Source organism: Cupriavidus sp. 207A1 (assembly GCF_057798955.1).
Genome location: NZ_JBYOJO010000015.1, coordinates 1 through 55,579, shown reverse-complemented (window position 1 = coordinate 55,579; position 55,579 = coordinate 1). Strand labels below are relative to the sequence as shown.

Annotated in this window: 53 protein-coding genes (1 of these 53 cut by a window edge); 28 read left to right on the top strand and 25 right to left on the bottom strand. The window is 67.6% G+C overall.

The window, feature by feature from the left end; translation table 11 throughout:
• Positions 1-59, top strand: partial view of a hypothetical protein gene (locus tag AC3FMM_RS24515; protein WP_414248929.1) — the end only. 355 nt of this gene lie to the left of the window's left edge; 59 of the gene's 414 nt are visible here — the last part of the coding sequence; its start codon lies beyond the left edge, outside the window; its stop codon occupies positions 57-59.
• Between the two features lie 18 nt (positions 60-77).
• Here the strand turns inward: AC3FMM_RS24515 and AC3FMM_RS24510 are convergent, their stop codons facing one another.
• The 3 genes from AC3FMM_RS24510 to AC3FMM_RS24500 form a co-directional block, all read right to left on the bottom strand.
• Positions 78-911 (bottom strand): aldo/keto reductase, encoded by an 834-nt coding sequence (locus AC3FMM_RS24510; protein WP_116313067.1) that lies wholly within the window; start codon positions 909-911, stop codon positions 78-80.
• A gap of 104 nt (positions 912-1,015) precedes the next feature.
• Positions 1,016-2,407: a GntP family permease gene (locus tag AC3FMM_RS24505; RefSeq protein WP_116313066.1), complete on the bottom strand. Its 1,392-nt coding sequence runs from the start codon at positions 2,405-2,407 to the stop codon at positions 1,016-1,018.
• A gap of 202 nt (positions 2,408-2,609) precedes the next feature.
• Positions 2,610-3,002, bottom strand: a complete 393-nt coding sequence (locus tag AC3FMM_RS24500) for a tautomerase family protein (RefSeq protein ID WP_115681140.1) — start codon at positions 3,000-3,002, stop codon at positions 2,610-2,612.
• Between the two features lie 132 nt (positions 3,003-3,134).
• On the opposite strand from AC3FMM_RS24500, the gene AC3FMM_RS24495 reads away from it, so the two are divergent.
• Together AC3FMM_RS24495 and AC3FMM_RS24490 are read left to right on the top strand one after the other, a co-directional pair.
• A complete protein-coding gene (locus AC3FMM_RS24495) occupies positions 3,135-4,007 on the top strand; it encodes a LysR family transcriptional regulator (protein WP_115710817.1) in 873 nt (290 codons plus the stop codon).
• Between the two features lie 177 nt (positions 4,008-4,184).
• Positions 4,185-6,290 (top strand): TonB-dependent receptor, encoded by a 2,106-nt coding sequence (locus AC3FMM_RS24490; protein ID WP_115710816.1) that lies wholly within the window; start codon positions 4,185-4,187, stop codon positions 6,288-6,290.
• Positions 6,291-6,414: 124 nt separating this feature from the next.
• On the opposite strand, the gene AC3FMM_RS24485 is transcribed toward AC3FMM_RS24490, so the two are convergent.
• Positions 6,415-6,879 carry a DUF2147 domain-containing protein gene (locus AC3FMM_RS24485; RefSeq protein ID WP_115710814.1) on the bottom strand — a complete coding sequence of 155 codons (465 nt, stop codon included), beginning with the start codon at positions 6,877-6,879 and terminating at the stop codon, positions 6,415-6,417.
• 1,517 nt (positions 6,880-8,396) lie between these two features.
• On the opposite strand from AC3FMM_RS24485, the gene AC3FMM_RS24480 reads away from it, so the two are divergent.
• Positions 8,397-8,963 (top strand): histone H1-like DNA-binding protein, encoded by a 567-nt coding sequence (locus AC3FMM_RS24480; protein ID WP_488687598.1) that lies wholly within the window; start codon positions 8,397-8,399, stop codon positions 8,961-8,963.
• A 256-nt stretch (positions 8,964-9,219) separates the two neighbouring features.
• Here AC3FMM_RS24480 and AC3FMM_RS24475 read toward each other — a convergent pair whose 3' ends face one another.
• The 10 genes from AC3FMM_RS24475 to AC3FMM_RS24430 all read right to left on the bottom strand — a co-directional run bounded on the left by AC3FMM_RS24475 (position 9,220) and on the right by AC3FMM_RS24430 (position 17,968).
• Positions 9,220-9,696, bottom strand: coding sequence for an outer membrane lipoprotein (locus AC3FMM_RS24475; RefSeq protein WP_115710808.1), 477 nt, complete (start codon positions 9,694-9,696; stop codon positions 9,220-9,222).
• A 38-nt stretch (positions 9,697-9,734) separates the two neighbouring features.
• The gene (locus tag AC3FMM_RS24470) at positions 9,735-10,682 is read right to left on the bottom strand and encodes a carbohydrate kinase family protein (protein WP_115681134.1); all 948 of its coding nucleotides are present in this window, start codon (positions 10,680-10,682) and stop codon (positions 9,735-9,737) included.
• A gap of 127 nt (positions 10,683-10,809) precedes the next feature.
• A complete protein-coding gene (gene tpx, locus AC3FMM_RS24465) occupies positions 10,810-11,310 on the bottom strand; it encodes a thiol peroxidase (RefSeq protein WP_115681133.1) in 501 nt (166 codons plus the stop codon).
• Between the two features lie 98 nt (positions 11,311-11,408).
• Positions 11,409-12,830: a DUF3426 domain-containing protein gene (locus tag AC3FMM_RS24460; RefSeq protein WP_116313065.1), complete on the bottom strand. Its 1,422-nt coding sequence runs from the start codon at positions 12,828-12,830 to the stop codon at positions 11,409-11,411.
• A gap of 9 nt (positions 12,831-12,839) precedes the next feature.
• Positions 12,840-13,733, bottom strand: a complete 894-nt coding sequence (prmA, locus tag AC3FMM_RS24455) for a 50S ribosomal protein L11 methyltransferase (RefSeq protein WP_115710805.1) — start codon at positions 13,731-13,733, stop codon at positions 12,840-12,842.
• Between the two features lie 39 nt (positions 13,734-13,772).
• Positions 13,773-15,125: an acetyl-CoA carboxylase biotin carboxylase subunit gene (accC, locus tag AC3FMM_RS24450; protein ID WP_115710804.1), complete on the bottom strand. Its 1,353-nt coding sequence runs from the start codon at positions 15,123-15,125 to the stop codon at positions 13,773-13,775.
• Positions 15,126-15,365: 240 nt separating this feature from the next.
• Positions 15,366-15,833, bottom strand: a complete 468-nt coding sequence (accB, locus tag AC3FMM_RS24445; protein ID WP_115681129.1) for an acetyl-CoA carboxylase biotin carboxyl carrier protein — start codon at positions 15,831-15,833, stop codon at positions 15,366-15,368.
• Between the two features lie 167 nt (positions 15,834-16,000).
• Complete coding sequence (gene aroQ, locus AC3FMM_RS24440) at positions 16,001-16,498, bottom strand: type II 3-dehydroquinate dehydratase (protein WP_116313063.1); 498 nt, start codon at positions 16,496-16,498, stop codon at positions 16,001-16,003.
• Between the two features lie 196 nt (positions 16,499-16,694).
• The gene (locus AC3FMM_RS24435) at positions 16,695-17,243 is read right to left on the bottom strand and encodes a TlpA family protein disulfide reductase (RefSeq protein WP_115710802.1); all 549 of its coding nucleotides are present in this window, start codon (positions 17,241-17,243) and stop codon (positions 16,695-16,697) included.
• A 35-nt stretch (positions 17,244-17,278) separates the two neighbouring features.
• Positions 17,279-17,968: a UDP-N-acetylmuramate--alanine ligase gene (locus tag AC3FMM_RS24430; RefSeq protein ID WP_116313062.1), complete on the bottom strand. Its 690-nt coding sequence runs from the start codon at positions 17,966-17,968 to the stop codon at positions 17,279-17,281.
• 185 nt (positions 17,969-18,153) lie between these two features.
• Here AC3FMM_RS24430 and mpl point away from each other — a divergent pair, with 185 nt between their 5' ends.
• The 8 genes from mpl to mtgA all read left to right on the top strand — a co-directional run bounded on the left by mpl (position 18,154) and on the right by mtgA (position 26,654).
• Positions 18,154-19,542: a UDP-N-acetylmuramate:L-alanyl-gamma-D-glutamyl-meso-diaminopimelate ligase gene (gene mpl / locus AC3FMM_RS24425; RefSeq protein ID WP_473703814.1), complete on the top strand. Its 1,389-nt coding sequence runs from the start codon at positions 18,154-18,156 to the stop codon at positions 19,540-19,542.
• 11 nt (positions 19,543-19,553) lie between these two features.
• Positions 19,554-20,168: a YqiA/YcfP family alpha/beta fold hydrolase gene (locus AC3FMM_RS24420; RefSeq protein WP_116313060.1), complete on the top strand. Its 615-nt coding sequence runs from the start codon at positions 19,554-19,556 to the stop codon at positions 20,166-20,168.
• A complete protein-coding gene (locus AC3FMM_RS24415) occupies positions 20,165-20,830 on the top strand; it encodes a chorismate--pyruvate lyase family protein (RefSeq protein ID WP_116313059.1) in 666 nt (221 codons plus the stop codon). The genes AC3FMM_RS24420 and AC3FMM_RS24415 overlap by 4 nt, the downstream gene beginning before the upstream one ends.
• Positions 20,827-21,567 carry a 3-oxoacyl-ACP reductase FabG gene (fabG, locus tag AC3FMM_RS24410; protein WP_115688020.1) on the top strand — a complete coding sequence of 247 codons (741 nt, stop codon included), beginning with the start codon at positions 20,827-20,829 and terminating at the stop codon, positions 21,565-21,567. The genes AC3FMM_RS24415 and fabG overlap by 4 nt, the downstream gene beginning before the upstream one ends.
• Before the next feature lie 251 nt (positions 21,568-21,818).
• Positions 21,819-23,921: a ribonuclease catalytic domain-containing protein gene (locus AC3FMM_RS24405; protein WP_115710797.1), complete on the top strand. Its 2,103-nt coding sequence runs from the start codon at positions 21,819-21,821 to the stop codon at positions 23,919-23,921.
• 123 nt (positions 23,922-24,044) lie between these two features.
• On the top strand, positions 24,045-24,977 hold the full coding sequence (locus tag AC3FMM_RS24400) for an energy transducer TonB (protein ID WP_115710795.1): 933 nt from the start codon (positions 24,045-24,047) through the stop codon (positions 24,975-24,977).
• Positions 24,977-25,864 carry a shikimate dehydrogenase gene (aroE, locus tag AC3FMM_RS24395; RefSeq protein ID WP_488687597.1) on the top strand — a complete coding sequence of 296 codons (888 nt, stop codon included), beginning with the start codon at positions 24,977-24,979 and terminating at the stop codon, positions 25,862-25,864. The genes AC3FMM_RS24400 and aroE overlap by 1 nt, the downstream gene beginning before the upstream one ends.
• An 88-nt stretch (positions 25,865-25,952) precedes the next feature.
• Entirely contained in the window at positions 25,953-26,654 is a 702-nt protein-coding gene (mtgA, locus tag AC3FMM_RS24390; RefSeq protein ID WP_115681498.1) for a monofunctional biosynthetic peptidoglycan transglycosylase, read from the top strand.
• Positions 26,655-26,665: 11 nt separating this feature from the next.
• On the opposite strand, the gene corA is transcribed toward mtgA, so the two are convergent.
• Together corA and AC3FMM_RS24380 are read right to left on the bottom strand one after the other, a co-directional pair.
• Positions 26,666-27,628, bottom strand: coding sequence for a magnesium/cobalt transporter CorA (gene corA / locus AC3FMM_RS24385; RefSeq protein ID WP_012353861.1), 963 nt, complete (start codon positions 27,626-27,628; stop codon positions 26,666-26,668).
• Between the two features lie 568 nt (positions 27,629-28,196).
• On the bottom strand, positions 28,197-29,096 hold the full coding sequence (locus AC3FMM_RS24380) for a DMT family transporter (protein ID WP_115710793.1): 900 nt from the start codon (positions 29,094-29,096) through the stop codon (positions 28,197-28,199).
• A 217-nt stretch (positions 29,097-29,313) separates the two neighbouring features.
• On the opposite strand from AC3FMM_RS24380, the gene pyrF reads away from it, so the two are divergent.
• Complete coding sequence (gene pyrF / locus AC3FMM_RS24375; protein ID WP_018006326.1) at positions 29,314-30,132, top strand: orotidine-5'-phosphate decarboxylase; 819 nt, start codon at positions 29,314-29,316, stop codon at positions 30,130-30,132.
• Positions 30,133-30,209: 77 nt separating this feature from the next.
• Here pyrF and AC3FMM_RS24370 read toward each other — a convergent pair whose 3' ends face one another.
• The 3 genes from AC3FMM_RS24370 to thiL form a co-directional block, all read right to left on the bottom strand.
• Positions 30,210-30,707, bottom strand: coding sequence for a CinA family protein (locus AC3FMM_RS24370; protein WP_012353857.1), 498 nt, complete (start codon positions 30,705-30,707; stop codon positions 30,210-30,212).
• Between the two features lie 45 nt (positions 30,708-30,752).
• Positions 30,753-31,319, bottom strand: coding sequence for a phosphatidylglycerophosphatase A family protein (locus tag AC3FMM_RS24365; protein WP_115710791.1), 567 nt, complete (start codon positions 31,317-31,319; stop codon positions 30,753-30,755).
• Positions 31,320-31,444: 125 nt separating this feature from the next.
• Complete coding sequence (thiL, locus tag AC3FMM_RS24360; protein WP_115681116.1) at positions 31,445-32,425, bottom strand: thiamine-phosphate kinase; 981 nt, start codon at positions 32,423-32,425, stop codon at positions 31,445-31,447.
• A gap of 392 nt (positions 32,426-32,817) precedes the next feature.
• Between thiL and AC3FMM_RS24355 the strand changes: the two genes are divergently transcribed.
• The 3 genes from AC3FMM_RS24355 (at position 32,818) to AC3FMM_RS24345 (ending at position 36,503) form a co-directional block, all read left to right on the top strand.
• Entirely contained in the window at positions 32,818-35,139 is a 2,322-nt protein-coding gene (locus AC3FMM_RS24355) for an NADP-dependent malic enzyme (RefSeq protein ID WP_018006329.1), read from the top strand.
• 378 nt (positions 35,140-35,517) lie between these two features.
• Positions 35,518-35,889 (top strand): guanyl-specific ribonuclease, encoded by a 372-nt coding sequence (locus AC3FMM_RS24350; protein WP_115711726.1) that lies wholly within the window; start codon positions 35,518-35,520, stop codon positions 35,887-35,889.
• Positions 35,886-36,503, top strand: a complete 618-nt coding sequence (locus AC3FMM_RS24345; protein ID WP_018006331.1) for a barstar family protein — start codon at positions 35,886-35,888, stop codon at positions 36,501-36,503. Before AC3FMM_RS24350 ends, AC3FMM_RS24345 begins: the two co-directional genes overlap by 4 nt.
• Before the next feature lie 81 nt (positions 36,504-36,584).
• Here AC3FMM_RS24345 and AC3FMM_RS24340 read toward each other — a convergent pair whose 3' ends face one another.
• The 3 genes from AC3FMM_RS24340 to AC3FMM_RS24330 are packed head-to-tail and all read right to left on the bottom strand — an operon-like array spanning position 36,585 to position 38,442.
• Positions 36,585-37,202 carry a YidB family protein gene (locus AC3FMM_RS24340; RefSeq protein WP_115710787.1) on the bottom strand — a complete coding sequence of 206 codons (618 nt, stop codon included), beginning with the start codon at positions 37,200-37,202 and terminating at the stop codon, positions 36,585-36,587.
• A 56-nt stretch (positions 37,203-37,258) separates the two neighbouring features.
• Complete coding sequence (locus AC3FMM_RS24335; RefSeq protein WP_115710785.1) at positions 37,259-38,017, bottom strand: 16S rRNA (uracil(1498)-N(3))-methyltransferase; 759 nt, start codon at positions 38,015-38,017, stop codon at positions 37,259-37,261.
• Positions 38,017-38,442 carry a VOC family protein gene (locus AC3FMM_RS24330; protein WP_115710783.1) on the bottom strand — a complete coding sequence of 142 codons (426 nt, stop codon included), beginning with the start codon at positions 38,440-38,442 and terminating at the stop codon, positions 38,017-38,019. The genes AC3FMM_RS24335 and AC3FMM_RS24330 overlap by 1 nt, the downstream gene beginning before the upstream one ends.
• Positions 38,443-38,754: 312 nt before the next feature.
• Here AC3FMM_RS24330 and tkt point away from each other — a divergent pair, with 312 nt between their 5' ends.
• The 3 genes from tkt (at position 38,755) to AC3FMM_RS24315 (ending at position 43,240) form a co-directional block, all read left to right on the top strand.
• A complete protein-coding gene (tkt, locus tag AC3FMM_RS24325) occupies positions 38,755-40,788 on the top strand; it encodes a transketolase (protein ID WP_172581756.1) in 2,034 nt (677 codons plus the stop codon).
• 84 nt (positions 40,789-40,872) lie between these two features.
• On the top strand, positions 40,873-41,871 hold the full coding sequence (gap, locus tag AC3FMM_RS24320) for a type I glyceraldehyde-3-phosphate dehydrogenase (protein WP_012353847.1): 999 nt from the start codon (positions 40,873-40,875) through the stop codon (positions 41,869-41,871).
• 373 nt (positions 41,872-42,244) lie between these two features.
• Positions 42,245-43,240 (top strand): LysR family transcriptional regulator, encoded by a 996-nt coding sequence (locus tag AC3FMM_RS24315; protein WP_115681497.1) that lies wholly within the window; start codon positions 42,245-42,247, stop codon positions 43,238-43,240.
• Between the two features lie 89 nt (positions 43,241-43,329).
• Here the strand turns inward: AC3FMM_RS24315 and fur are convergent, their stop codons facing one another.
• Positions 43,330-43,761, bottom strand: coding sequence for a ferric iron uptake transcriptional regulator (gene fur, locus AC3FMM_RS24310; protein WP_012353845.1), 432 nt, complete (start codon positions 43,759-43,761; stop codon positions 43,330-43,332).
• A 246-nt stretch (positions 43,762-44,007) separates the two neighbouring features.
• Here fur and AC3FMM_RS24305 point away from each other — a divergent pair, with 246 nt between their 5' ends.
• The 9 genes from AC3FMM_RS24305 to AC3FMM_RS24265 all read left to right on the top strand — a co-directional run bounded on the left by AC3FMM_RS24305 (position 44,008) and on the right by AC3FMM_RS24265 (position 53,935).
• The gene (locus tag AC3FMM_RS24305) at positions 44,008-44,661 is read left to right on the top strand and encodes an outer membrane protein assembly factor BamE (protein WP_488687596.1); all 654 of its coding nucleotides are present in this window, start codon (positions 44,008-44,010) and stop codon (positions 44,659-44,661) included.
• Positions 44,662-44,769: 108 nt separating this feature from the next.
• The gene (gene dapB / locus AC3FMM_RS24300; protein WP_115710777.1) at positions 44,770-45,567 is read left to right on the top strand and encodes a 4-hydroxy-tetrahydrodipicolinate reductase; all 798 of its coding nucleotides are present in this window, start codon (positions 44,770-44,772) and stop codon (positions 45,565-45,567) included.
• 170 nt (positions 45,568-45,737) lie between these two features.
• Entirely contained in the window at positions 45,738-48,359 is a 2,622-nt protein-coding gene (gene leuS, locus AC3FMM_RS24295) for a leucine--tRNA ligase (RefSeq protein WP_116313054.1), read from the top strand.
• A gap of 44 nt (positions 48,360-48,403) precedes the next feature.
• A complete protein-coding gene (locus tag AC3FMM_RS24290; RefSeq protein WP_115681108.1) occupies positions 48,404-48,919 on the top strand; it encodes an LPS-assembly lipoprotein LptE in 516 nt (171 codons plus the stop codon).
• 18 nt (positions 48,920-48,937) lie between these two features.
• Complete coding sequence (gene holA / locus AC3FMM_RS24285) at positions 48,938-49,996, top strand: DNA polymerase III subunit delta (protein ID WP_116313053.1); 1,059 nt, start codon at positions 48,938-48,940, stop codon at positions 49,994-49,996.
• Positions 49,997-50,191: 195 nt separating this feature from the next.
• Positions 50,192-51,472, top strand: a complete 1,281-nt coding sequence (locus AC3FMM_RS24280; RefSeq protein WP_326347984.1) for a glutamate-5-semialdehyde dehydrogenase — start codon at positions 50,192-50,194, stop codon at positions 51,470-51,472.
• 52 nt (positions 51,473-51,524) lie between these two features.
• The gene (locus AC3FMM_RS24275; RefSeq protein WP_116313050.1) at positions 51,525-51,947 is read left to right on the top strand and encodes a CopD family protein; all 423 of its coding nucleotides are present in this window, start codon (positions 51,525-51,527) and stop codon (positions 51,945-51,947) included.
• Positions 51,948-52,012: 65 nt separating this feature from the next.
• Positions 52,013-52,618: a 2-hydroxychromene-2-carboxylate isomerase gene (locus AC3FMM_RS24270; protein WP_115710766.1), complete on the top strand. Its 606-nt coding sequence runs from the start codon at positions 52,013-52,015 to the stop codon at positions 52,616-52,618.
• Between the two features lie 63 nt (positions 52,619-52,681).
• The gene (locus AC3FMM_RS24265) at positions 52,682-53,935 is read left to right on the top strand and encodes a THUMP domain-containing class I SAM-dependent RNA methyltransferase (protein WP_488687595.1); all 1,254 of its coding nucleotides are present in this window, start codon (positions 52,682-52,684) and stop codon (positions 53,933-53,935) included.
• Positions 53,936-53,962: 27 nt separating this feature from the next.
• Here AC3FMM_RS24265 and AC3FMM_RS24260 read toward each other — a convergent pair whose 3' ends face one another.
• Together AC3FMM_RS24260 and AC3FMM_RS24255 are read right to left on the bottom strand one after the other, a co-directional pair.
• Positions 53,963-55,009: a response regulator gene (locus tag AC3FMM_RS24260; protein ID WP_488687594.1), complete on the bottom strand. Its 1,047-nt coding sequence runs from the start codon at positions 55,007-55,009 to the stop codon at positions 53,963-53,965.
• A 244-nt stretch (positions 55,010-55,253) separates the two neighbouring features.
• On the bottom strand, positions 55,254-55,579 hold a 326-nt coding region (locus AC3FMM_RS24255), incomplete at its 5' end, for an NAD(P)(+) transhydrogenase (Re/Si-specific) subunit beta (RefSeq protein ID WP_488687593.1).

Here is a 55,579-nt window from a genome sequence, read left to right as displayed (position 1 = left end):
CGCGCCAATACCTGGTGCGCTACGTCGAGCGCGAGCGCTACCTGGCCCGCCAGAACTGACCCGGGACCGTCGCCGGCTCAGAGCATTTCCAGCGGCGTCGGGCCGTCGGGCGGCGGGAAGATGCGGTCGATCTCGGCCAGCTGCGCAGGCGACAGCGTCTTCGACAGGGCCTCCAGGTTTTCCTGCAGGCGCTCGCGCCGGCTGGTCTTGGGGATGGCGATGACGCCGTCCTGCGCCAGCAGCCAGCTCAGCGCCGCCTGTGCCGCGGTCATGCCGTGGTCGCGCGCGAAGCGCTTCAGCCCGGGATGCGCCAGCAGGCGCGACTGCTCGATGGGAGAGTAGGCCATCACCGGCACGCCGCGCTGGCGCAGCCAGGGCAGCAGGTCCCACTCGATGCCGCGCCGCCCCAGGTTGTACAGCAGCTGGTTGGTGGCCAGCCGGCTGCCGCCCGGCGCGTCCCACAATTCCTGCATATCGGACAGGTCCAGGTTGCTGACGCCCCAGTGGCGGATCTTGCCGTCGCGCTGCAGGGCCTCCATGGCCTGCACCGTCTCTTCCAGCGGCACGCCGCCGCGCCAGTGCAGCAGGTAGAGGTCGATGCGGTCGGTGCGCAGCCGCTTCAGGCTGCGCTCGCAGGCCTGCACGGTGCCGCGCCGGCTGGCGTTGAAGGGGTAGACCTTGCTGACCAGGAAGGCCTGGTCGCGCCGGCCGGCGATGGCCTCGCCGATCATGTCCTCGGACTGGCCTTCGCCGTACATCTCGGCGGTATCGATCAGGCGCAGGCCCAGGTCCAGCCCCAGGCGCAGCGTGGCGATCTCCTCGGCGCGCGCCGCGGGCGATTCGCCCATATTCCATGTGCCCATGCCGAGCGCCGGGACGCGCTCGCCGTCGGGCAGGGTGACTTGCTTCATCGCTTGGCTTCCAGGTTGGCCGGGGTCGGGCGCCCGGCGGCACCCAACCACACTAGTTAACAAACAACACCGGCAATGTACAACCCGCCCGCGCCGGGAATGCTTCAAACCAGTCCGGTCAGAAAATACAGCGCGATGACGAAGAACACCGCGCCGGTCTTGATCAGCGTGACCGCGAAGATATCGCGGTAGGACTCGCGGTGGGTCAGGCCGGTCACGGCCAGCAGCGTGATCACGGCGCCGTTGTGCGGCAGGGTATCCATGCCGCCGCTGGCCATCGACACCACGCGGTGCAGCACTTCCAGCGGAATCTGCATGGCCTGCGCGCCCGCGATGAAGCTCTGCGACATCGCCGCCAGCGCAATGCTCATGCCGCCCGAGGCCGAGCCGGTGATGCCGGCCAGCGTGCTGACCGAGACCGCGGCATTGACCAGCGGGTTGGGGATGGCGCGCAGCGCGTCGCTGACCACCAGGAAGCCCGGCAGCGCGGCGATGACGCCGCCGAAACCGTATTCCGACGCGGTGTTCATCGACGCCAGAAGCGCGCCGCCGACCGCGCCCTTGGTACCCTCGGCAAAGCGCTCGCGCAGGGCGCCGAAGGCGGTGACCAGCACCACGGCGATGCCCAGCAGCAGCGCGCCTTCCACTGCCCAGATCGCGGTGACGCTGGCGATCTTGGTTTCTACCGGCCTGGCCAGGCCAGGCAGCGTCACGCTGTTGGATTCGCCGTACCACAGCGGAATCATCCGCGTCAGCCAGAAGTTGGCCACACCCACCACCACCAGCGGCAGCAGTGCCAGCAGCGGGTGCGGCAGCTTGCCGGCCTGGCTGCGTTCGGGCTCGTTGCGCAGGTTGCTGCCATAGCCCTCGCCGCGCGCAGCGGCGGCGCGGCGGCGCCATTCCAGATAGCTCAGGCCCACCAGCAGGATAAACAGCGAGCCGGCGACGCCCAACGCCGGCGCGGCCCACGAGGTGGTGTTGAAGAAATTGGTGGGGATGATGTTCTGGATCTGCGGGGTGCCCGGCAGCGAATCCATGGTGAACGAGAACGCGCCCAGTGCGATCGCGCCCGGCATCAGCCGCTTGGGGATGTTGCTCTGGCGATACAGCTCGGCGGCGAACGGGTAGACCGCGAACACCACCACGAACAGCGAAACGCCGCCGTAGGTCAGCAGCGCGCACACCGTGACGATCACCGCATTGGCGCGCGTTCGTCCGATATAGCGGATCGCCGCAGCGACGATGGACTCGGAAAAGCCCGACAGTTCGACCACCTTGCCGAACACGGCGCCTAATAAGAACACGGGGAAATACAGCTTCACGAAGCCGACCATCTTCTCCATGAAGATGCCGGTGAACACCGGCGCCACCGCCGACGGGTCGGTCAGCAGCACCGCCGCCAGCGCGGCGATCGGTGCGAACAGGATCACGCTGTAGCCGCGGTACGCGGCGAACATCAGGAAGGCAAGGGCTGCCAGTACGATCAGGAACGACATCGGATCTCCTTCAGGGTTGCCTTCTCCTGAGGTGCGGTCCGGTGCCGCGGCGGGGCCTGCGCTTGTGGCGCGTTGTCTCTTTCTGTGCGTCAGGAAAAGGGATCAGCCGGCGACTGTGCCACAGCTTGGCCGGCGGCGAAACCTTTGAGGCTCGCCGCGGCCGCGCGGTGGCGGTCGGCGGCAGGGAAGGAGAAGGCCCGCTTCACCGGTGCTGGTGGCGATACTCCTGCGTGCGGCCGCCGTAGCCATAGGCCGCGGCGCGGGCGTCGATCACGTGGACATAAGAGACCGGATGCAGGTTGCCGAGCAGGCCCGACATGGTCTCGAACACGGCCGCGATGAACTGCGCCTTCTCTGCCTTGGTGTTGGTTTCATCGGTCACGCTGATGTCCAGGTGGAAGGCATTGCGGCCCTGCTCGGACAGCGGCGCGTCGGCGATGATCCAGCTGTCGTGCGGGATGTACTGCACCGTCACGGCGATCACGTCGCGCTGCTTGCCGAGCACGCGCTCGGTCAGGTCGGCGATGGCCCTGGCGCTGCGGCGGGTGAGGTCGGCATCGGGTTGGCCGGACAGGTGCAGGACGATGTGGGGCATGGCGGGCTCCTTGGGTTTGAGCGGGGTTGGTGAAGCCATGGTAGGGCGTGGTGTAGTATCGGAAAAGCGGGAATAACCGATACCTTCCATCGGCTATGCCGAAATCAATCCGACCTTGCCAGGAGCCTTGCCATGCGTGGATTCGACACCGACCAGTTGCGCACCTTCGTGACGGTTGCCGACAGCGGCAGCCTGTCGGCCGCGGCGCCCCGGCTGTTCCTGTCGCAGTCGTCGGTCAGCGAGCAGCTGCGCAAGCTGGAAGAGCGCGCCGGCGTGCCGCTGCTGACACGCGGCCGCCACGGCGCGCAGCCGACGCCTGCCGGGCAGCGGCTGCTGGCGCATGCGCGGCGCATCCTGGACCTGAACGAACTGGCCTTGCAGGAGCTTCGCGGCCACGCGCTGGAGGGCGAGTTGCGCCTGGCGGTGACCGACTATTTCCGCCCCGGCGAGATCGCCGGCATGCTGCGGCGGCTGCGCGAGCGCTATCCGTACCTGCGCCTGCACGTGACGGTGATGAAAAGCGCGGCGATCGATGCCGCCGCCGAGCGCGACACCTTCGATATCGGCCTGAGCATGCGGCTGCCCGGCACGCGCGGAACAGCCGCGCGCGGCACGGTGCTGCGGCGCGAGCCGCTCGCCTGGGTGGCCGCGCCGGCCGAGGCCGACACGCTTCCCGCGACGCTGCCGCTGGTGCTGCTGCCCGACACCTGCTCGCTGCACCAGTACGTGGTGCAGCGGCTGCTGCGCAAACGGGTGCCGTTCGAGATCGCGCATTCCGCCTCCGGTGTGGCGGGGCTGCACCTGGCGCTGGCGGCCGGACTGGGCCTGTCATGCCTGAACGCGTCGGCGATCGGGCCGGGCGTGGCGCCGCTGGACGCCGTCACCGTCGCGCGGCTAGGGCTGCCGCGGCTGCCGGAAGCGGAGTTCTTCCTGCTGCCAGCGCGGCGCGGCGAGTCTGCCTTCATTGCGCAAGCGCGCGAGGCGCTGACAGCACAATTGGCCTAGCTGGGCCGCTCCAAGTCAGAAAAAGATCACAAATCGGGCGACACCAATGGGTGCGGTTGTGTTGAAAGCAACATATCCGGATTGGGAATAGGAATAATTCGCAATCTCGTTGACCATGACAATCCCGTAATCGATAATTCGCCGGCTTTTTCAAGTTATTACAGTCGATTACAGGCCATGAGAATAAAACTTCACCCGATATGTGCCGCGGTGGCGGGGAGCTTCGTTTTTCAACCGATGCTGGTGTGGGCACAATCCGCACCGGCGACACCGGCGCAGTTGCCGGAGGTCACCGTCAAGGCGGACGTCAGCCGTGAGCTGGGCGCGGGCTACAACCCGCCCAACGCGGTCAGCGCCACCAAGACCGAGGCCCCGCTGCGCGACGTGCCGCAAACCGTCAACGTGGTCACCGCCGACGTCATGCGCGACCAGCACGCCACCTCGATGCAGGACGCGCTGAAGAACGTGCCGGGCGTGTCGTTCTCGCACGGCGACGGCCAGCGCGACCAGGTCTCGATCCGCGGCTTCACCGCCATCGCCGACCAGTTCGTCGACGGCATCCGCGACGATGCGCTGTACTTCCGCGACATGTCCAACGTCGACCGGGTCGAGGTCATCAAGGGTCCGGCAGCCGTGCTGTACGGTCGCGGCTCCTCCGGCGGCCTGATCAACCGCGTGACCAAGAAGCCGGGCATCGACGTCACCGACTTCGCGCTCAGCTACGGCATGTGGGCCGACCGCCGCGCCGAGGCTGACGTCGGCCGCGTGTTCGCGGACGGCGCCGCGGCGTTCCGTGTCACCGGCGCGGTGCAGAAGGCCAACAGCTACCGCTCGCAGCAGTTCCTGGACCGCGCGGCGATCGCGCCGTCGCTGGAGCTGCGCGTCGCGCCCGAGACCACCGTGCTGTTCCAGGCCGACTACCTGGAAGACCGCCGCGTCACCGACTTCGGCATCCCGGCGTACCGCGGGCGGCCGGTGGACGTGCCCGCCTCGCGCTACTACGGCGCGGCCAATGCGCGCGACGCCGACTACTCGCAGTCGCGTGTGTTCTCCGGCACCGCCACCATCAACCATCGCTTCAATGAGAACTGGTCGATCCGCAACGCCACGCGCTACTACCACTACTCGCTGGACCGCAACAACACGCTGACCGCCGCGGTCAACGAAGCGGCGCAGACCCTGACCATGAACCACGGCAATGTCCGCCGCGAGGAACATGGCTGGTTCAACCAGACCGACCTGATCCAGAAGGCGACCATCCTCGGCACCAAGCACGAGATCCTGTACGGCATGGAGATCGGCCAGCAGAACAAGGACCAGGTCAACAACACCAAGCCGGTGCCGGGCACCTTCAACCTGTTCAACCCGGTGCTGCCGGTACTGCCGCGCCTGGCGCCGGGCAACCCGACCACCTCGAACCTGGGCATCTTCGACACGCTGGCGTTCTACACCCAGGACATGATCACCTTCAGCGAGCAGTGGAAGGCGCTGGTCGGGGTGCGCTACGACAACTTCCAGCAGGAAACCCGCAACCGCATCGCCGGCCAGCGCGACCTGTCGCGCAGCGACTCCGCCTGGAGCCCGCGTGCCGGCCTGGTGTGGCAGCCGAGCAAGACCCAGTCGTACTACGTGTCGTGGAGCAAGTCGTTCCAGCCGTCGGGCGAGGCCTTTGCGCTGGCGGCCAACAATGCCGACCTGTCGCCGGAGACCACCAGCAACACCGAGGTGGGCGCCAAATACGATTGGCTGAACGGCAAGGCCAGCACCACGATCTCGCTGTTCCGCCTGGAGCGCAGCAATATCAAGGTCGCCAACGCCACCAATACGGCGCTGCTGCCGATCGGCGAGCAGCGCACCGACGGCGTGGAGCTCTCCGGCGCGGCCGAGCTGGGTAGCGGCTGGCGCATGCTGGCCGGCTACGCCTATCTGGATGCCACCATCACCAAGTCCAGCGCCGCGCTGCAAGGCAAGCGCGCCACCATCACGCCGCGCCACTCCGGCAACCTGTGGGTGACCAAGGACCTGGGCCACGGCTTCGGTGTTGGCCTTGGCGCCAACCTGGTCGGTGCGCGCTATGCCGACCCGCAGAACACCGTGACCCTGCCCGGCTATGTCACCGCCGACGCGATGGCCTGGTACCGCCGCGGTGCCTTCGAGGCCCAGCTGAACGTGTACAACCTGTTCGACAAGGGCTACATCGTCTCGGCGCACGGCACCAACGCCAACCTGAACATGCCGGGCGCTCCGCGCAGCGTCATGGCCACCCTGCGCTACCGCATGTAAAGCGCAGCATCGGGGACAAAAAACCGGGCGGTTCGTCACCGCCCGGTTTTTTTTCGCCTGCTGTTTCTTCACCAGCGGGGCAGGCAACGGCATGCCCCGGAGAAACCCTGAGTGCCGGCAGCGCTCAGTGCTCGCGCTCCCAGGTCTGGGTGCGTCCGATCAGGCTGATGCCGATGAAGCCGCGCACGTTGAGCTTGTTGCCATCCTCGGTGAGCGACATCTTGCTCTTGTAGACCTTGCCGTTTTCCGGATCGAGGATCTCGCCGCCGCTCCACTCGTTGTCGCCGGTCTTGCGCAGGCCGGACAGGATGGTCATGCCGATCAGGGGCTGGTCCTTGCGCGCGTCGGTGCACTTGTCGCAGACGCGCGGCTTGCCGTCGCCGTCGACGAAGCTCTTGAGCAGGCGTCCGCTGTAGACGCCGTTCTTCTCGGTGATCTCCACCAGCCCGCGCGGCTTGCCGGTGTTGTCGTCGATGGTCTTCCACGTGCCGGTGGGCGTGGCCTGCGCCAGCGCCGCGGCGCTGCCGAGCAGGGTGGCGGCAAGCACCGCGGCGCGCATGGTGCAGGCGATGAGGGAAGGGCTGCGCATGATGTCTCCTTTGAGGTCCGTAGCCACGCCAATCTACTGGCGCAGCCGCCGCGCCGCAATCCGGCGCGGACCGGCGCGCGCCCTTCCGCGGCGCTTGTCCGTTTCCCGCCAGCCCGCACGCAGCGGGCGTTTGCGGGTTTTTGTGGCGCAGCAAAACGCGCCTGCGCACGGCCGCTGAAGCAATCCTCTAAGCGGACGTACGACGCACCGCGCGCCACCTCGCCGCGTCCTGCGCGACGGCGCGAACGCATCCGCAAAGCGCGGCGCGCGTGCCCCGGATCGAGCGGCACGACGCGACCTCGCGGGAGCGACTGCCGGAGTGTTGCCACGACGCTTCGCTGTCGTCGCGTCTTGGCTCGAGCGCAACGCTTCGATGACGCCGCGTTGTCCTTGCGATGCCTTCGCGATGCCCTTTCGATGTTGCGTCGATGCAAACCGTTGCGTGCACGCATCACTCTCTCGCGCGCTCGGCGATGGTGTCGCGCAGTGGCCGACGCCGGTGTCGTCGAACATCGAGCACGGCGTCGCGCGTGCGTACCGGGCCGAGTGTGTAAAGCATGCAGGGCGCGCGCCGGTGATGGTGTCGCGCGCGTGTCGAAGCGTGCCGCCGCACAACTCGACGCGCGCCGCTCGCGCATTGGTGCATCGCCCGCAAAGCCTTTGTCCATGCGGCTTTTCGGAAAGCGCGAGGACATTCGGTAGCGCTGTTCGCAGTCGTCGCGCGCACGCTGCGCGGCTTGTCATCGCTACGCGCGACGGTGTGTAAAAGCTGCGGCGCGCGCCGTCGGTGAAGGGGCATCGCGCGGCGTGCGCGAGTGCGCGTGGTGGGTCTCGACACCGGCATGCGCGCGACGCGTTTCGATGTCGTCGGCAACGTCTTCGTGACGACGCGCGTGAGAACTAGTTGGAGCGATGCATGCAGGCAAGTTTTTTTGCACTTTTTTCTTAACATCATCGTGCAAACGAATTATGATTCGCCTTGACAAGAGTCTCACTTCATTGCAGCGAAGCAGGAAGCAAGATGGAACCGAAAAGCGCGATGCGCGCTTCGATGCAATGACGAAGGTAGTAGCTGAGGAGCACGAGAACTTTGACGCAGACCAGGCCCGACCGGCTTCTTAAAACGCGTGCAGTCTCCCTTGGTCCATTAACGGGTTGGACCCGCTACCACCGAATGAATGCCGCCTGCCGTGCGCGAGGCCAAGCCCGCACCGCAGGCCTGCTGTCCGATATCTCCTCATTTCTGGCCGCGCGCCGGCTCAACGGGCGGTGCGGGCTGATCGAATATTCCAGGGCGCGGCATGTGCCCGAGACCCGCTTGCGGGCTCGCGCCGGCCGCCAAGGCACCGCCATGGGCGGTGTGCCCGCAACCGAATTCATTAGCGTGCAGCAGTGGTCGGGCCGCACGCCGATGAATCGCTCGCTCGACTGGGGCCGCGCTGCTGTGGCGCGCCTCGGGTCGGTCGGGTCGCCAACTTAGGTCATTCGATATTCACTCTCTAGTGAAGGAGTTATCCATGGCAACTGCTGCAAAGAAAAAGCCGGCGGCTAAGAAGGCCGCCAAGCCGGCCGCCAAGAAGGCTGCTGTGAAGAAGGTCGCCGCCAAGAAGGCTGCACCGGCCGCCAAGAAGGCAGCCGCCAAGAAGGCACCGGCCAAGAAGGCCGCGGTGAAGAAGGTCGCCGCCAAGAAGGCAGCACCGGCCAAGAAGGCCGCCGCCAAGAAGGCAGCACCGGCCAAGAAGGCCGCAGTGAAGAAGGCCGCAGTGAAGAAGGTCGCCGCCAAGAAGGCAGCACCGGCCAAGAAGGCAGCCGCCAAGAAGGCACCGGCCAAGAAGGCCGCGGTGAAGAAGGTCGCCGCCAAGAAGGCAGCACCGGCCAAGAAGGCAGCCGCCAAGAAGGCGCCCGCCAAGAAGGCCGCTGCCAAGAAGGCTGCGCCGGCCAAGAAGGCTGCTGCGAAGAAGCCGGCTGCCAAGAAGGCTGCCGCCAAGCCTGCCGCGGCCCCTGCCGTTGCTCCCGCTTCGGCTGCCAAGACCGCGCTGAACCCGGCTGCTGCCTGGCCGTTCCCGACGGGCAACCGTCCGTAAGCTGCGCCGCCACGGCGTGGACCTTAGCTGTTCCGCAAGGAACCACCACGGCACGCAAGTCGTGCCTGCATGACCGGATACCGCGTATCCGGTCCGCAAGACACCTGAGTCTTGCCGACCCGCCGATGGCAACCGCCCGGCGGGTTTTTTCATGGGCGCGCGCGGGCCACGTCCGCCAGAGCGGCCAAAGAAAAAGCGCCGCACCCTTGCGGGTACGGCGCCCGGGGTGCGCCTTGGGTGAGGGCCTGCGCGGCCGTCAGTGCGTGACGCGGGTCACGCCGCCGGAGGACAGCAGCCGCACCCGTTCGCCAGGGCGGAAGGCTTCGTCGGCCTCCTGCGTGATCGCGCGCATCTCGCCGTTGTCCAGGCGCACGGTGATCTCCAGCGCGCGGCGCTGGTTGATCTTGTTCTCGGCCGCGCTGCCGGCGATGCCGCCCAGCACCGCACCGAGAATGCCCGCCGCCACCGCGCCGTTGCCGCCGCCGATGGTGCTGCCGGCCGCGATGCCGCCGATGGCGCCGCCGGCCAGCGTGCCAGCGCCGGTCTGGCCGCCCTGGATGGTGACCTCGCGGATGCCTTCGACCACGCCGTAGCGCACGGTCTGCTCACGCTGCGCCTGGCCGGTGCCGTAGACGCTGTTGGAATTGGATTGCGTGGCGCAGCCGGCCGCCAGCGTGGCAACCAGGGCCGCCCCAAGGACGGCAAGCGCGCCGCCGCGTAGCGTGTTGTTCATGTCAGTTCCCGAAAAATTCGCCACGCGCCGGCCGCAGGTCAGGCGTAGCGGTACCCGAATGCAGACTGGAACCGGTTGCCGATTTCGTCGCGCGACAACCAGTGGTTCTGCGGACCCTGCTGCGCGATCTTGACCGACCCCATCAGCGATGCGAGGCGGCCGGTCGTTTCCCAGTCTAATCCGTTTTCAATGCCGAAGAGCAGGCCGCCGCGGAAGGCGTCGCCACAGCCGGTCGGATCGACGATGCGCTCGGCCACGACGGCCGGGATCGCGTACTGGCGGCCATCGGCAAAGATGCTGGCGCCGCGTTCGCCGTGCGTGACGATGAAGGCACGAACCTTGGCGGCAACCTCGGCGCTGGTCCACGCGGTGCGCGACAGCAGGACCTGCGCCTCGTAGTCATTGACGGTTACGTAACTGGCGAGTTCAACGAACTCCCGCAGGTCGTCGCCATTGAACAGCGGCATGGCCTGGCCCAGGTCGAAGATGAACGGCACGCCGGCTTCGGCGAACTGGCGCGCGTGGTGCAGCATCCCTTCGCGGCTGTCGGGCGCAACGATGCCGAGGCTCGGTGCCTGCGCGCCGACCAGCGCGTCCTTGACGTGGTTCAGCTGCGACTGGCTCATTGCGCCAGGGTGGAAGGCGGTGATCTGGTTGTTGTCCAGGTCGGTGGTGATCATGGCCTGCGCGGTGAAGGTCTCCGGCAGCACGCGGATGTGGCCGGTGGGGATCTCCAGCTTGCGCAGGTATTCCAGATAGGGTTCGGCGTCGATGCCGACGGTGGCCATCACCACCGGATCGCCGCCCAGCATCTTGAGCGTGTAGGCGATGTTGCCGGCGCAGCCGCCAAACTCGCGGCGCATGCCGGGCACCAGGAACGAGACGTTCAGCATGTGGATCTGGTCCGGCAGGATGTGTTCGCGGAAGCGTCCGTCGAACGTCATGATGGTGTCGTAGGCGACGGAGCCGCAGATCAGGCTGGCCATGCTCTCTCCAGGTGTCGGGTTGGTTTCGGTGGATCGGCGCCCTCGCGGGCAGAAGCAGTAACGCAGAAAACAGAAGCGGCCGCCCCGTGGTCGCGGGCGGCCGCTGACATCGCAGGCGCGCCGCCTGTTACTTCAGCGCGGCCAGGGCGGCGTCGTAGTCGGGCTCGGACTTGATCTCGGGCACCAGCTGGCTGTACTTGACGGTGTCGTTCTCGTCCAGCACCACCACGGCGCGCGCGGTCACGCCGGCGAGCGGGCCGGTCTTGATGTCCACGCCATAGTTGCCCTTGAACTCGGCGCCGCGCATGGTCGACAGCGGCACCACGTTGGCCAGGCCTTCGGCGCTGCAGAAGCGGCCCATGGCGAACGGCAGGTCGGCGGAGATGGTCAGCACCACGGTGTTGGCCAGGCCGCTGGCGGCTTCGTTGAACTTGCGCGCGGACGCCTGGCACACCGGCGTATCCAGGCTCGGGACGATGTTCAGCACCTTGCGCTTGCCGGCGAAGTCGGCCAGCGTGACGTCCTTCAGGTCCTTGCCGACCAGCGAGAAGGCCGGGGCCTTGTCGCCGGCTTGCGGGAACTTGCCTGCGACTTCGATGGCGTTGCCGCCGAGGGTGACGTTGCTCATGTCTACTCCTTGATATCTGATGGGTTTCCGGTTGCGGTCCGGAGCGGGGGCAAGGCTCGCTGCAAGACTCGGATTCGGTCCGGCGGCGGGCCAGGAATTCAGGGATAAAAAATCAGCACGCGATAGTTGGCTGGCGCCTGCTGCGTCCGGAATCGTACCCGAACCGGCAGCTCCATGCCCGCGCGCAGCCCTTGCGCGGCAAAGGCCTGCTGCGACGGTTCCAGGTATTCCGCGGGCTGCAGCACCCGTCGCAGCAGCAGCTGGTCCTGCAGGTCGGTCATCACCAGCTCGATCGCCGGCAGCGCGGTGCTGGCGCGGCCCAGGTTGCGCAGCGTGACGGCCAGCAGGTAGGTGTCGCCGCCTTCATCCTGGCGCTGCAGCTGCGAGGTCTCGATGCGCAGCGCATCGATGTCGCGCCACGGCGGCACCGTGCAGCCCAGCGGCGCGCATGCCGCCTCGAGTGCCGGGCGCAGCATCGGAAAGTGCCCGGCGAGCTGGCTGCGCCCCAGGTACGCAAGCTGCAGCAGCGCGGCGATGGCGAGTACCACGGCTGCCACGCGCCACGCGGCGCCGGGCACGGCAATGGGCCGGCGCGGCTGGCGTTCACGCTCGCGCTCGCGCGCGTGCCGCAGGAAGTCAGGGGCGAACACCGGGCCGGCCGGTGCTTCGGCGCGGACCCAGCGGCGCGTCGCCTGCTCGCGCGCGACCGCGCCGCCGGTGACGCTGGCAAGGGTGTCGGGGCCGGCGGAGCGCGCTTCGTCCTGCTCGCCGACGGCGGGCAATGCGTTCGGCGGCGTGGCGGCCGGAGCCTGGTCGGCCGGGCGTTGCGTGTGATCTGGCCACGGCGCCGGCTCGGATGCCTGATCGGCCGATGCCGCGCGCAGGAATTCGCTCGCGCTCGGGATGGCGCCGGGGACCGGCGCAGCGGGTTTTTCGACCGGGCTATCGAGCGTGCCGTGATCGAGCGCCGGCCAGGCGGCTGCCGGGGCGGGCGGCTGTGCCGCCGGTGCCGGGGCCGCTTCGGCCACCGGGCTGGCAGCCTCTCGCTGCGCGTCGCGCGCATCGCGGTCGGCGACGGCTGCGTTGGCTTCGCGCAGCGCGCGCTCGATCTCGGCATCGTCCATGCCGGCCTGCGGCGGCACGGCGATGTCCTCGGGCGACGACATCAGCATGGTCGGCGCATCCAGCGCCGGCACGTCGTAGCCGGGGTCGATGGTCGGTGTGAAAGCGGGAGTCGGGGTCGGCGCGGGTGCCGCGGATGATGAGGCGGGCGGCGCGGTGGATTCAGCTGCAGCGGGGGCAGGTGCGGCGGTCGCTGCCGGTTTCTGTGCCGGTGCCGGGGCGCTGCCCGCAGTGGTGCCCGCTGGCAGCGGAATCTCGATCAGGTGCTCGCGCGCGTCGAACACCGTTTCGCACTGGCCGCAGCGCACCAGCCCCTGGCGCAGCCGCAGCTGGTCGGCGACCAGCCGGAAGGCGGTGCGGCAGGCCGGGCAGCGCGTGACTAGCTTGACGGCGGCCATCTGGCGGAATCAGGGGCGAATGCCGTGCAGGCAGACCCAGCCTTCCTCGCTGCGCCATACCGTCAGCGGCAGCCAGGGTGCGTAGGCCGCGGCGACTTCCTCGGCCTGGCGCTCGAGCACGCCGGACAGCACCAGCCGCCCGCCGGCGCGCACGCGCGCGCTCAGCATGGCCGCCATCAGCTTGAGCGGGTTGGACAGGATATTGGCGACCACCAGGTCGTAGCTGGCGTCGGACACCGATTCCGGCAGCGCGAACGAGGCCTCGACGTGGTTGCGTTCGGCGTTGTAGCGCGATGCTTCCACGGCGTTGGGGTCGATGTCGATGCCGACCGTGTCGCCCGCGCCCAGCTTGCGCGCCACGATCGCCAGGATGCCGGAGCCGCAACCGTAGTCGAGCACGGTCTCGCCCGGCTTCAGGTTTTGTTCCAGCCACTGCATGCACAGCCGCGTGGTGGGGTGGCTGCCGGTGCCGAAGGCCAGGCCCGGGTCCAGCTCCAGCACCACGGCGTCGGGTTCGGGCGCGTCGTGCCACGACGGCACCACCCAGATGCGCTCGCCCACGCGGATCGGCTCGAACTGCGATTGCGTCAGCCGGACCCAGTCCTGGTCCTCGACCGCGCGCAGCTGGTACGGCGGCACCGGGTCGATGCCGAGCTGGTTGGCGGCGGCTGCCACCACCACGGCCGGATCGGCGTCGTCGCCGAACAGCGCGACCACGCGCGAGCGGTTCCACGCGAGTTGCTTCGGCTCCAGCCCGGGCTCGCCAAACAGCGGCTGCTCATCGGGCGTGTCGGCATCGGCGTCTTCCACCGAAACCGACAGCGCGCCGAGGTCGAACAGGGCGTCGGACCAGGCTTCGGCCTGGTCCTGCGCCACTTCGATCACACATTCCTGAAATGCCACGGGCTTCCTTCTGTTGCTGCCTATTGCTCAGGCCGATGCTCAGGCCTTCGCGCGTTCTGCCAGCCGATGCTCGAGATAATGGATGCTGGTGCCGCCCTCGACGAAGTTGGCGTCCATCATCAGCTCGCGGTGCAGCGGCACGTTGGTCTGGATGCCGTCCACCACCATTTCCGACAGCGCGATGCGCATGCGGGCGATAGCCTGCTCGCGCGTGGCGCCGTAAGTGATGATCTTGCCGATCATCGAATCGTAGTTGGGCGGGACGAAGTAACCATCATACGCGTGCGAGTCGACCCGCACACCCGGGCCGCCGGGCATGTGCCAGGCGGTGATGCGCCCCGGCGACGGCGTGAACTTGAACGGGTCCTCGGCGTTGATGCGGCATTCGATCGCGTGGCCGCGGAACTGCACGTCCTTCTGGCGGAAGCGCAGCTTCTCGCCGAAGGCGATGCGGATCTGCTCCTGCACGATGTCGATGCCGGTGATCATCTCGGTGACGGGGTGCTCGACCTGCACGCGCGTGTTCATCTCGATGAAGTAGAACTCGTTGTTCTCGTACAGGAATTCGAACGTGCCGGCGCCGCGGTAGCCCATCTTCTTGCAGGCCTCGGCGCAGCGGTCGCCGATGCGCTCGATCAGGCGGCGCGGAATGTGCGGCGCGGGGGCTTCCTCGATCACCTTCTGGTGGCGGCGCTGCATCGAGCAGTCGCGCTCGCCCAGCCAGATGGCCTGCTTGTGCTGGTCGGCCAGGATCTGGATTTCCACATGGCGCGGGTTCTCGAGGAACTTCTCCATGTAGACCTCGGGATTGCCGAAGGCGCGGCCGGCTTCTTCACGCGTCATGTTGACGGCGTTGATCAGCGCGGCTTCGGTATGCACCACGCGCATGCCACGGCCACCGCCGCCGCCCGCGGCCTTGATGATCACCGGGTAGCCGACGCGGCGCGCGGTCGCCAGGATTTCCTTGGGATCGTCGGGCAGGGCGCCGTCCGAGCCGGGCACGCACGGCACGCCGGCCTTGATCATGGCCTGCTTGGCCGAGACCTTGTCGCCCATCAGGCGGATGCTGTCGGCGGTCGGGCCGATAAAGACGAAGCCGGACTTTTCCACGCGCTCGGCAAAGTCCGCGTTCTCGGACAGGAAGCCGTAGCCGGGGTGGATGGCCTGCGCATCGGTCACCTCGGCGGCCGAGATGATGGCGGGCATGTTCAGGTACGACAGCGGCGACGGGGCCGGGCCGATGCAGACGGCTTCGTCTGCCAGGCGCACGTACTTGGCCTCCTTGTCGGCCTCGGAGTACACCACGACCGTCTTGATGCCCAGCTCGCGGCAGGCGCGCTGGATGCGAAGAGCGATTTCGCCGCGGTTCGCGATCAGAATTTTTTCAAACATGGTCTCTCTCTGCGAGAACAGTAGCGGTCCCGCTGCGTGGCGCCATGGCGCGCCGGGCGCGCGCCCGGATGGCCTGTGGCCATCCGGGCGGCGAGACTGTGGGAACTGCATGGAACTGCACGGAACGGGCCGCGAACAGCGTCCGTGGCGCGGAAGCGCCCCGGCATGCCGTGCGGGCAGGGGCCGCAGTGGACCGCTGGCGCGGGCGGCTGCAGCATGGGCCCGGCATGCCGGTCAGGATCAGCCGATGACGAACAGCGGCTGGCCGTATTCCACCGCCTGGCCGTTCTCGACCAGGATTTCCTTGATGACGCCGGCCTTGTCGCACTCGATCTCGTTGAGCAGCTTCATGGCTTCGATGATGCAGACGGTCTGGCCTTCCTTGACCGTGTCGCCGACGTTGACGAAGGGCGCGGCGCCCGGCGACGGGGCACGGTAGAAGGTGCCCACCATCGGCGAGGTCACCACATGGCCGGCGGGAAGCTGCGCAACCGGCTCGGCAGCCGGTGCTGCGGCGCTGGCCGGGGCGGCCGCGGCCTGCGCGGCGGCGGGCAGGGCCTGCATCTGCGGCATGGCCATCGGCGCGGCGATGACTTGCGGCGGTTGCTTGACGATGCGTACCTTGCCGTCGCCTTCGGTGACTTCCAGCTCGGAGATGCCGGATTCGGCCACCAGGTCGATAAGCGTCTTCAGCTTGCGCAGGTCCATCTTTTTATCCTCCTGAATCGGGTTTTCCGCCGCTGCCCGGGACGGGCCGTGGCGGAACAATCGTTGTGCCGGCCACCGGAAATCCGCACCCGCCGTGCCGAGGCACGCCAACGGGCGCAGGCCGCCGGGCGGCGCGCGCAGGTTGTCGAAAAAATCCTTGTGGGGGTTCAGCTCCCCGAACTCTCGGGTGGAGGCTGCTCCTGGCCCAGTACATAGTCCAGCGCCAGCAGGTAACCCTGCCAGCCAAGCCCGCAGACCACCCCGACCGCCACGTCCGAGAAGTACGAGTGGTGCCGGAAGCTTTCGCGCCGGTGCACGTTCGACAGGTGCACCTCGACGAACGGGATCGCCACGCCGGCCAGCGCATCGCGCAGCGCCACGCTGGTATGCGTATAGGCAGCCGGGTTGATGAGGATGAACTCGACCCCTTCCGCGCGGGCGGCGTGGATGCGGTCGACCAGCGCTCCCTCGTGGTTGGACTGGAACGTCTCCAGCGACGCGCCGGCTTTCGCCGCGCGTTCGGACAGGGCCGCGTCGATATCGGCCAGCGTGGTGTGCCCGTAGGTCTCCGGCTCGCGCGTCCCCAGCAGGTTAAGGTTGGGCCCATGCAGGACCAGCACCTTGCGGTAGCGGGGTGAGCGACGGATAGAGCGGGATGCAGTCACGGCGGCTCGACCAGATCAACGAAATTGCGCGGAGATTACCGTAGCTTAGAGGGATTTGTCTAGCACGGGATACAGGCCTCGGCGACCCCTGCGCGCTCTTGGCGGCCCTTTGAGCACTTTCGCACCAAAGTACTCCGCAGCCGAGACAAATCCATCAGGAAAGCCGAAATTCCCCGATGTTCGCCGATGAAGTGAATCAAGTGCGCGGCAGCACGGCACGCAATTCGTCCGCGGTGACGCGGCCCATCTTGCGATACTTCACCGAACCGTCCGGATTGATGACGACGGTATAGGGCAGGCCACCTGCGCTGTTGCCGAAATTGCGGGACAGCTCGGTGCCGGCGAAGCCAGCCACGGCCAGCGGATACGCAACCGGTACCTTCTGCGTGAACTGCTGGATGTTGGCCGCGGAATCGATACCGATGCCGACAAATTCCACTTGGCGATGCTTGAACTCCTCATGCAGGGCGGTCAGTTCCGGCATTTCCTCTACACAAGGTCCGCACCAGGGGGCCCAGAAGTTGACCACCACGGTCTTGCCGCGCAGCTTGCCAAGATCGAGTTCCGTGCCAGCCGGGTCGGGCAGCCGCGACTGGAACAAGGTTTCCACGGCCTGGTCATTGGCTGGCTTGGGCGAAAAAACGAAATGCCCGGCCAGCGCGCCGGCGGCACAGGCAATCACGGCGACAGCGATCCACAACCAGAGGCGGGAGCGGCGGGCGGGCGGGGCGATGGTTTCAGTCATGGAATGGCTGGGGACCGGTAAAGATAAGAAGGGCTTCAGGCGTTGCCAGCGCCGTCAGCGGCATCGAGCAGGGCTTGCACGGCCTGCACATCGGCGCGTACGGCGCGCCCGGAGGCGTCTGCCCGCATGGCGCCGCGTTCATCGACCGCATCATACAGGGCTATATGGATGCCCACTGGCGCACCCAGTTCCGCGCGGACCTCGCCGGCCAGCAGACGCGCCTCGCGGCGGTCGGGCCACTGGCCTTTCCACAGGAAGCTGAGGGTTTCGACCTCGCCACGGCCGCCGAAGTGGCGGCTTTCGCTGGTTTCGAAGTCGACCCCGGCATTGATCAGGTGCAGCGCGGCATCCTTGGCGCTGTCGCAGAAGCACTGCAGATAGATATCGGAGTGCTCCGTGGCGGTGCCATTGAGCACCGCGCCGACCAGGTAAGGCCGGAACGGCGCCAGGTCTTGCATTGCCATCACCGCCAGCCGGCGCAGCAGCGCCAGCACGCGCGGCTGGCTGTCGGCGTGGAACAGCGCCTGGTAGGCGCGCACCTCGGCCTCGACCTGCTCGTTGTCGGGCAGCCATTCGCCCGGCACGCGTTGTTCGCCCAGCACCTGGCGCGCTGCCTTGCGCTTGGCGGTGGCGTAGTCGGCACCGTCCTCGGCAATCATGCGGGCGGCGGCCTGGGCGATTTCCTCGCGCAGGCGGGTGGGGTCTGGGGCGGTACGTCGGTTCATGCCCCATGATACCGGAGGCGTATGCCGCCGCGCGCGCTGCCGCAGTGCAGCGAAGGGCGCTGGCGCTCGGGTACAATCGGAGGCTTCCTGCCCGGCCGCCGCCGCGCCGCAAGGCTCCAACCCAGCCGCCGCGCCGCCGGGCCCGAATCCCCACGCCTGCGGGCTTCAAGTCTTTCCGGGAACCCATGCATATTCATATCCTTGGCATCTGCGGCACCTTCATGGGCGGCCTGGCGGTGCTGGCCAAGCAGGCTGGCCACCGCGTCACCGGCTGCGATGCCAACGTCTACCCGCCGATGAGCACCCAGCTCGAAGCCCAGGGCATCGAACTGATCGAGGGCTTTGACCCAGCGCAGCTGTCGCTGAAGCCGGACCTGTTCGTGATCGGCAACGTGGTCTCGCGCGGCAATCCGCTGATGGAAGCCATCCTCGACCGCAACCTGCCTTATGTGTCGGGCCCGCAATGGCTCGGCGAGCACGTGCTGGCGCGCAAGTGGGTGCTGGCGGTGGCCGGCACGCACGGCAAGACCACCACCACCTCGATGCTCGCCTGGATCCTGGAGGATGCCGGCTACAACCCCGGCTTCCTGGTGGGCGGGGTGCCGCAGAACTTCGGCATCTCGGCGCGGGTGACGGAATCGGACTTCTTCGTGATCGAGGCCGACGAGTACGACACCGCGTTTTTCGACAAGCGCAGCAAGTTCGTCCATTACCGCCCGCGCACGGCTATCCTCAATAACCTGGAATACGATCACGCCGACATCTTCCCGGATCTGGCCGCGATCGAGACCCAGTTCCATCACCTGGTTCGCACCGTACCGGGCCAGGGCCGGATCGTCGTCAATGGCGTGGAAGAGAGCCTGGCGCGCGTGCTTGAGCGCGGCTGCTGGAGCGAAGTGGAGCAGTTCGGCGTCGGCGACTGGCGCGAGAGCGACGCCGCCGGCAGCGAGGCGGCGCCGGGCAAGGACGCATTCGATGTGTGGTTCGGCGACGCCGTCGAGGGCACGGTGGTGTGGGACCTGCAGGGCACCCACAACCGCATGAACGCGCTGGCCGCGATCGCCGCCGCGCGCCATGTCGGGGTGCCGGCCGCGCAGGCGATCGCATCGCTGTCGCGCTTCGCCAACGTCAAGCGCCGCATGGAGGTGCGCGGCGTGGCCGGCGGCGTCACGGTCTACGACGACTTCGCCCACCATCCCACCGCGATCCAGACCACGCTGGACGGGCTGCGCCGCCGCGTCGGCAATGCCCGCATCCTGGCGGTGCTGGAGCCGCGTTCCAACACCATGAAGCTGGGCGTGATGAAGGCGCAGCTGCCGGCCAGCCTGGAGCAGGCCGACCTGGTGTTCGGCTACGGCGCTCCCGCCGGCAAGGACGCGCTGGGCTGGGACCTGGTTGAAGCACTGGCGCCGCTGGGCGCTACGGCGACCGCGTTCCAGGACCTGGGCGCGCTGGTGCAGGCGGTGCGCGCCGCGGCGCGGCCGGGCGACCATGTACTGGTGATGAGCAACGGCGGGTTTGGCGGCGTGCACCAGAAGCTGCTGGACGCGCTGGCCCAGGGCACGGCCGGCTGACCGGACCCGCCATGCTGCTGTATCTGCACGGATTCCGCTCTTCGCCCCAGTCGTTCAAGGCCCAGCTGGTGCAGGCACGCATGCGCGAGTGGGGCGTGGGGCGCTATTACGCCTGCCCCACGCTCAATGTCTCACCGGCGCTGGCCGTGGCCCAGGCCGAGGCGGCGATCCGCGCCGCGCGAGCGGGCGGCGACCAGGAAATCGCCATCGTCGGCTCGTCGCTGGGCGGCTTCTATGCGCGCTGGCTGGGCGAGCGGCACGGCTGCAAGACCGTATTGCTCAATCCCGCCATCCATCCCTGGACCGACCTCGAAAGCTACCTGGGCGAACAGCCGTTGTGGCACGGCGGCGGTTCGGTCACGGTCGAACGCCGCCACCTGCAGGAACTGCTGGACCTGCGCGTGGACACCCTCACCCGGCCCGAACGCTACTACCTGATCGCGGCCACCGGCGACGAGGTGTTGGATTACCGCGAAATGGTCGATGCCTGCCCCGGCGCGAAGATCCGCGTGATCGAGGGCAGCGACCACGGCATCAGCGAGTTTGCCGACTACGTCGACGATGTCCTCGCCTTCTGCGGCTATGGCCCCGGCGGCAAGACGCCGGCCGGCACCGGCGCGGCATGAGCGCGCAGTCCGTGCGCCGCTGCGGCTGGAGCCCGCACCTTGCCTTCGACGCGGCCATCCCGCCCAACCTGCGGCGCTGGGTCACCGGCGATGACGGCTCGCTGACGGCGCGGCTGGTGGCTGCCTCCGCGCGCTTTCGCGTGGCGCGCCTGCTGCAGGCGCCGCAGCGCCCGCTCGCCGACGAATGGCAGGCGCTGGGCCAGCCGGACCGCACCCCCGCGCTGACGCGCGAGGTTCTGCTGATCTGCGACGACATTCCCGCCGTGTTCGCCCACACCGTGGTGCGCCTGCGCCATGCGCGCCGCGACTGGCCGTTCCTGCGCGGCTTGGGCGAGCGTCCGCTGGGCGGGCGCCTGTTCGTCGATCCGGCGGTGCGGCGCGAGCCGTTCCAGTTTGCGCGGCTGCTGCCGCACCACCCGCTGCGCCAGGCCCTGCACCGCGTGCTGCCGGCCATGGCGTCAGTGCCCATGCTGACCGCGCGGCGCTCGGTGTTCCGGCGCGGCGACGGCGTCATGCTCGTGACAGAAGTGTTCCTGCCGGACCTGCTGTCGCGGCCATCCCCGGGGACCGAGGCGGTTCCGCATCCCAAATACATGCGGACGACAGACCGAAGCCCTGTTTCGACACACACTACCGAAACCAAGAAAGAGACCACGAGATGAAACTGCAGGGTCGGGTTGCCATCATCACCGGTGCCGCCGCCGGCATCGGCTTTGCCACCGCGCAGCGCTTTGCCGAAGACGGCGCCATCGTCGTGCTGTGCGATGTACAGGAAGCGCGCGTGCGCGAGGCCGCCGCCAGGCTGGCGGCCACCGGCGCCACCGTATCGGCCTACCGCGTCGACGTGACGCGCCGCGACGAGGTCGACGCCATGGTCGCCGCCGTGCTGGCCGCGCACGAGCGTGTCGATATCCTGGTCAACAACGCCGGTATCACCAAGGACGCGCGCCTGGCCAAGATGACCGAGGCCCAGTTCGATGCCGTCATCGACGTCAACCTGAAGGGCGTATTCAACTGTGCGCAGGCGGTGGCCGGGCTGATGACCGAGCAGGGCAAGGGCGTGATCCTGAACGCCTCCAGCGTGGTCGGCCTGTACGGCAATTTCGGCCAGACCAATTACGCGGCCAGCAAGTTCGGCGTGATCGGCTTCACCAAGACCTGGGCGCGCGAGCTGGGCCCCAAGGGCGTGCGGGTGAACGCGGTATGCCCGGGCTTCGTCAACACCGAGATCCTGCAGACCGTGCCGGACAAGGTGCTGGACGGCATGAAGTCGTCTTGCTGGCTGCGCCGGCTGGCCGAGCCGGCCGAGATCGCCAGCATCTATGCCTTCCTGGCCAGCGATGATGCGAGCTACGTCAACGGCGTGGCGATCGAGGCCAGCGGCGGCATGTCGCTCTGAGCCCCGGCGGGCGGCCGGACCGGGGTGCGGTATCATGCCAGGTCTCAGGCCGGTCCTTGGCGGCGCGGCCGCCGGTGCGCCACAGGCTGCCGGCAGGCCGCCGACAGGCCCGCGCGCCCCGCACCCGTTCCCGTTCGCACGCGTTGATGTCCGGGTGCGCGCGGTGGCACCATTTCTCCCACAGGATCCGCTCCAGCGCTGGCCACAAGGCCGCCCGGCGCGGTTCCGCGCATAGTTGAAAGTACCGATCGATGCAGTTGCTGTTCGAAGAAGGCGGCGAGATCCGCGCCGGCACCGTGCTGAACCAGCAGGGCGAGGCTTACCAGGTGGAGCTGCCGGCCGGCAAGCGCACCAAGGTCAAGTCGCGCGACGTGCTGCTGCAGTTCGCGCAGCCGTCGGCGCCCGAGCTGGTACGCCAGACCGGCGACATGGTGGCCGAGATCGACCTGGACTTCCTGTGGGAATGCGCGCCCGAGGCCGAGTTCGGCTTCGCCGAGCTGGCCGCCGAATACTACGGCGCCGAGCCCGGCGCGGTGCAGCAGGCGGCGCTGGCGATGGCGCTGCACGGCAACCCGGTGTACTTCCGCCGCAAGGGGCGCGGCCGCTACCAGCGCGCGCCCGAGGACCAGCTCAAGGCTGCGCTGGCCGCGCTCGAGCGCAAGCGCCAGCAGGCGCTGGTGCAGGCCGAGTATGAGGAACAGCTGAAGGCGCTGACGTTGCCGGAATCGTTCCGCAACAAGGTGCTGCAGTTGCTGTTCAAGCCCGACAAGAACAGCCTCGAATACAAGGCCATGGACGCGGCCTGCACCGCGCTCGGCATGTCGCCGATGCGGCTGATGGTGGCCGCTGGCGGAGTTGCCAGCGCGCGCGCGCTGCACGAGGCCAAGTTCCTTGCCGAGTGCTTCCCCAAGGGCACGGGCTTTCCCGATACCGACGTGCCCGAGCCGCCGGCCGACCTGCCGCTGGCCGAGGTCGAGGCGTTCTCGATCGACGATGTCACCACCACCGAGATCGACGACGCGCTGTCGGTAACGCAGCTGCCCGACGGCAAGCTGCGCATCGGCATCCATATCGCCGCGCCGGCGCTGGGCATCCGCCGCGGCGAGCCGCTCGACGCGATCGCGCGCCAGCGCCTGTCGACGGTCTACTTCCCGGGCGACAAGATCACCATGCTGCCGGACCCGGTGGTGGAGCGCTACACGCTGCAGGAAGGCCGGGTTTGTCCGGCGCTGTCGCTGTACGTGACGGTGGACCCGTCGGTGTGGCTGATCACCGGCAGCGAAACCCGCGCCGAGATGGTGCCGATCGCCGCCAACCTGCGCCACAACCTGCTCGACGATGTCATTACCGAGGCCTCGCTCGCCGAGGGCACTGGCGACTACCCGTTCCGCGAGGCGCTGACCCGGCTGTGGCACTTTGCCGGCTACCTGTACGACGAGCGCCAGAAGGCGCGCCTGGCCAGCGGCCTGCGTCCCGAGACCCACAACCGCGCCGACTTTAACTTCTATCTCGACGACCAGGCCGACGGCAGCCAGCGCGTGCGCATCGAGCAGCGCAAGCGCGGCTCGCCGCTGGACAAGATCGTGGCCGAGATGATGATCCTGGCCAACAGCACCTGGGGCAAGCTGCTGGCGGACCATGGCGTGCCCGGCATCTACCGCACCCAGAAGGCATGGGGCATGCACCGCACGCGCATGCAGACCTACCCGGCGCCGCACGAAGGCCTGGGCGTGGCGCAGTACGCGTGGAGCACCTCGCCGCTGCGCCGCTATGTCGACCTGGTCAACCAGTGGCAGATCCTGGCGGTGGCCCAGCATGGTGTGACCGCCAAGCTGGTGGCGCCGTTCAAGCCCAAGGACGCCGACCTGCTGGCCGCGGTGGCCGACTTCGAAGGCACCTACGCCGCCTATGCCGACCACCAGTCGACCATGGAGCGCTACTGGTGCCTGCGCTGGCTCAAGCAGGAAAACCGCGAGCGCATGGTGGCCTCGGTGCTCAAGGAAGGCGCGGTGCGCTTTACCGAGATCCCGCTGGTGACGCGCGTGCCCGAACTGGTGCAGGCGCAGCGCGGCACCCAGGTGCTGCTGGAGATCGGCGAGACCGACGAGATCACGCTGGAGGTCTCATGCCGGGTGCTGGAGATCTTTGCCGGTGAAGGCGAAGTCCCCGAGGAAGAGCTGGAAAGCGACGAGGAAGCCGCTGAAATGTCTGCCGAAGCCGCAGCCGAGGCGGCGGCCGAGGAAGCCGCCGAGCACGCCGCGGGCGTGCCGGATCAGCAGCCGGCCGAAGCGGACGGCGACGCCGGCGGCGAGGCGTCGGGCGAGCGCGACACTGGCACCCCGGCGGCCGGCTGAAGCCTTCGGAAATCCGCGGGGCTCCCTTACAATGCGGGTCTGATCCGGGGCCCGCTGCCCCGCTCTGCCAGCCGGCACCGGCCATAGCGCCGCGCTGGTCTCCCGAGCCCTCATCCATCCATCGTGAACGCCACTCTTGCCGCTTCCCGCCCCTGGTGGCATGCCAGGTGGCACAACAGCAGTATGCTGGCCCGGGCGCTGGCCATTTCCGTGGCCGTGCACGCACTGCTGCTGATGGTGCGGGTGGCCGCGCCGGAAGTGTTCGAGATCAAGCGCAGCGACGCCGCGCTGGACGTGGTGCTGGTCAATGCCAAGTCCGCCCAGAAGCCGCGCAACCCGACCGCTTTGGCGCAGGCCAACCTCGACGGCGGCGGCGACCATGACCTGCAGCGCGCCACCACGCCGTTGCCGGCGCAGACCCTGACGCAGGAGGGTGACCTGGTGCGCCAGGTGCAGCGCCGCGTCGAGCAGCTGGAACAGGAGCAGCAGCGCCTGCTGACCCAGACGCGCGAAGCCGCCCCAGCGGTGCGCAACCAGCCGCTCAAGCCGGGCGAGAAGCGCCAGGACACACCGCAGCGCGGCCAGGACGAGCGCACCTCGGCAGACGAGATGGCCAGGCTGGAAGCCGAGATCGGCCGCAACCTGGAGCACTACGCCAAGCGGCCCAAGCGTTTCCAGCTGACCGCCACCAGCGCGCAGGCGGTCGACTACGCGCAGTACTACGACCGGCTGCGCCGCAAGATCGAGGCGCGCGGCACCACGGACTTCCCGCAACGCAACGGCAAGCCGCTCTACGGCCAGCTGATCCTGGTGATCAACGTCAACCGGCAGGGCAAGCTCGGCTACAACCGCGATGGCTATAACGTCGATGCCATCGACGTGGTCAAGAGCTCGGGCGATCCCGCGCTGGACCGCCAGGCGGTGGCGATCGTGCGCGCGGCCGCGCCGTTCGGCGCCTTTACCGCGGAGATGTCGGCGCGCCAGGACATCCTCGAAGTCATATCCACTTTCAAGTTTTCGCGCAGCGGGCTGGAAACCCGCTTGCAGGCACGCTGATGACATCCACTGACCCTTCCCAAGCCAGCACCGACCACTATGTGGTGATCGGCAACCCGGTCGCGCACAGCCGTTCGCCGGCGATCCACGCCGCCTTCGCGCGCCAGACCGGCGAGGCCGTGCAATATGACCGCCTGGAGGCGCCGCTGGACGGGTTTGCCGACACCGTGCGCCAGTTCTTCGCCGACGGCGGCTACGGCTGCAACGTCACCGTGCCGTTCAAGCTCGAAGCCTATGACCTCGCCGACCGCCTGACCGAGCGCGCCGAGGCCGCCGGCGCGGTCAATACGCTGTGGATCGAAGAAGGGCTGATCCATGGCGACAACACCGACGGCATCGGCCTGGTGCGCGATATCCAGGACAACCTCGACACCCTGATCGAAGGCAAGCGCGTGCTGCTGCTCGGCGCCGGCGGCGCCGCCATGGGCGCGATGCTGCCGCTGATCGAATGCCGGCCTTCGCGCATCGTGGTGGCCAACCGCACCGCATCGCGCGCCAGCGACATGCTCGAGGAGTTTGTCGAGGCGGCCGACCAGTATGGCGTCGAGCTGTGGGGCGGCGGCCTCGATGCGCTCGAGGGCCTGTCCGAGGACGAGGCCGTCGACGTGGTGATCAATGCCTCGTCGAGCAGCCTGCATGGCGAAGTGCCGCCGGTGCCCGAGTTCCTGCTGGGCGAGGGCGTGCTGGCCTACGACATGATGTACGGCGCCGAGCCCACCGTGTTCCTGCAGTTCGCCGCACGCTGCGGCGCGCGCGTGAGCGACGGCCTGGGCATGCTGGTCGAGCAGGCCGCCGAGGCCTTCTATATCTGGCGTGGCGTGCGGCCCCGCACCGCGCCCGTGCTGGCCGAGCTGCGCGCCGCGCTGCAGGCCGAACCCAAGGGCTGACCGGGCGCCGCCAGCCGTGGCCAACCGCAACCGCACGGCCAGTGCCGCCCGCACCCACGCGGCGCCGGCGCGCGCCGTCTTCAATCCGGTGCGCTGGCTCGGCTACCTGCTGGGCTGCGTGGTCGCCGGGGTGGTGGCGATGCAGCTGTACTTCTTCGTGCAGATCGCCAGCTGGCAGTACCTCAATCCCGCCACCACCACCTTCATGCGCGCCGAGCGCTGGCGCCTGTGTGGCATCAATGTGTGGAGCTGCGGCCTCGACCGGCAATGGGTGCCATACGACCGCATCTCGCGCAATCTCAAGCGCGCGGTGATCGCCAGCGAGGATGCCGACTTCGTCAACCATCCCGGCTATGAGCTCGATGCCATGCTCGATGCCTGGGAGCGCAACAAGAAGCGCGGGCGCATCGTGCGCGGCGGCTCCACCATCACGCAGCAGCTGGCCAAGAACCTGTTCCTGTCGTCCGAGCAGCATTACCTGCGCAAGGGCCAGGAGCTCGCCATCACGTGGATGCTCGAGTTCTGGCTCGACAAGCAGCGCATCTACGAGATCTACCTGAATTCGGTGGAATGGGGCGAGGGCGTGTTCGGCGCGCAGGCCGCGGCGCAGCACTACTTCCGCACCAGCGCCGACAAGCTCAGCGTGGGCCAGTCAGCGCGCCTGGCGGCGGCGCTGCCGGCGCCCAAGTGCTTCGACAAGAAGGAATACTGCGCCAACGTGCGCGTGAACTTCCGCGCCAAGGCGGGCATCATCGCGCGGCGGATGGGGGCAGCGACGCTGCCCGACTGAAGCCGCCGGACTCAGCTCAGCCACCCCTTGCGGCGGAAATACACCAGCGGGATCGCCGCCGACACCGCCATCAGCGCAATCGCCCACGGATACCCGGCACCCCAGTCCAGTTCCGGCATGAACTTGAAGTTCATGCCGTAGATGCTGGCGATCAGCGTGGGCGGCATCAGCGCCACCGACACCACCGAGAACAGCTTGATGATCTTGTTCTGGTTGATGTTGATGAAACCGACGGTGGCGTCCATCAGGAAGTTGATCTTGTCGAACAGGAACGCGGTGTGGTTCTCGATCGAGTCGATGTCGCGCAGGATCTGGCGCGCCTCGTCCTGCTGCTCGGCCGACAACAGCTGGCTGCGCATCAGGAAAGACACCGCGCGGCGCGTGTCCATCACGTTGCGGCGGATGCGTCCGTTCAGGTCTTCCTCGCGGGCAATGGTTTCCAGCACGTCGGCCGCGGCGGCATCGGTCACGTTCTCGGCCAGCACGCGGCGGCTGGCTTCTTCCAGGCGCTCGTAGACTTCCTCGATCGAGTCGGCGGAGTATTCGGCGTCGGTCGCGTACAGGTCCATCAGCACATCCTTGGCATTGCGCACCGAGCCCGGGCGCATGCGCGCGCGCAGCCGCACCAGGCGGAACACCGGCAGGTCCTCGTCGTGGATGGAGAACAGCACGTCCTTGGTCAGCACGAAGGCGACGCGCACGTTGCGCGACACCTCTTCCTCGTCGAGCAGGAAGTCGGTGCGGATATGGATGTTCTCGTCCTCGCCCTCGAAATAACGCGCGGACGCTTCCAGGTCGCCCAGGTCTTCCAGTTCAGGAAGGGCGACGCCATAGGCTTCCTTGATCCAGTTCAGTTCCTCGTCGTCGGGATTGACGACATCGATCCAGATCGGCTTGTGCTGCAGCAGCTCATTGCGCTCGTCGACCTGCTCCTGGGCAAGCCGGCCTTTTTGCAGGACGAACAGGTTGATCATCCCCGGGATTCCTTATTGCTGATTGCGACGAAAAACAAAGACAAGCGCGAAGACAAGCGCAGGCGGCTCGCCGCATTCCCAGGTATTGCGTCATGCCCCGTCATGGCCGCGCGGCGTGCCGCGCAAGGCCGGGCCACGGGCAAGCGTGATCGCGCTGTCCCGCGGCTGCGCGGGGCAGGCGGACAAGGCGATGGCGTTTGCCTGGGTTGGCTGGCTAGCCGGGAGAGGGAAGATCCGCCCCGGTGGGCGCGCATGGAGGCGCCGCCGGTGGCACGGAAAGACACTCGCCCGCAGTTCTGACTGCGGGCAAGGCCGACGAAGCGCGGAGCCGGGTGCTCCGGGCGGGTCGTCGTTACGCAGCCCGCAGTGACATGGCATTCGCAGAGGCCGCAGCGTTGCCGCGCCAACTCGAACACCCGATGCTACTGCCCACGTAATTTCTCCGGGATTGTGATGGCCGCGAGTGTAGCCCAACGGAGGGTGGCTTGTTAAGTGAAATCTCCGCGACGGGCGCGCGCCGTTGCCGCTCCGCGACCCCTGGCGCGCCCCGGGGACGTGCCCTGGGGTGTCAGCCGAAAGCGCCACGGAGCCGCCGCCACAGCAGCGGCGCCAGCATCACCGAGGACAGCGCCAGGAACATCAGTACGATCGCGGCGTAGTCCTGCCAGTGCGGCTGCTCGCCCAGCAGCCACATCCCGGAGAACACGCCGACCACCGGGATGAACATGATCGACAGGCTCGACACCACCGGCGGCAGGCTGCGCGCCAGCCCAAACCAGACCAGGTGGCAGAAGGCGAAGACCACCACCGCGTTATAGGCGATCGCGGCCCATTCGATGGCGGTGGGCATGCGCCAGCCGTCTTCCAGCAGCAGCGTGCCCAGCGCCAGGAAGGGCAGCGTCACGGCCAGCATCCAGAAGGTCATGGCACCGATCGGCACGTCGGTCTGGGTGCGCTTCATCAGCTGGGTGCCGAAGCCCCAGCCGGCCGCGGCCAGCAGCATCAGCAGCGTGCCGGCCGGACTGCCGGTCAGCGCGGCGAGCTCGCCCGACAGCAGCAGCACCGTGCCCGCCAGCGCGCAGCCGATGCCCAGCCAGGCCCACGCGCCGATGCGCTCGCGGAAGAACACCAGGCCCCAGACCACCGCCCAGATCGGCATGGTGTAGCCCAGGATGGCGGCGCGGCCCGACGACAGCAGCTTGACCGCGCAGATCGCGAACAGGTGCCAGATCACCATGTTGGGCAGCGCCAGCCGCAATACCGTGCCCCATTCGCGCCGCGGCACGGCCAGCGAATCGCCGCGCAGCCGCAGCGCCACCCCCAGCGCCACCAGCCCGCCGGCCATGCAAAGCAGGCGGAAGCCCATCGCCGGGAAATGCGCCACGCCCACCTTCATGATGGGCCAGTTGATGCCCCAGGCGAGCGTCAGCACCACAAGCAGGAAGAGACCACGGCGATCGAGAGACATGACGGGACGCGGCTGTGCGGGATGCCGCGCATTGTTTTGAGACGAAGCGCAAAACGATAGCACGCAGCGGGTAAAATTGCCGAAAGCGACATATGCTGCAGGGATGAAAGGTTTTCACGCCGCTGCGGCCAACCGCGCCGGCCGAGTCCATCGGCCAGATCGGCCAGGATCGGCCTCACGATGAGACGCCGGCGCCACCAGGACATTCCGAGTACCCATGACTTTCACCGAGCAGCTTGCTGCCGCCTGGCAGCGCAACGATTCCCTCCTGTGCGTCGGGCTCGATCCTGATCCGCACAAGCTTCCCCTGTCCCTGACCGGAGCCGGCGGCGCCATCTTCTCGTTCTGCCGCGAGATCGTCGACGCCACCGCCGACCTGGTCTGCGCCTTCAAGCCGCAGATCGCGTACTTCCATTCGCAGCGCGCCGAAGACCAGCTCGAGCAGCTGATCCACTATATCCACGACGCCCATCCCGGCATCCCGGTGATCCTCGACGCCAAGCGCGGCGACATCGGCTCGACCGCCGAGCACTATGCGCTGGAAGCCTTCGAGCGCTACAAGGCCGATGCGGTCACGGTCAGCCCGTACATGGGCTTTGACTCGATGCAGCCCTATCTGGCCTATCCGGGCCGCGGCGTGATCGTGCTGTGCCGCACCTCCAACCCGGGCGGTTCGGACGTGCAGTTCCTGCAGGTCGACGGCAAGCCGCTATACCAGCTGGTGGCCGAGGCCGCGCGCGAGCGCTGGAACACCACCGGCCAGATGGGCCTGGTGGTCGGCGCGACCTTCCCCAACGAGATCGCGCGCGTGCGCCAGATCGTCGGCGACATGCCGCTGCTGATTCCCGGCATCGGCGCCCAGGGCGGCGACATCGAGGCCACGGTGAAGGCCGGGCGCACCGCCGACGGCACCGGCATGATGATCAATTCGTCGCGCGCGATCCTGTACGCCAGCCGCGAGAAGGACTTCGCCGCAGCGGCGCGCAACGTCGCGCTGCAGACGCGCGAGACCATCAACCGCTACCGCCACGGCTGACCGCCCCCACGCGGCATGAAAAAAACCGCGCCTGCTGGCGCGGTTTTTCGTTTGAGCGGCTTGCGGCGGCAGGGGCTTCAGGCCTCGTTGCGCAGCAACTCCACCAGGCCCCGCATCGCGTGCTCGGCCGCCTGGCGCCGGATCTGCGCGCGGTCGCCGGGAAAGCGCTGGGTTTCGACGATGGTGGTGATGCGGTTGCTCCAGCCAAAGCACACCATGCCCACGGGCTTTTCCGGGGTGCCGCCGTTGGGGCCGGCGACGCCGGTGATCGACAGTGACACTTGCGCGCGGCTGTTCAGCAGCGCCCCTTCCGCCATCGCGCGGGCGACCTCTTCGCTGACGGCGCCGTGATCGCGGATCAGCTTGGCCGGCACCCCCAGCATGGTCGACTTGGCCTCGTTGGAATACGTGACGAAGCCGCGCTCGAACCAGCCCGACGAGCCCGACACGTCGGTAATGGCGGCGGCGACCAGGCCGCCGGTGCAGGATTCGGCGGTGGCCAGCATCAGGGATTTGTCGGCTAGGGCGACGCCGGCCTGAATGGCGAGCTGGTCGAGCAGGCGGCTGACGGACATGATGGGTGCAGGGGTTGTTTGGGGAATCAGTTTGGCGTTCGCGGCTCAGAACGAGCGCCACAGGGCAAACACCAGCAGCGTGTAGAACGCCGCGAAGATATCGTCGAACATCACGCCGAAGCCGCCGCGCAGGCCGGGGCCCTTCAAGCTGCGGTCATAGTGGCCGATCGGCGCCGGTTTGGCGATATCGAACAGCCGGAACCACAGGAACGCGGCGAACTGGCCCCAGAAACCGGTCGGCATGACAAAGGCCAGCACCAGCCAGAACGCCACGATCTCGTCCCAGACCATGCTGCCGTGGTCGTGCACGCCCATGTCGCGCGCGGTGCGGGCGCACGCCCACAGGCCCACGACGAAGCCGCCGGTGATGATCCACAGCCAGGTGGCGGGCTCGATCCACAGCGAAATCACCACGAACGAGAGCCAGGCGTAGAGCGTGCCGACGGTGCCGGGGCCGACCGGCGACAGTCCCGAGCCGAAGCCGAAGGCGATCAGGTGCGCCGGATGCGCCAGCATGAAGCGCGCGCTCGGGCGCGTGACCTTGACGGTCTGGCCGGCTTCCAGGGTCAGGGCGGGGTCGCGCGGCGCGGCCCCGGGAGGGAAGGTGGACATCAAAGTTGGCTCGTGTGATGCGGATACTGCTTATGGTTATGGCCGGCTTGCGCTGCGATGCGTGCGGGACTCCCATGCCCGCGCAGGCGCCGATGCCGGCATCATGACATGCCTGTGACCCGGTGTCAGGGGGCAGCGAAATGGTCGAAGCTGGCGCCCTCGTAGCGGGTCGGGTTGCCGGCGCGGTCGACCAGCCGCAGGCCCGGCTCGGGCGTGATCGCGCCGACGCGCGTCAGCGGCAGCGCCAGCCGCTCGCTGATGGCCGCAATGGCGTCGCGGTGGCCGGCCGGCGCGGTGAAGCACAGCTCATAGTCGTCGCCGCCGGCCAGCACGCATTCGCGCTGGATGGCGTCGGGCTGGCCGGCCAGCACTGCCGATCTAGGCAGGGCGTCGACATCGACCAGCGCCCCCACCTGCGAACGCGCCAGGATATGGCCGAGGTCGCCGACCAGGCCGTCGGAGATATCCAGTGCAGCATGCGCCACGCCGCGCAAGGCCATGCCCAGTGCCACCCGCGGCGTGGGCGCGTCCATGCGCGGCCGCACCTGGCTGAATTCGGGTTCGGGCAGCAGCCATTCGCCGCGGCAATCGCCCAGCGCCAGCCGCGCATCACCAAGGGTGCCCGAGATCCAGATATCGTCGCCGGGGCGCGCGGCGTCACGGCGCAGCGCCGCGCGCAGCGGCACGTCGCCGAATACCGTCAGCGACAGCGTCAGCGGGCCGCGCGTGGTGTCGCCGCCCACCAGTTCGCAGCCGTGTTCGTCGGCCAGCGCCAGCATGCCGCTGGCCAGTTCGGCGAGCCACTCCGGCTCGGCCTCCGGCAAGGCCAGCGCCAGCGTGAAAGCGCGCGGTTCGGCACCCATGGCGGCGAGGTCCGACAGGTTCACCGCCAGCGCTTTGTGGCCCAGCGCGCGCGGCGCCACGTCGGGGAAGAAATGGCGGCCGCTGACCAGCATGTCGGTGCTGATGGCGAGATGGTGGCCGGGACGGCCCTCGACCAGCGCGCAGTCATCGCCCACGCCGAGCGCAGCCTTGCGCACCGGCCGCGTGAAATAGCGGCGGATCAGGTCGAATTCGGAAAGCTGGGCGGGCTGGGCGTTGGACATGGATCGACGGCGTGCCGGGACGGGCGGTGGAGTGACGGCGGGGTTTTGCAGGGGATCAGCGGGGTTTGCCGGCAAATCCCGCAGCACCGCGCGCGGCATCAGCATGGGGCGCGTCGCGCGTTTCAGCAAGATACTGCCGCGCATCACAGCCCTGACCGCCATGCGCTGCGCCACCTTGCCGGCTGGGCGCTACGCTCGCTGGTGTTGCCCGGGAGGATGGGGCATATTGTACCGAATCGCAAAGGTGCCCCAAGCAAAACGCTTATTGTGAAATAGTTTTTCACTATATAAAATGCTGGGTTCCAAAGGAAGAGAAGGGCGGACGCGTGGAGCCGGTCCGCCGATCGTCCCCGCCTTGTCAATGACGGCTCCACCGATTGGAAGATGCGCCGATGACCAGCCCACAGTCCCCGTCCCAAGACGATCTGAAACAGCAGCAGCGCGAGGCGCTGCGCAAAGCGGCGCTCGAGTATCACGAGTTTCCCACCCCCGGCAAGATCTCGGTCACGCCGACCAAGCCGCTGTCGAACCAGCGCGACCTGGCCCTGGCGTATTCGCCCGGCGTGGCCGCAGCTTGTGAAGAAATCGTTTCCGATCCGGCCAACTCGTTCCGCTATACCGCGCGCGGCAACCTGGTCGCGGTGATTACCAACGGCACCGCCGTGCTGGGCCTTGGCGACATTGGCGCCGCGGCGTCCAAGCCGGTGATGGAAGGCAAGGGCGGGCTGTTCAAGAAGTTTGCCGGTATTGACGTGTTCGATATCGAAATCGACGAGAAGGACCCGGAAAAGCTGGTCCAGATCATCGCCGCGCTCGAGCCCACCTTCGGCGGCATCAACCTGGAAGACATCAAGGCACCGGAGTGCTTCTACGTCGAGCGCAAGCTGCGCGAGAAGATGAAGATCCCCGTCTTCCATGACGACCAGCACGGCACCGCCATCGTGGTGGCCGCGGCCATCATCAACGGCCTGAAAGTGGTCGGCAAGGATATCGCCAAGGTCAAGCTGGTGGCCTCGGGCGCCGGCGCTGCGGCGCTGGCCTGCCTGGACCTGCTGGTCGACATCGGCCTGCCGATCGAGAACATCTGGGTGACCGACCTGGCCGGCGTGGTCTACGAGGGCCGTACCGAACTGATGGACCCCGAAAAGGCCCGCTTCTCGCAAAAGACCGACAAGCGCAAGCTGGGCGAAGTGATCGACGGCGCCGACATCTTCCTGGGCCTGTCGGCGGCGGGCGTGCTCAAGCAGGACATGGTCCAGCGCATGGCCGACAAGCCGCTGGTGCTGGCGCTGGCCAACCCGAATCCGGAAATCGCGCCCGAGCTGGTCAAGGAAGTGCGTCCGGACGCGGTGATGGCCACGGGTCGTACCGACTACCCGAACCAGGTCAACAACGTCCTGTGCTTCCCGTTCATCTTCCGCGGGGCGCTGGATTGCGGCGCCACCACCATCACGCGCGAGATGGAAATCGCCGCGGCCAACGCGCTGGCCGAACTGGCACGCCAGGAGCAGAGCGACATCGTCGCCACCGCCTACGGCATCCAGGATCTGTCGTTCGGCCCCGAATACCTGATCCCCAAGCCGTTCGACCCGCGCCTGATCGTCAAGGTGGCGCCGGCCGTGGCCGAAGCCGCGATGAAGTCGGGCGTGGCCGCGCGCCCGATCGAGGACATGGACGCGTACCGCCTGCAGCTGCAGCAGTTCGTGTACCACTCCGGCACGGTGATGAAGCCGATCTACGCCGCCGCGCGCAAGGTCGAGATGGACAAGAAGCGCATCGTCTTCGCCGAGGGCGAGGAAGAGCGCGTGCTGCGCGCCGTGCAGGTGATCGTCGACGAAAAGCTGGCCAACCCGATCCTGATCGGCCGCCCCGCCGTGCTGCAGCACCGCATCGAGCGCTTCGGCCTGCGCCTGCGCGCCGGCGTGGACTTCACCGTGGTCAACCCGGAACACGATGAGCGCTTCCGCGACTATTCCGACGCCTACTACCGCATGATGGCTCGCCAGGGCATCACGCCGCAGTACGCCAAGCTGGAAATGCGCCGCCGCACCACGCTGATCGGCGCGATGCTGGTGCACAAGGGCGAGGCCGACGGCATGATCTGCGGCACCGTCAGCAACACCGCGGCGCACCTGCGCTATATCGACCAGGTGCTGGGCGGCACCAACAAGGTCTATGCGGCGATGAACGGCCTGGTGCTGCCGGGTCGCCAGATCTTCCTGGTGGACACCCACGTCAACGTCGACCCGAGCGCCGAGGAACTGGCCGCGATCACGCTGATGGCCGCCGAAGAGCTGAAGCGCTTCGGCATCGAACCCAAGGTCGGCCTGCTGTCGCATTCGAACTTCGGCTCGTCCGAGGCGCCGTCTGCGCGCAAGATGCGCGAAACCCTCGCCATCCTGCGTGAACAGGCCCCCGAACTGGAGATCGACGGCGAGATGCACGGCGATTGCGCGCTCGACCAGAAGCTGCGCGACCAGCTGGTGCCGGACGGCACGCTCAAGGGCGAGGCCAACCTGCTGGTGTGCCCGAACATCGACGCCGCCAACATCTCGTACAACCTGCTCAAGGTTGCCGCGGGCAACAACGTCGCCATCGGGCCGATCCTGCTAGGCGTGAAGGCGCCGGTGCACATCCTGACCCCGTCGGCGACCGTGCGCCGCATCGTCAACATGACGTCGCTGGTGGTGGTCGACGCCGCCGCCAAGCGCTAAGCCGATTGCCCTGGCCCGCAGCGGGCCAAGGTGACGAAAAGCCGGGTTCGCCCGGCTTTTTTTATCGCCTCGTCCTTGCAGTTAGTATGCGCACACATACGCTTAACATATTGAAACAATTGAAGAAATTGCGCTGCAACAGGGGCGGGATTGATTAATTGCGTGCATGCGCGTAACCTTACGCCTTTGATACAGGCGCTCGCCATGAGCGCCCCGGTGCGGCCGGCATTCCTTGCGCGACACTTTACGCAGCGCAGAGGGGCAGGCCAGGGTGGCCCGGACAGATCGTCTACCCAACCAGCGGCAGGCTCGATTTCCGGTTCAACCAAGACAAGCAACGTGGGTTTCCAAGTTTCTCCGATGCGGCACGCAACGCGCATGCTGGCCCGGTCCCTGACCGGCGCGGCGCTGGTGCTGGCCCTGGCGCAGCCGACGCTGGCACGCCAGGCGCAGACCGAAGGGCTGGGAACCATTGCAGTGCAGCAGTTGCCCAACGAAGCGCGGCAGACCCTGGAGCGCATCGAAGCCGGCGGCCCGTTCCCGTATGACAAGGACGGCTCGAGATTCGGCAACTACGAACGTATCCTGCCGCAAAAGGAACGCGGTTATTACCGCGAATACACGGTCAAGAGCGCCAGGAGCCGGAACCGGGGAGCCAAGCGGATCGTCTGCGGCGGGGAACAGCGCGCCGCCAACGATTGTTACTACACGGAAGACCACTACAACAGCTTCAAACGGATACTCAAATGATGACTGACATTTTCGGACTGGGCGACGCCCTTGCCGCCCGCGAAGAGCGCGGCGCCGGAGATGGCTGGCAGCGGGCTCAGCAGCAGGCCCAGAACCTATACGACAACGTGCTGATGATGCCGAGCCAGGAGCTCATGCAAAAACTCCCGCCCGCGACCGCGCCCGTGGCCATGCCCGCCGGTCCCGGTTGGAACGACGGCACCAGCGAGGGGGCCATGAACCTGTTCAAGACGGTGCGTCCGAACATCGTCCAGTCGATCCGCGCCTTCCGCGTGCCGGAACTGGCCCAGGCCGCGGCCGATCTCGGCCAGCATTTCCTCTATGCCAATTGCGCGCATTGCGCGAGCAAGGCGGAGATCCTGGAAACCATCGCCACCTCGTTCACCTTCCCCAAGCATTTTGGCAAGAACTTCGACGCGCTGGCCGACTGCCTGACCGACATGATCTACAAGGCCGGCCCGCAGCCGGGTTTCGTGATCGTGCTGGAGGGGCTGCCGATCGCGCAGAAGTTCGACAAGGAAGCGCGCGAGGTGCTGCTCGACGTGTTCCGCGACGCCGCCGAGTTCTGGGGCGAGCGCAAGGTGCAATTCCGCGTGTTCTATTCGTTCGCCTGACCGCGCCGGCTGCGGTTCCACGGCATAACAGGCAAAAAGCCCGCTGATGCGGGCTTTTTGCTTGTCGGGCAGGCGCGGCGCTTATTCCTGCGCCGGCACATGGCCATGCGGCGTGAGCCGGTCGATCAGTTCCGGCAGGCCTTCGCTCAACTGCGCCGCCACGTCGTCCTGCGACATGCCGGTGCTCTGCGCCAGCGACTGCAGCGCGCCGGTGTCGTTCAGCGCATCACTCAGCGCCGACGGCGTGACCGGCTGGTTGGCGCCGCTGCCGATCCAGGAGTTGACCTGTTCGCCCAGCCCCGCCTGCGCCAGAATCTGCTGCAGCGCGCCGATGCCGCCGGCGGCCGCGCCCAGCGCCTGGCTGTTGGCCGGCGCGCCGCCCTGGCCGCCCAGCAGGCCGCCGAGCAGCGAGCCCAGGTCGAGTCCGCCGGTGGCGCCGCCCGGCGCGGTGCCGGCGCCGCCGCCGAGCATGCCGCCCAGCAGCCCGCCGAGGCTGCCCAGCCCGCCCAGGCCATCATCGGCTGCGGGCGAGTCGCCGGCGGCATCGCCGCCTTGCGCGCGGCTGCGCATGGCCAGTGTGGCCAGCAGCCCGAGCGCCATCATCAGCTTGGGGTCGAGCCCGCCGGCCTGGCCGCTCTCTGCGCGCGCGCCGCCGAGTTGTCCGAGCACACCGCCCAGCACGCTATCGAGTAGTCCCATGGTCGACTCCTTTCAGTCAGGGTTGCAACGGAACGCAGGGCCGGGGTGCCCCGTCGTCAGAATCCGCCCAGCAAGGCGTTCAGGGTGGCCAGGCAAACGAGCCCGGCGGTTTCGGTACGCAGGATGCGCGGGCCGAGCGACACGCCGGTGAAACCCGCCTGCAGCGCGGCCTGTTCTTCTTCGGGGGCCAGCCCGCCCTCCGGGCCGATCAGCAACGTGACGCCATTGGCCAGCAGTGCCTCGCGCCGTTCCGCCACCAGTGCCGGCAGCGAATGCGCGGCACGCGGCGAGAGCAGCAGCCTGGCGCCTTCGCCGGATGGTGCGACGCGCGCCAGCCACGTATCCAAGTTAGTGACCTCCGCCACTGCCGGCAAACGATTTCGACCGCATTGCTCGCAGGCGGCCTGGACCAGCGCCTGCCAGTGCGCCTGGCGCTTCTGCGCGCGCTCGCCGGACAGCCGTACCACCGAGCGGCTGGCCTGCAGCGGCTGGATCGCCGCGACGCCCAGTTCGACGGCTTTCTCGATCAGCCAGTCCATCTTGTCGCCGCCGGCCAGGCCCTGCGCCAGCGTGACGCGGAAGGGCGGCTCGGCCTCGGCCGCGTCATGCGCGCCGATGCGCGCCAGTGCGTGGCGCTTGCCCAGTTCGACCAGCGTGGCGGCGTGGCTGCCGCCGCGGCCGTCGAACAGGGTGATGGCGTCGCCCGGCGCCAGGCGCAGCACCTGCGCGTGGCGCACCACCGCTTCGGGCAGCGGGAAATCCGATTCGGCGGCCAGCACGGCGTCCGCGCCGCCGACAAAAAATCGTGGTGCCATCAGCTTGCCTGGCTGGCCTGGGCGAGCGGCTTGCCGAAACCCCAGCGGTAGCCGTCGGGATCCTCGACCATGCAGTAGCGGTCGCCCCAGAACTGGTCGGCCGGCGCCATCAGGCTGACCGCGCCGGCGTCGACCGCGCGCTGGTGCATGGCGTCGACATCGTCGCAATAGACGTAGAAGGTCTGCGGGCACTCCACGCCCAGCGAGCGCGGCGTGCGCGCCGTGCTGCCCCACGCGCCCTCGGGTGCGAACATCACCACCAGCTGGCCCTGGTATTGCATCTCGGCGTGGGTGGGAACGCCGTTCTCGTCGACCACGTTGCCGGGGGTGAAGCCGAAGGCGCGGCCATAGAAGTCCAGCGCGGCGCGGCCGTTGGCGACGGTCAGGTAGGGGGTGAGCCAGGGGGTATTGGCCGGTCTGGTCATGATCGTCTCCTGGTTGCGGGAAACCCGGCGCGGCGGCGTGCCGCGCGGTGCGAGAGTGCATCTTACGCGTGCCGCGCTACGCTGTCGAAGTGCCGCGCCACGGTCCGCGCCACGTCCTTGCCAGGGCGCCGGGGTGAAGCATCAGGCATGCCGGGGCCGGGATAGTTCCGGTTGCCGGCATGCGGTGGTGCGGGCGGCCTGCGATGATCGCCCGGACTCGGCCGGAGGGGGCGTCGGGAGTCCGGAAAACCCCCTAGCTTCTGCTAAAATTGCGGTTTTCCTGCCGCCAAGGCTCACGCCGAATCCGCCCGCATGTCCGCCCTTGCCCATCCCGCCACAAGTCCCTTTGCTTCCCAGCCCGCCAAGCTGATGGCCGACGCCATCCGCGTGCTTGCCATGGACGCCGTCCAGCAGGCCAATTCCGGCCACCCCGGTGCGCCGATGGGCATGGCAGACATCGCCGTGGCGCTGTGGGGCCGGCACCTGAAGCACAACCCGAGCAACCCGCAGTGGGCCGACCGTGACCGCTTCGTGCTGTCCAACGGCCACGGCTCGATGCTGATCTACGCGCTGCTGCACCTGACCGGCTACGACCTGCCGGTCGAAGAGCTGAAGAACTTCCGCCAGCTGCACAGCAAGACCGCCGGCCATCCGGAATACGGCATCACGCCGGGCGTGGAAACCACCACCGGGCCGCTCGGCCAGGGCATCACCAACGCGGTCGGCATGGCGCTGGCCGAGCGCCTGCTGGGTGAAGAATTCAACCGCCCGGGCTTCGACATCGTCGACCACTACACCTATGTGTTCCTGGGCGACGGCTGCCTGATGGAAGGCATCTCGCACGAAGCCTGCTCGCTGGCGGGCACGCTCAAGCTGAACAAGCTGATTGCGCTGTGGGATGACAACGGCATCTCGATCGACGGCGACGTGGTGCACTGGTTCAACGACGACACCCCGAAGCGCTTCGAAGCCTACGGCTGGAACGTGATCCGCGGCATCGACGGCCATGACGTCACCGCCGTCGACCTGGCGATCTCGCAGGCCAAGGCCAGCGACAAGCCGACCCTGATCTGCTGCCGCACCAAGATCGGCAAGGGCGCGCCCAACAAGGAAGGCGGCCACGACGTGCACGGCGCGCCGCTGGGCGGCGCCGAAGTGCTGGCCACGCGCGAGGCGCTGGGCTGGGCCCACGCCCCGTTCGAGGTGCCCGCAGACGTCTATGACGCCTGGGACGCCAAGGCCAACGGCCAGGCGCTGGAGCGCGCCTGGAATGCGCTGTTCGAATCGTATGCCGAGCGCCACCCGTACGAAGCCGGCGAATTCACCCGCCGCATGAAGGGCGAGCTGCCGGGCTCGTTCGACGCCGCCGTCGAAGCCTTTATCGCCAAGTGCGAGGAAAAGGCGGAGACCATCGCCACCCGCAAGGCCAGCCAGAACACCATCGAGGCCTTCGGCCCGGTGCTGCCCGAGTTCCTCGGCGGCTCGGCCGACCTGACCGGCTCGAACCTGACCAACTGGTCGGGCAGCAAGGCGGTGCGCGTCGATGCCTGGGGCAACCATATCAACTATGGCGTGCGCGAGTTCGGCATGAGCGCGATCATGAACGGCATCACGCTGCACGGTGGCTACATTCCCTACGGCGCAACCTTCCTGACCTTCTCGGACTACAGCCGCAATGCACTGCGCATGGCGGCGCTGATGAAGATCCGCTCGCTGTTCGTGTTCACCCATGACTCGATCGGCCTGGGCGAAGACGGCCCGACGCACCAGTCGATCGAGCACGTCGCCAGCCTGCGCCTGATCCCCAACATGGACGTCTGGCGTACCGCCGACACCACCGAGACCGCCGTGGCCTGGGCCGAGGCGATCCGCCGCGAGAACGGCCCGAGCTGCCTGATCTTCAGCCGCCAGAACCTGCCGTTCCAGCAGCGCGACGACGCCACCCGCGCCAATATCGCGCGCGGCGGCTACGTGCTGCGCGACAGCGTCAACACCAGGACCGGCCGGCCGGACGCCGTGATCCTGGCGACCGGCTCGGAAGTGGGCCTGGCCGTAGGCGCCGCCGATGCGCTGGCCGCCGAAGGCGTGCATGTGCGCGTGGTGTCGGTTCCCGCGACCACCGTGTTCGACAAGCAGGACACCGCCTACAAGGCCAGCGTGCTGCCGGCCGGCGTGCCGCGCGTGGCGGTCGAGGCGGGCGTGACGGACTTCTGGTGGAAGTACCAGGTCCAGGCGGTAGTGGGCATCGACACCTTCGGCGAATCGGCCCCGGCCGGCGTGCTGTTCAAGCACTTCGGCTTTACCGTCGAAAACGTGGTCCGTACGGTGAAGGACACCCTTATCTAAGCATCCGGGCGCTGGAGCCGCGCGGTGCGCCGCGTGGCAGACGCGGCGCCCACCGGTTTCAATCGATCCTCAGGAGAGACAGTCATGACCATCAAGATCGGCATCAACGGCTTCGGCCGCATCGGGCGCATGGTGTTCCGCGCCGCCGCCGCCAACTTCAAGGACATCGAAGTCGTTGCCATCAACGACCTGCTCGAGCCCGACTACCTGGCCTACATGCTGAAGTACGACTCGGTGCACGGCCGCTTTGACGGCGAAGTGTCGGTCGACGGCAACACGCTGGTCGTCAATGGCAAGAAGATCCGCCTGACCGCGGTGAAGGATCCGGCCGAGCTGAAGTGGGGCGAAGTCGGCGCCGACGTGGTGATCGAGTCGACCGGCATCTTCCTGACCAAGGAAGGCGCGCAGAAGCACATCGACGCGGGCGCCAAGAAGGTGATCATGTCGGCCCCGTCGAAGGACGACACCCCGATGTTCGTGTACGGCGTGAACCACGACACGTACAAGGGCGAGGCGATCATCTCCAACGCCAGCTGCACCACCAACTGCCTGGCCCCGGTGGCCAAGGTGCTGAACGACAAGTGGGGCATCAAGCGCGGCCTGATGACCACCGTGCACGCTGCCACCGCCACCCAGAAGACCGTCGACGGCCCGTCCAACAAGGACTGGCGCGGCGGCCGCGGCATCCTGGAAAACATCATCCCGTCGTCGACCGGCGCTGCCAAGGCCGTGGGCGTGGTGATCCCGCAGCTGAACAAGAAGCTGACCGGCATGTCGTTCCGCGTGCCTACCTCCGACGTGTCGGTGGTGGACCTGACCGTCGAGCTGGAAAAGTCCGCCTCGTACGAAGAAATCTGCGCCGAGATGAAGGCCCAGAGCCAGGGCGCCCTGAAGGGCGTGCTGGGCTATACCGAAGACAAGGTGGTCGCCACCGACTTCCGCGGCGATGCCCGCACCTCGATCTTCGACGCCGAAGCCGGCATCGCGCTGGACGGCACCTTCATCAAGGTCGTGAGCTGGTACGACAACGAGTGGGGCTATTCGAACAAGTGCCTGGAAATGGCACGCGTGGTGGCCAAGTAATCCGCGCCTTCCGCGCTCACGAAAACGCGCCCGCGGGCGCGTTTTTCTTTTTTCAGGCAGGATGCTGGTCTGCTAGCGCGACTGAAATAGTTGCGTCAGAAAAGAATGATAAAAGTGGAACCCTAAGGTCGAGGATAGCTGAGGCTGAAGTGCTGGTTGCGCCGCCGCTAATGTACGCATCTACGATCAATTGCGGCAAAATCGCGCAATTTTTTGAAGTTATGCTAGGGGCGGCCATTCCAGAAATGCCGAATTTGCTTTCCGAGCCTGATTTTTCCTCTTACACTATTAAGACGCTGTTGAAATCTGATGTGCAGCCAGTGCAAGTGGTGGGGCCATCTTAGCTGTGAAAAATCTGACCGGGGGCCTGATCATGGTGAACGTAGACACAAAGCTTCTAGTGATCTTCACCGAGCTGCTGAGCAAGCGTAATGCCACCTACGTGGCGGAGAAAATGCACATGACCGCGCCGGCGGTCTCGCATTCGCTGGGCAGGCTGCGCGAAATCTTTGACGATCCACTCTTTATCCGCGTCCCGCACGGGCTGACGCCGACGCCGCGCGCGCTCGAGCTGGGACCCAAGATCCGCGACATGCTGGACCTGTGGTCGTCCATCAACGAGGGCGACGCGGACAACTTCGATCCGGCCACCGCCACCGGCACGCTGAGCATCGGCTTTGCCGCGGAACTGGGCGACACGGTGTTCAACCGTTTCGTGCTGCGCATCAAGGCGCTGGCGCCGGACCTGCACATCAAGCTGGTCGAGTCCCATTCGTGGGAGACCGATGTGGCGTCGATGCGCGCCAATGAACTCGACCTGGGATTCTCGCCGTTCCCGACCCGCCATCCGGAGATCGTCGAGGAAATGGTGACGTCGCTGAACCTGTGGGTGTGCGCGCGCAAAGACCATCCGGTGCTCAAGGGTCACTGCACGCTCGAGCAATACCTGGACTGCGGCCATATCTTCATGGCGCACTCCGGCGGCTCGGGGCGCCCGGCGCCGTCGCTGATCCCGCTCGACTACGCACTGCAGCAGCGCGGCCTGAAGCGCAACGCCTCGCTGACGGTCCATTCGTGGCGCGCCCAGGCCGAACTGGCCTCGCAGACGGACATGATCTTCACCGTCAATGCGCTGACCAAGGACATGGCCTGCGAAACCTACGGTCTGAAGGCCTTCCCGCTGCCGGCGGAGCTGAACACCACGCTCGGCCTGAACATGTTCTGGCACCGCAGCCGCAACACACACCCGATGCTGGTGTGGGCGCGCGGCCTGTTCCGCCAGGTGGTGGGCGAGTTCGTCGGCCTGCCGCAGGCACGCCCGGCCCGGGTGGTGAGCGAGCAGGACCTGCAGGACCTGCAGGCGCGCTGACCCGCGGCAGCAAGCCACAACAAAAAACCGGCGCCTGGCGCCGGTTTTTTGTTGTCCGTCTGCGCTCCGGCAAGGGAGCGAGCGGTTGCTTATCGTTTGGGTCTGTGGGGACAGTTTGTTTTGGTGCAGTTGCCGTACAGCGACAACGCGTGTTCCTGCAGGGTAAAGCCGCGCTCGCGCGCAATGCTCTGCTGGCGCTGCTCGATCTCGGAATCGAAGAATTCCTCGACCCGGCCGCAATCCAGGCACACCAGGTGGTCGTGGTGCTTGCCTTCGTTGAGCTCGAAGATCGCCTTGCCGGATTCAAAGTTGTTGCGCGACAGCAGGCCGGCCTGCTCGAACTGAGTCAGCACGCGGTAGACGGTGGCCAGGCCGATATCCATATGCTCGTTGAGCAGGATGCGGTAGACGTCTTCCGCGCTCAGGTGACGCTGTTCGCTGGTCTGAAAAATTTCAAGAATCTTCAGCCTGGGCACGGTCGCCTTCAGGCCGATATTCTTGAGGTCCGCCGGACTCGGCATGTGGGTGACTCCCTAGAGTACAATGTCTGGATAGTTGAATCATAAGGGTTTTGGCAGCAAAAGTCGCTCGTGCCGACGATGTCCAGAGGTCGGCGTCGCGTGCCCGGCAAGCTTGCCGACCCATGTGGTTGCGGCGGCAGATGCCATCCGCTCGTGTGGTGCAATCGGCGCATTTTGCGCCGTTTTCATGCCCGCGCAGCCCGTTCTCTGCCGCGTTACTTTTCTTTCCCTCCGGAAACGAGATCCATGCGTTCTATCCGTTCGTCCGCCATGCGTCCGACGCTGGTTGTCTCCCTGCTGGCCGCGGCCCTGCTGGCCGGCGCCTGCTCGGCCTACGATTCCACTTCGCGCAAGGTAGCCAACGCCATCACGCCGTACCGGATCAACATCGTGCAGGGCAATTTCGTCTCGCGCGAGGCCGCTTCGCAGCTGCGCGAGGGCATGACCCGCGACCAGGTCAAGTTCCTGCTCGGCACGCCGCTGCTGACCGACGTGTTTCACGCCAACCGCTGGGATTATGTGTTTTCGTTCCGCCGCGGCAATACCTCGGTGGTGCAGCAGCGCCGCTACACGGTGTTCTTCGACGGCGACCGCCTGGTCAAGTTTGGCGGCGACGAACTGCCGTCCGAGTATGAGCTGATCGCCGAGATCTCCGGCATGATTATGGCGCTAACGGCGCAGACGCCGGGCATGTACTCCACCCGCGGGGCCGCGGCCGCGGCCCCGGCCCCGGCCGAGCAGCAGACCACGGTCGAGAACTTCGTGCCGCGGCAGGCGCAGCAGCCGGAAGCGGCCGGCGCTCCCGCACAACCGGCGCAGGCGGCCCAGCCCGCCGCCGAGCCGTCGGCTCCGGCCCAGGCCACCGCGCCTGCCGACGCGGCCAAGCCAGCCGCCAACTGATCGATCACGCGCGCCGGCTTCGGCGCGCTGCCGGTTTTCCGCGCCGGCCAGGCATGGCCGGCTCGCTTCCCTTTCGCGCACCGCGCATATTCCGCAGAGCCAGACACCATGAACATCGCCATCGCAGGCGCATCGGGCCGCATGGGCCGCATGCTGATCGAACAAGTGCTGAACACCGAGGGCGTGAAGCTGTCGGGTGCGCTCGACGTGCCGGGCTCGCCGGCGCTGGGCCAGGATGCGGGCCTGTTCCTGGGCCGCAACACCGGCGTCGCGATCACGGCGGACCTGGAAGCCGGCCTGGCCGGCGCGGACTGCCTGATCGACTTCACCCGTCCGGAAGGCACGCTGGCGCACCTGGAGGCGGCGAAGAAGCGCGGCGTCAAGATGGTGGTCGGCACCACCGGCTTCGACGACGCCGGCAAGGCCGCGCTGGCCGAGGCCGCCAAGTCGATCGGCATCGTCTTTGCGGCCAACTTCAGCGTTGGCGTCAATGCCACCTTCAAGCTGCTGGAAGTCGCGGCCAAACTGCTTTCGACCGGCTATGACATCGAGGTGATCGAGGCCCACCACCGCTTCAAGGTCGACGCCCCGTCGGGTACCGCGCTGAAGATGGGCGAAGTGATTGCCGATGCGCTGGGCCGCGACCTCAAGACCTGCGGCGTCTTTGCCCGCGAAGGCCATACCGGCGAGCGCGATCCCGGTTCGATCGGCTTTGCCACCATCCGCGGCGGCGATATCGTCGGCGACCACACCGTGATGTTCGCCGGCATCGGCGAGCGCATCGAGATCAGCCACAAGTCGTCGAGTCGCCAGTCGTATGCCGACGGCGCGGTGCGCTCGGCCCGTTTCCTGGCGGACAAGCCGACCGGCCTGTTCGACATGCAGGACGTGCTGGGCCTGAAGTAAGGCCAGGCCCGGGCGGCCAGCGCTGCCGCCACGGTTATAATCGATTGCTTTAGCATTGCACGCCGGGCGGGCGCCCACACTGGCGCCCGCCGCTTTCCTTCGAACGAATCTTCCCGGATGCCGGCAGGCCAGTTGCCGCGCAGACGCTGTCCTTGACCGCTGTCCCGACCATGCAAGACAAATACCTTCCTTCCGCCGTTGAACAAGCCGCCCAGCAGCACTGGCAAGCCATCGACGCCTATCGCGTGTCGGAGCATGCGGTCGGGGCCGACGGCAAGGAGAAGCCCAAGTTCTACGCCTGCTCGATGCTGCCGTACCCGTCGGGCAAGCTGCACATGGGCCACGTGCGCAACTACACCATCAACGATGTGATGGCGCGCTACCTGCGCATGAACGGCAACAACGTGCTGATGCCGATGGGCTGGGACGCGTTCGGCATGCCGGCGGAGAACGCGGCGCTGAACAACGGCGTGGCGCCGGCCGCCTGGACCTACGACAACATCGCTTACATGAAGAAGCAGATGCAGTCGATGGGCCTGGCGATCGACTGGTCGCGCGAGGTGGCCACCTGCAGCCCGGACTACTACCGCTGGAACCAGTGGTTGTTCCTGAAGATGCTGGAGAAGGGCATCGCCTACCGCAAGACCGGCACCGTCAACTGGGACCCGGTCGACCAGACCGTGCTGGCCAACGAGCAGGTCATCGACGGCCGCGGCTGGCGCTCGGGCGCGGTGGTCGAAAAGCGCGAGATCCCGATGTATTACCTGCGCATCACTGACTATGCGCAGGAGCTGCTGGGCGACCTGGACCAGCTGGGCTGGCCCGAGCGCGTCAAGGTGATGCAGCAGAACTGGATCGGCAAGAGCGTGGGTGTGCGTTTCGCCTTTACCCACGACATCCCGGGCGAGGACGGCAAGCCGATCAACGACGGCAAGCTGTACGTCTTCACCACGCGCGCCGACACCATCATGGGCGTGACCTTCTGCGCGGTCGCCGCCGAGCACCCGCTGGCCACGCACGCCGCGCTGAACAACCCCGAACTGGCCGCCTTCATCGACGAATGCAAGCATGGCTCGGTCATGGAAGCCGACATGGCGACCATGGAGAAGAAGGGCATGCCGACCGGCCTGCAGGTGGTGCACCCGCTGACCGGCGACAAGGTCGACGTGTGGGTCGGCAACTACGTGCTGATGAGCTATGGCGACGGCGCCGTGATGGGCGTGCCCGCGCACGACGAGCGCGACTTCGCCTTCGCCAACAAGTACGGCCTGCCGATCAGGCAAGTGATCGACGTGAAGGGCCAGCCGTATTCGACCGACGCCTGGCAGGAATGGTACGGCGACAAGGAAAACGGCACCTGCGTCCACAGCGGCAAGTATGACGGCCTCGGCTACCAGGCCGCGGTCGAAGCCATCGCCGCCGACCTGGGCGCGATGGGCCTGGGCGAGAAGAAGACCACCTGGCGCCTGCGCGACTGGGGCATCTCGCGCCAGCGCTACTGGGGCACGCCGATCCCGCTGATCCACTGCGACAGCTGCGGCGTGGTGCCGGTGCCCGAGCAGGACCTGCCGGTGGTGCTGCCCGAAGACCTGGTGCCGGACGGCACCGGCAACCCGCTGGCCAAGGACCCGCGCTTCCTGCAGTGCACCTGCCCGTCGTGCGGCAAGCCGGCGCGCCGCGAGACCGACACGATGGATACCTTCATCGATTCGTGCTGGTACTACATGCGCTATACCTGCCCGGACGCGGCCACCATGGTCGATGCCCGCAACGACTACTGGATGCCGATGGACCAGTACATCGGCGGCATCGAGCACGCGATCCTGCACCTGCTGTACGCGCGCTTCTGGACCAAGGTCATGCGCGACCTGGGCCTGGTCAAGTTCGACGAGCCGTTCACCAACCTGCTGACGCAGGGCATGGTGCTGAACGAGACCTTCTACCGCGAAGACGCCTCGGGCAAGAAGCACTGGTACAACCCGGCCGATGTCGACGTGCAGACCGACGAGCGCGGCCGCCCGGTGGGCGCCACGCTGAAGGCCGACGGCCAGCCGGTGGTGATCGGCGGCATCGAGAAGATGTCGAAGTCCAAGAACAACGGCATCGACCCGCAGGCGCTGATCGACCAGTACGGCGCCGATACCGCTCGCCTGTTCGTGATGTTCGCCGCGCCGCCCGAGCAGCAGCTGGAGTGGAGCGGTTCGGGCGTGGAGGGCGCGTCGCGCTTCCTGCGCCGCGTGTGGAACCATGGCTATGCCAACGCCGCCGCCATCCGCGACGGTGCCGCCGGCGCGCCGGGCGCGGACGATGCCGAGCTGCGCCGCGAGATCCACGGCGTGCTCAAGCAGGCCAACTACGACTACCAGCGCATCCAGTACAACACCGTGGTGTCCGCCACCATGAAGATGCTGAACGCGCTGGACGACGCCAAGACCGCGTCGCCGGCGGCGCGCCGCGAGTGCTTCGGCATCCTGTTGCGCGTGCTGTACCCGGTGGTGCCGCACATCACCCACGGCCTGTGGGAGCAGCTGGGCTATGCCGCCGAGGCCGGCGACCTGCTCGACGCCCCGTGGCCGCAGGTCGATGAAGCCGCGCTGGTGCGCAGCGAGATCGAGCTGGTGCTGCAGATCAACGGCAAGGTGCGCGGCAGCATCACCGTGCCCGCCGACGCCGACCGTGCCGCGATCGAGGCCACCGCCGCCGCCAGCGACACCGTGGCCAAGTTCGCCGAAGGCAAGGCGCCCAAGAAGATCGTGGTGGTGCCTGGCCGCCTGGTCAACGTGGTGCTTTGACAGCGCCGTCCGCCCGCCGGAACCTGACAAAGGAATCGCCAACCATGAAGCGACTGAACCTGGGACGCCGCAAGCTGCTCGCGGCACTGCTGGCAGTGCCGGCCACCGGCCTGCTGGCCGGCTGCGGCTTCCATCTGCGCGGCAACTCGGACTTCGCCTTCAAGCGGCTGTATATCGGCATCCCGCCCAACTCGCTGATGGGCGCGGACCTGCGCCGCGCCATCCGTGGCGGCTCGGACACCCAGGTGGTGGCCGACCAGAAAGAGGCCGACGCGTTGCTGGACGTGCTGCAAGACACCCGCACCAAGACCATCCTGTCGATCACGACCGAAGGCGTGGTGCGTGAATACCGCCTGACCCAGCGCTTCACCTTCCGCCTGCGCGATCCCGCCGGCAAGGAACTGATCGCGCCGTCGCAGCTGGTGCTGACGCGCGACCTGACCTACAACGAAGCCAATACGCTCGCCAAGGACTACGAAGAGCAGCAGTTGTACCGCGACATGCAGCGCGACATCGTGCAGCAGCTGATGCGCCGGCTGGCCGCCGTCAAGGCAATCTGAGCGGGCACGGCTGACGGCATGCAGCTCAAGCTCGACGGGCTCGACGCGCACCTGCGCCAGGCCAAGGCCAAGGGGCTGGCGCCGCTGTACGTGGTGCATGGCGACGAGCACCTGCTGGTGCTGGAAGCGGTCGACCGCCTGCGTGCCGCGGCGCGGGAAGCGGGCTTTTCCGAACGCGAGGTGCTGGTGGCCGAGCGCGGTTTCCACTGGGGCCGGCTGGTCGAGGCGCAGCAGTCGATGTCGCTGTTCGGCGACCGCAAGATCGTCGAGCTGCGCATCCCCTCGGGCAAGCCCGGCAAGGACGGCGGCGAGGCGCTGCGCGCCGTGGCCGCGCAGGCGTCGCCCGACGTGGTGATGCTGGTGACGCTGCCGCGGCTGGACTTTGCCGCGTCCAAGTCGGCCTGGTTCCAGGCGCTGGAAGGCGCCGGCGTGTCGATCAAGGTCGATACCGTGGACCGTACCCGCTTGCCGGCGTGGGTCGGCGAGCGGCTCGCGCTGCAGCAGCAGCGCGTGCAGGCCGGCGAGCCGGGCCGGCTCGCGCTGCAGTTCATCGCCGACAAGGTCGAGGGCAACCTGCTGGCGGCGCACCAGGAGATCCAGAAGCTGGGACTGCTGTACCCGCCCGGCGAACTGAGCTTCGACCAGGTCCACGACGCGGTGCTGAACGTGGCCCGCTACGACGTGTTCAAGCTGTCGGAATCGATGCTCTCGGGCGACGTGCCGCGGCTGGTGCGGATGCTCGAAGGGCTGCGCGGCGAGGGTGAGGCCACGGTGCTGGTGCTGTGGGCGCTGACCGAGGAAATTCGCGTATTATCCAAGGTCCGGCAAGGGCTCGCGGCCGGCAAGCCGGCGGGCGTGCTGATGCGCGAGCTGCGTGTCTGGGGCCCGCGCGAGCGGCTGGTGCCGCAGGCCGCGCAGCGCCTGGCGCAGCCCCGGCTGGAAGCGGCGCTGGCGCTGGCCGCGCGGCTGGACCGCCAGGTCAAGGGCCTGCAGGACCTGCCGCCGCCAGGCAGCGCGCCGCTGCCGGCCGAGCCGTGGGACGGCCTGCAGCAGCTGGCGCTGATGATTGCGCGCTAGGGGCTGCCTGGAAGGCTTGCTCCCCTGGCGGTTTGCTCCCCTCTCCCGCTTGCGGGAGAGGGGCAGGGGGTGAGGGCAGGCGGTGGCATACCGACAGCCGTACTTCGTAGCGACTCCCGCCCTCACCCCAACCCTCTCCCGCAAGCGGGAGAGGGAGAAAACATACATTGACGGCCATCACCCCCGGCCACTGACATGACCGAGCTCGACCTCAACCAATACATGGACCGCGTCGGCCGCCAGGCCCGCGCGGCGTCGCGCGCGATGGCGCGTGCCTCCACCGCCGACAAGAACCGTGCGCTGCTGACCATCGCCGCGGCGATCCGCCGCGATGCCGACAAGCTCAAGGCCGTCAACGCACGCGACGTCGAGCGCGCCCGCGCCAACGGCCAGGACGCCGCCTTCGTCGACCGCCTGACGCTGTCGGACAAGGCCATCGACACCATGGCCGCGGGCCTGGAGCAGATCGCCGCGCTGGCAGACCCGATCGGCGAGATCTCGAACATGAAGTTCCGCCCGACCGGCATCCAGGTGGGCCAGATGCGCGTGCCGCTGGGCGTGATCGGCATCATCTACGAGTCGCGCCCCAACGTCACCATCGACGCCGCCGCGCTGTGCCTGAAGTCGGGCAACGCCACCATCCTGCGCGGCGGGTCCGAGGCGATCGAATCCAACACCGCGCTGGCTGCGCTGGTGGCCGAAGGCCTGTCTGCGGCCGGCCTGCCGTCCGAGGCAGTGCAGGTGATCGGGACCACCGACCGCGCCGCGGTCGGCCGCCTGATCACCATGACCGAATACGTCGACGTGATCGTCCCGCGCGGCGGCAAGAGCCTGATCGCGCGGCTGATGGAAGAAGCGCGGGTGCCGATGATCAAGCACCTGGACGGCATCTGCCACGTCTATATCGACGCCGAGGCCGACCTGGACAAGGCGGTGCGCGTCTGCGACAACGCCAAGACCCAGCGCTACGCGCCGTGCAACACCATGGAGACGCTGCTGGTGTCGCGGGACATCGCCGCCGCGGCGCTGCCGCCGCTGTGCCGCATCTACCAGCAGAAGGGCGTCGAGCTGCGCGTGTGCCCGGCCACCCGCGCCACGCTGGAAGCCGCCGGCTTTACCGGCCTGGTCGATGCCGCCGAGGAAGACTGGCGCCTGGAATACCTGGCGCCGATCCTCGCCATCAAGACGGTGGCCGGACTGGACCAGGCCGTCGCCCATATCAACGAATACGGCTCGCACCATACCGATTCGATCATCACCGAGAACTACTCGGCGGGCATGCGCTTTATCCGCGAGGTCGATTCAGCGAGCGTGATGATCAATGCCTCGACCCGCTTTGCCGATGGCTTCGAGTATGGCCTGGGCGCGGAGATCGGCATCTCCAACGACAAGCTGCATGCGCGTGGGCCGGTCGGGCTGGAAGGGCTGACCTCGCTCAAGTACGTGGTGTTCGGGCACGGCGAGATCCGGACCTGAAGCGCCGGGCCGCCAACAACAATAACCACTGCAAGCCAAGGTCTGTCCGCCGATGCTCTGGGTCAAAGCGCTGCATATCGTCTTCGTCGTTTCGTGGTTCGCCGGCCTGTTCTACCTGCCGCGCATCTTCGTCAACCTGGCGATGGAGACCGACGCCGCCAGCACGCAGCGCCTGCTGCTGATGGCGCGCAAGCTGTTCCGCTTCATGACCATGCTGGCGGTGCCGGCGGTGGTGTTCGGGTTGTGGCTGTACCTGGGCTACGGCATCGGCCGCGGCCCCGGGCAGGGCTGGATGCATGCCAAGCTGGCGCTGGTGCTGGTCCTGATCGGCTACCACCACGGCTGCGGCGTGCTGCTGCGCAAGTTCGAGGCGGGGCGCAACGCGCGCTCGCACAAGTTCTATCGCTGGTTCAATGAGCTGCCGGTGCTGGTGCTGCTGGCGGTGGTGATCCTGGTCGTGGTCAAGCCGTTCTGAGGCTGGCCGCGTTTCGCGTTTATTTCGCCTTTATATTGCAGCCTGATTCCGTCGCGGATACCAACATGAGCAAGCTGGTCGACTACTACCTGACGCCGCAATCGCCGTATGTCTACATGGGCCATGCCCGTTTCAGCGATATCGCCGCGCGCCACGGCGTGCAGGTGAACCTGAAGCCGTGCGACCTCGGCAAAGTGTTCTCGGTCTCCGGCGGGCTGCCGCTGGCGCAGCGTCCGCCGCAGCGGCAGGCTTACCGGCTGGTCGAGCTCAGGCGCTGGAGCGCGTTCCTGAACATCCCGCTGAACCTCGAGCCGACGTTCTTCCCGGTGTCCGGTGACGCCGCCAGCAAGCTGATCATTGCCGCGCAGCTGGCGCACGGCACCGCGCGCGCGATGGCACTGACCGGCGCGATCGGCGCGGCGGTGTGGGCGCAGCAGCGCAATATCGCCGATGCCGCCACGCTGGCGCAGATTGCCGACGAGGCCGGCCTCGATGGCGCCGGCCTGGTCAGGGCGAGCGAGGCCCAGTCGGTGCAGGCCGCCTATGCGCAGAACACGCAGGAGGCGATCTCTGCCGGCGTGTTCGGCGCGCCGTGGTACGTGTACGACGGCGAGCCGTTCTGGGGCCAGGACCGCCTCGACTTTCTCGACCGCGCGCTGGCCGCGGCCTGACCTAAGCTACCGATACTTCCCCGTCCGCCACGGCGGACGTTTTTGTTTGCAGGAATCCCTCTCATGACCCAAGCCTTCTTTGCCCCTTGCCCGCGCGGCCTGGAGAGCGCGCTCGCGGAAGAGCTGCGCGAGATCGCCGCGATGCCGGGCGTGGCCGCGCTGGCGCCGTTTTCGGTGCACCAGGAAGTGCCGGGCGGCGTGAACTTCTCGGGCGAGATGGCTGCCGCCTATGCGGTCAACCTGCATTCGCGCATTGCCAGCCGGGTACTGATGCGTGTCGCGGCGCGCGGCTACCGGCACGAGGACGACATCTACACGCTGGCGCGCGGGGTGCGCTGGGAGCAGTGGTTCTCGCCCGACGAGTCGCTGCGCGTGGATATTACGTCGCACAAGTCGCCGCTGCGCAGCCTCAATTTCACCGCGCTGCGAGTCAAGGACGGCGTATGCGATGCCATGCGCGAGCGGCTGGGCGCCCGGCCGAGCGTCGACACCGTGAGCCCGGATGTGCGCATCTACGCCCACCTGACCGAGCGCGACTGCACACTGTATCTCGACACCAGCGGCGAGCCGCTGTTCAAGCGCGGCTGGCGCACCGAGAAGGGCGAGGCCCCCCTGAAGGAAAACCTGGCGGCCGGCATCCTGCGCCTGGCGGGCTGGGTGCCGGGCCAGACCTTCCGGCCCTTCTACGATCCGATGTGCGGCAGCGGCACCTTCCTGGTCGAGGCCGCGCAGGTGGCACTGGGCATCGCGCCGGGCGGCAGCCGCAGTTTTGCCTTCGAATGGCTCAAGGGCATGGATACCAAGGCGTGGCAGAAGCTGAAGTCGGACGCGCAGCGCGCCCGCATGCTGGCCTCGGAAGATGAGCTGCAGGTGGTCGGTTCGGACATCTCCACCGACATGCTGGCGATCACGCGCGCCAACTGGGAACGCGCCGGCCTGCCGGGCGAGGCGCGCACCAAGCAGGTCGACGCCCGCTTCGTGCAGCCGCCTTATGACGAGCCGGGCCTGCTGCTGATGAATCCGCCGTACGGCGAGCGCATTGCGGTGCGTGGGCAGCGCCGCGCGCCGGAAGACGAACAGCCGCGTGACGAGGTGGAAGAGGCCGCCGCCAACCAGTTTGCCAGCGCCTTTGCCACCACCCTGAAGCAGCATTTCGCGGGCTGGCAGGCGTGGGTGTTCACCGGCGACCTGGGCTTCCCGCGCCGGCTGCGGCTGAAGGAATCGCGCCGCACGCCGCTCTACAACGGCAATATCGAGTGCCGGCTGTTCCGTTTCGACATGGTGCGCGGCGCCAACCGGACGCAGCAGGCGGACTGACCCCGGCTGCGCACCGGTGCTGTGGCGTCAGGGGCGCTTGCGCCCCGTCAGCGCGTCCGGGTTGCGGCTGAAGTCCGCCAGGAAGCTCTGCAGGCTGACCACCGGCTCCTGCAGCAGGTGGCGCGGCAGGTCGAACAGCGCGTAGAAGAATTCTTCCCTGCCTTCGCAGCGCTCGGCCGGCAGGCAGTATTGTTCCCAGTCGACGCAGGCCGGCGTGTACATGCCGTTGCCGGGCCAGAAGAAGGGCACCAGCCGGCCTTCGCGCAGGCCTTCGATCAGCGCGGCGGGGGCATCGTAGGCCTCGGCCGATTCCACCTGCGTCATCAGCCCGGCGCGGGTCTCGATCACCATCAGGGTGGCGTGGCCCTGCGCGGTCAGCAGCAGGATGCCGGCGGGATTAGGGTACAGGTAGTACTCGACAAAGTCGTAGCGCGCGGTCAGCTGGCGCACGCGCTCGGTCATGGCCGGATCGGACAGGAACGAGAACGAATGCCGCGTCAGCAGCTCGCGCAGCGTGCGCGACAGCGTGGCGAAGTACGCCTGCTGCATGGCCTCGATTTCCTGGTCCAGCCGCTCCACCATATTGCTGTCGTGTTTTTTCACATAGCGGTCGATCAGCCCGTGGTTGAAGCCCTGCACGGCGATGCTTTCATCGGCGGTGCCGGTCAGCAGGATGGTCTTGCACGGCAGGTCCTGCAACGCCTGGCAGAATTCCAGGCCGTCCATCTGCGGCATCGAATAGTCGACCACCACCACGCCGGGCTGCAGGAAGCGGTTGACGTCGTGGATCTGGCGGTAGATGCGGTCGATGTCGAGCTGGACCGTGCGGCGCTCGGTCAGGAAGGTCAGGTCGTCGTGGGTGACGCGCACCGGCAGGAAACCCGGGAAGCGGGTGGCGTAGGCTTCGCGGATCCACTGCAGCGCTTCGCGCGGATCGGTGAAGGTGATCACCCCGCGCGCGGCATCCATCTGGAACGCCAGGCTGTCGATGAAGGACTTGCTGTCATCCACAAGGACAGTCAGGACCGGGTGATGGAAGACCGACAGATTCCTGTCGTGCGGATTGAAGGTCATGGAGCGGCGGGCAGGGGTTGGCACAGGCGTGGCGCAAGTGGCAAGCCAGCGTGCGTATTCGCAGGCCAGTATAGCGCGCCGTGGCTGCCTTGCAAGGCACGCCTTGCGGCCGGGGCCGCCTGCGGCGGGGGAGGGACGGGGCGCGGCCCTTGTTCCAGCAGGGCCGGCGGGCCAGGGCGGTGAACCGCGCCGGAACCACGAAAGCCCGCGCCCCCGGGGCGCGGGCCGGAGCGGCTGTGCGACCTTAGTCGACCGCCTTGAACATGTCCTCGACCACCTTCTTGGCGTCGCCGAACACCATCATGGTCTTGTCCATATAGAACAGCTCGTTGTCCAGACCGGCATAGCCGGCGGCCATCGAGCGCTTGTTGACGATGATGGTCTTGGCCTTGTACGCCTCCAGGATCGGCATGCCCGCGATCGGCGACTGGGGGTCGGTCTTCGCCGCCGGGTTGACCACGTCGTTGGCGCCCAGCACCAGCACCACGTCGGCCTGGCCGAACTCGCTGTTGATGTCTTCCATCTCGAAGACCTGGTCGTACGGCACCTCGGCCTCGGCCAGCAGCACGT

Bases quoted from the DNA above. Each gene is read 5' to 3' on its own strand.
- corA (WP_012353861.1), bottom strand. From the start codon at position 27,628: ATGATCAACCTGTTCGTCCTGCAAAAAGGCCGGCTTGCCCAGGAGCAG.
- AC3FMM_RS24415 (WP_116313059.1), top strand. From the start codon at position 20,165: ATGAGCGCGCAGTCCGTGCGCCGCTGCGGCTGGAGCCCGCACCTTGCC.
- AC3FMM_RS24435 (WP_115710802.1), bottom strand. From the start codon at position 17,243: ATGACTGAAACCATCGCCCCGCCCGCCCGCCGCTCCCGCCTCTGGTTG.
- AC3FMM_RS24365 (WP_115710791.1), bottom strand. From the start codon at position 31,319: ATGTCCACCTTCCCTCCCGGGGCCGCGCCGCGCGACCCCGCCCTGACC.
- AC3FMM_RS24470 (WP_115681134.1), bottom strand. From the start codon at position 10,682: ATGGCCAGCCTGATCTGCGGCTCCGTCGCCTACGACACCATCATGACG.
- AC3FMM_RS24350 (WP_115711726.1), top strand. From the start codon at position 35,518: ATGCTGGCCCGGTCCCTGACCGGCGCGGCGCTGGTGCTGGCCCTGGCG.
- AC3FMM_RS24290 (WP_115681108.1), top strand. From the start codon at position 48,404: ATGAAGCGACTGAACCTGGGACGCCGCAAGCTGCTCGCGGCACTGCTG.
- AC3FMM_RS24405 (WP_115710797.1), top strand. From the start codon at position 21,819: ATGCAGTTGCTGTTCGAAGAAGGCGGCGAGATCCGCGCCGGCACCGTG.
- AC3FMM_RS24270 (WP_115710766.1), top strand. From the start codon at position 52,013: ATGAGCAAGCTGGTCGACTACTACCTGACGCCGCAATCGCCGTATGTC.
- AC3FMM_RS24345 (WP_018006331.1), top strand. From the start codon at position 35,886: ATGATGACTGACATTTTCGGACTGGGCGACGCCCTTGCCGCCCGCGAA.
- accC (WP_115710804.1), bottom strand. From the start codon at position 15,125: ATGTTTGAAAAAATTCTGATCGCGAACCGCGGCGAAATCGCTCTTCGC.
- AC3FMM_RS24485 (WP_115710814.1), bottom strand. From the start codon at position 6,879: ATGCGCAGCCCTTCCCTCATCGCCTGCACCATGCGCGCCGCGGTGCTT.
- AC3FMM_RS24340 (WP_115710787.1), bottom strand. From the start codon at position 37,202: ATGGGACTACTCGATAGCGTGCTGGGCGGTGTGCTCGGACAACTCGGC.
- AC3FMM_RS24265 (WP_488687595.1), top strand. From the start codon at position 52,682: ATGACCCAAGCCTTCTTTGCCCCTTGCCCGCGCGGCCTGGAGAGCGCG.
- AC3FMM_RS24495 (WP_115710817.1), top strand. From the start codon at position 3,135: ATGCGTGGATTCGACACCGACCAGTTGCGCACCTTCGTGACGGTTGCC.
- AC3FMM_RS24430 (WP_116313062.1), bottom strand. From the start codon at position 17,968: ATGAACCGACGTACCGCCCCAGACCCCACCCGCCTGCGCGAGGAAATC.
- mpl (WP_473703814.1), top strand. From the start codon at position 18,154: ATGCATATTCATATCCTTGGCATCTGCGGCACCTTCATGGGCGGCCTG.
- aroE (WP_488687597.1), top strand. From the start codon at position 24,977: ATGACATCCACTGACCCTTCCCAAGCCAGCACCGACCACTATGTGGTG.
- AC3FMM_RS24275 (WP_116313050.1), top strand. From the start codon at position 51,525: ATGCTCTGGGTCAAAGCGCTGCATATCGTCTTCGTCGTTTCGTGGTTC.
- tpx (WP_115681133.1), bottom strand. From the start codon at position 11,310: ATGAGCAACGTCACCCTCGGCGGCAACGCCATCGAAGTCGCAGGCAAG.
- AC3FMM_RS24490 (WP_115710816.1), top strand. From the start codon at position 4,185: ATGAGAATAAAACTTCACCCGATATGTGCCGCGGTGGCGGGGAGCTTC.
- AC3FMM_RS24420 (WP_116313060.1), top strand. From the start codon at position 19,554: ATGCTGCTGTATCTGCACGGATTCCGCTCTTCGCCCCAGTCGTTCAAG.
- AC3FMM_RS24305 (WP_488687596.1), top strand. From the start codon at position 44,008: ATGCGTTCTATCCGTTCGTCCGCCATGCGTCCGACGCTGGTTGTCTCC.
- AC3FMM_RS24280 (WP_326347984.1), top strand. From the start codon at position 50,192: ATGACCGAGCTCGACCTCAACCAATACATGGACCGCGTCGGCCGCCAG.
- fur (WP_012353845.1), bottom strand. From the start codon at position 43,761: ATGCCGAGTCCGGCGGACCTCAAGAATATCGGCCTGAAGGCGACCGTG.
- AC3FMM_RS24480 (WP_488687598.1), top strand. From the start codon at position 8,397: ATGGCAACTGCTGCAAAGAAAAAGCCGGCGGCTAAGAAGGCCGCCAAG.
- leuS (WP_116313054.1), top strand. From the start codon at position 45,738: ATGCAAGACAAATACCTTCCTTCCGCCGTTGAACAAGCCGCCCAGCAG.
- gap (WP_012353847.1), top strand. From the start codon at position 40,873: ATGACCATCAAGATCGGCATCAACGGCTTCGGCCGCATCGGGCGCATG.
- pyrF (WP_018006326.1), top strand. From the start codon at position 29,314: ATGACTTTCACCGAGCAGCTTGCTGCCGCCTGGCAGCGCAACGATTCC.
- AC3FMM_RS24335 (WP_115710785.1), bottom strand. From the start codon at position 38,017: ATGGCACCACGATTTTTTGTCGGCGGCGCGGACGCCGTGCTGGCCGCC.
- AC3FMM_RS24460 (WP_116313065.1), bottom strand. From the start codon at position 12,830: ATGGCCGCCGTCAAGCTAGTCACGCGCTGCCCGGCCTGCCGCACCGCC.
- dapB (WP_115710777.1), top strand. From the start codon at position 44,770: ATGAACATCGCCATCGCAGGCGCATCGGGCCGCATGGGCCGCATGCTG.
- thiL (WP_115681116.1), bottom strand. From the start codon at position 32,425: ATGTCCAACGCCCAGCCCGCCCAGCTTTCCGAATTCGACCTGATCCGC.
- AC3FMM_RS24500 (WP_115681140.1), bottom strand. From the start codon at position 3,002: ATGCCCCACATCGTCCTGCACCTGTCCGGCCAACCCGATGCCGACCTC.
- AC3FMM_RS24260 (WP_488687594.1), bottom strand. From the start codon at position 55,009: ATGACCTTCAATCCGCACGACAGGAATCTGTCGGTCTTCCATCACCCG.
- AC3FMM_RS24315 (WP_115681497.1), top strand. From the start codon at position 42,245: ATGGTGAACGTAGACACAAAGCTTCTAGTGATCTTCACCGAGCTGCTG.
- AC3FMM_RS24510 (WP_116313067.1), bottom strand. From the start codon at position 911: ATGAAGCAAGTCACCCTGCCCGACGGCGAGCGCGTCCCGGCGCTCGGC.
- AC3FMM_RS24355 (WP_018006329.1), top strand. From the start codon at position 32,818: ATGACCAGCCCACAGTCCCCGTCCCAAGACGATCTGAAACAGCAGCAG.
- AC3FMM_RS24370 (WP_012353857.1), bottom strand. From the start codon at position 30,707: ATGTCCGTCAGCCGCCTGCTCGACCAGCTCGCCATTCAGGCCGGCGTC.
- AC3FMM_RS24475 (WP_115710808.1), bottom strand. From the start codon at position 9,696: ATGAACAACACGCTACGCGGCGGCGCGCTTGCCGTCCTTGGGGCGGCC.
- holA (WP_116313053.1), top strand. From the start codon at position 48,938: ATGCAGCTCAAGCTCGACGGGCTCGACGCGCACCTGCGCCAGGCCAAG.
- AC3FMM_RS24380 (WP_115710793.1), bottom strand. From the start codon at position 29,096: ATGTCTCTCGATCGCCGTGGTCTCTTCCTGCTTGTGGTGCTGACGCTC.
- accB (WP_115681129.1), bottom strand. From the start codon at position 15,833: ATGGACCTGCGCAAGCTGAAGACGCTTATCGACCTGGTGGCCGAATCC.
- AC3FMM_RS24330 (WP_115710783.1), bottom strand. From the start codon at position 38,442: ATGACCAGACCGGCCAATACCCCCTGGCTCACCCCCTACCTGACCGTC.
- fabG (WP_115688020.1), top strand. From the start codon at position 20,827: ATGAAACTGCAGGGTCGGGTTGCCATCATCACCGGTGCCGCCGCCGGC.
- tkt (WP_172581756.1), top strand. From the start codon at position 38,755: ATGTCCGCCCTTGCCCATCCCGCCACAAGTCCCTTTGCTTCCCAGCCC.
- AC3FMM_RS24505 (WP_116313066.1), bottom strand. From the start codon at position 2,407: ATGTCGTTCCTGATCGTACTGGCAGCCCTTGCCTTCCTGATGTTCGCC.